Here is a 57,671-nt window from a genome sequence, read left to right on the forward strand (position 1 = left end):
CTGCCTGGGTGAATATCTTTCACTCATGGCGGGTGAACGGCCCCGTCAACAGGACCAGCCGCATCAGTACAGCATGGCGTGAAAATTCCAAAATTGGAACCGATGGTGGAACCAAAAAAAGTAATGAGAACAATTACTTGACATCGTTTTTGAGAAGTGAGAGGTTGCCCCCAAAGGTTGACGTTTGACAACTGTAAAGGAACGTAAACTCATAGCTGAAAGCTGAAAGGGGCACCATGGAACATTTCACACCAGGACAAATCAAGGCGGCAAGACTTCGAATGCGTGGGCTTCTATGCTTGAAGGGGCTTGACCTGGAGTCTGCAAAGGAATGGGCGGACTTGTGGGTTGACGCCAGGGTCAAGGGTGTCCCTGCGCGGGAGGTCATCCAGGGGGGTGAAGCGGTCCTTGATGGGGACGTGAAGGCGGCATAGGCGCCAAGCATATCAGATTCACAAAACCGGGATAGCGATGCCTGGGCCGGTTTATTTGGTTCGGTATTACAACCTACAAATGGGCAAACAATTTTCTCTAATCAGGCATTTTGTTTTCTATATTTTAATAAGACCTTTGCTATATAAATAATACCCATTACCAGTTGCCGAGTAGGTCAAAATAGCCATCTTTTTCAGTACAGAATCGAAGCTTTTATTGTCTGAAATCTTATCACGGAATTCTTTTGAAATTTGGATCAGGGTTTCAAACTGATGTTCATATAAGGGGATATTCTTTTCATTGCCTGACAATATAGATTTTAATCTTGCCGTAATAGTTTCATGGGTCGTTTTAAGTATAAGGTGTGCAAAAACTAAATCCGACTTATATTCAATATTAAAAGCTCGATGAACCGCTCCTGCAAAGGCACTAAAAAAGTATAACAATTCATCTTTATCTTTGGCTTCCTCCATTTTTTTCAATGCAAAGTCAAGATCATCTAAAATGTATTCTTTAATACTATCGCTGATTTTCATATGTTTCCTCGCAAATAATATTTCAATTGTTAAGTTGTTATTGTTATCTGACTTTGCTCTAACGAAAAAGAAGTAACTGCTGTGGATGAAAACCTTTTCCTTAAAGAAATAACGTTGTCCTTTTTAGGCCTTTCTTCATCCTTCGACATATCAATACAATTATTTGATGCAGCTATCGTATATGTGGGCTCATTTACTATGCCCATGCTGCAGACGATAGAATCATGAGGCATTGGCTGATAATAACTATCGTTGGAAGTCCACCAGTGAGCCGAAGAAAGGGGTTCTTTCTGTCTAAAACTTCGGTTCACTTCATTTTCTAAACTATGAATTCTTCTTTCTAATCGATTAATCAACCGGCTTTGAGTTTCCAAAATATTTACAAGCTTTTGGTCCCTTTCAGTTAAATATTCATAAAATATTTCTCTATTATCCTCTTCTTCTAAAACCGATTTTACGTACTGGTTAAGACTAATATTTTTAATCTTAGCTTTTCGGCTGAGATTCATGTGTAAGCGGGTAGGTATTCTTAATAAGAATTTGCCGCTAAAATCATCTTCATTGACTGGTTCGGAAATATATAGACCCCTCTTTATGCTCGCTTCGAGCCATAATTCCTTAGCTTCATCTAATCTTTCAATAGCCTCTTCTATAGTAGTCCCATACGATCCGCAACCTGGTAAGTCAGGAAGTTCAAGCGAAAAATAATTTTCTCCATCATCTGTTATTTTTTCCACAGTGAAGGGGTAGTTTAAACTCATGTAATATTGTAAGTCTTTTTCCATATCAAGGTCCCTTATTTTATTAGGCCTATGAATTTAATAGCTTTCTTTCTGTCAATTTTTGCAACAAAATTTTCACGGCCATGAGGTTCGTGCGCAGTAAATCGAATTTCTTTTTGGATGAAAAGCCTTGCAGACCCTCTCCTAGAGTTTTCCATTTCAAATCCATAATGTGCGGTCAGTACTTTTACGAAGTATTTCCAAGGAAGCCGCTCACTAAAATTGGAGAAATTTTTTACATAAAAATCAAGATTTTTTTTAGTCTTCGGCATTTAGAATGGTATATCGGCATTGTGCGCGAAAGCTTTAGCGATAAGATACTACATGTGATATCACTTTACAACCGCTACATATTGGAGTCAATTTTTACCTATCCACCTCATATTGATTTTTTGCATAAATCAAAATCAAGCAAAAAACAATAAATGAAATTAAATTGGTATCTTAAGTCACCAATCTTCCTAAAAATAGTCTTTTGATTGAAAATCAGATATGAGCATTTGATAAATAGCAAGATTAACCGGTATCGTCAAGTGCGGGAAGTGCGCTGACAAGGCCACTGATCGGGATGTCGGTCTGTCCCGACCGTTGTGAAACAAAGACCCGAATTTTGATCGACAAGCGGATTTGAAAGGAAATCGATAAAGACAAGCGACCCCTAATCAACCGGGGGCCTTTTTTATTAAGGGCCGAAAACCCGTCCCAAATCCGTCCCAAATAGAAATAAACGGAAAACGGGGAAATAGCAAAATTGCCAAGACCCCGTTTTATATGTAAATTTGGTCGGGGCGAGAGGATTTGAACCTCCGGCCCCCTGCTCCCAAAGCAGGTGCGCTACCAGACTGCGCCACGCCCCGACATTATTTTTTTGGCCCTCTTACCACTGATTATATAAGGGCGCAAGGGTTGACGGGTTCCTAAAAACGCCGATATCTGCGTTACGCTTCATCCTTCGTCACTGCGGCGTACCGTAAGTACGCCTCATTCCTAAGGATTCGCAAGCCTTGATCTCGGATTTTTTACGAACCCGTCGGGAATGGGATTTTTTACGAGGTCATCAACGGTTGAATACGCTATGGACCCTATCGCAACAGCTCCTTGACGGCGGTTTCGATGGCAGCTGCAATCGGTTCGGCAATGTCGTTCAGTTGCTGGTTGAATTGTTGTGATGTGAGAGCCACCGCCGGGTGGACGCATCCCACTTCCAGCAGCACCGCGGGCAGGTCCGCTCCCATCAGGGCCACCAGGGGGGCGCCGCTGACGGTCACCGTGTCAGCGGCGCCGGTATCGATCAGTGCCTGTTTGAGCGTGGCGGCAAGGTGCTGGCTCTGATGCCGGTGCCGGGTCTGGAGCGTGGCCCAGGCCGGGCGATCGGTGCCCGGGGCGTTCGTCGTGCCGGGGATCGTCAGTTCAGGAGGGATCGTCAGGCGTTCGTCGTTGTGGAAATAGACGGCGGCCGTCCGGTCGCCGCAATAGGGCGCCACCGCCAGGTGGAGGCTGATCATCAGGTCCGCCTTCAGGTGATTGGCCACGGCGGCCCGGTCTTCGGGCGCCGTCGTAACATCCGCGGTCCGGGTCAGCGCAACCCGGTGCCGTGCCGCCAGGCGGCCGGCGACTTGTTGTGCCAGCGTCAGGGTGAACCGTTTTTCGGTAAATTCGCCGTGATTGCCCGCGCCGCTGTCATTTCCGCCGTGGCCGGGGTCCAGGACGATGGTGGCCGCCGGGGCAGGGCGGGCCGGCAGAAAAAACGTCCCCGCAAGCGATACACAAATACCGGTCAGGAGGACGAACACGCGGGACCGGAAAAACGATGGCGGCTTGACCGTGGGCATGGGAAAGTGAAATCCTTGACAGAAAGGTCTATCAATATTATTTATTTCGATTGATTTTTTTGCGAAGTTTAGTTTATCTGCAGATAAAGTCAAGCTGCGGGATGCATTTGGGCGTCATGATGGCGGCTGAACTCAGGCGAGAGTGGCGGAATTGGTAGACGCACTGGATTTAGGATCCAGCTCTGGCGACAGAATGGGAGTTCAAGTCTCCCCTCTCGCACCACACTGATTCAGGCAGCGACTGTCGCTTGGCGGCGTGGACCGCTCGACCAGCCGATGAGCGATGGCGGGGCCGCATTGATGGTTGGAACATACGATTTCCAACGCGTGAAAACGCATACCATTGTCGGGAAGATGTTAAAAGGAGCCCTGATGCCTGTCGCGTCGGGGCGCTTAATTTTTTACCTGAACCGAGTTGCTTCCGGCGTCGGAAGGCAGCCCCTGCTGCTCCGGAAAGTACGGTGTACAGGGCTTAGAAAGGATGACTATGAAGGTTACCGTTGAAGATCGCAGCTCCATCAAAAAAGTGATGCATATCGAGATCCCCGAGGCGGATGTCACCCGCGCGCTGGATGATGCCTACAAAACGCTGAAAAAGACCGCCAAGGTCAAAGGCTTCCGGCCGGGGAAAACGCCGCGGGGGGTGCTCGAACGGCTATATAAAAAGGATGTCAACGCCGATGTGACCGGAAAGCTGATCCAGGACGCCTACGTGGACGCACTCAAAGAGACCGAACTGAAGGTTGTGGGATCGCCCACCGTGGATCCGCCCGAGCTGGCGGCCTCGGGAGACTACTGCTTCGATGCCGCGGTCGAAGTCCAGCCGGAGATTGCCGACATCGATTTCACGGGGCTGAAACTGACTCGGACCAACTATCAGGCCAGCGACGAAGAGGTGGACGTCCAGATTAAGATGATGCAGAAGAACCTGGCCAAACGGGAGCCCATCGATGAGGAACGGCCGGCCCAGACCGGTGATTTCGTTCAGGTGGACTACGAAGGCTTCAAGGATGGAAAGCCCTTTGAAGAGACCAAGAAAACCGAAAATTTTGTGATCAAGCTCGGTGACGGCCATATCTCCGAAGACTTCGACAACGGCGTCATCGGGATGAATCCCGGCGAGGAGAAAGAGATCACGGCCGCCTTTCCCGAAGACTATTTCAATAAAAAGCTGGCCGGGCATACGGTGGACTTCAAGGTTACGCTCAACGAAATCCGCAAAGAGGTCCTCCCGGAGATCGACGATGAAATGGCCAAGCAGCTGGGGCCGTTCACCACCCTCGACGAGGTCCGGGACAAGATCAAAGAGAACCTGACCCAGGGATACGACAAGCGCATCGAGCAGGAACTCAACGAGCAGATTTTCAGCCAGATCCTGGAAAAGGTCGATTTCGAGGTGCCCGATGTGATGGTCGACTATGAACTCAACGGCATCATCGCCGACGCGGAGCGTTCTTTTTCCTACCACAACAAAACCTTTGAGGAAGCCGGCATCTCGCGGGAAAGCCTTTCGGAAAAATACCGGGAGACCGCCGAAAAACAGGTGCGGCGCCAGCTGATCCTCGGCCGGATCATCCAGCAGGAAAAAATGGAGCTGGCCGATGAAGACCTGGAAAAAGGGTTCGAAGAGATGGCCGCCACCTACAACCAGCCGGTGGATGTGGTCAAGGGAATCTACGGAAACAGCGGCGACAAGCTGGAGCTTTTTAAGCACGCCTTACTTGAAAAACAAGCGATTAAGCTTATAATGGAAAAAAACGAGATCGAATCGGTCGAGCCGGATCAGCCGGCTGCCGAGGCTTGATAAAAGGCGATATGCCTTACCATTACAGCAGGCGCCTTGAATCCGCGCCTTGCGCTGAAACCTGTCGATCGGTCCGTCGGAGTCCGGGCATTCAACCTGCCGAGGTCGCCCTGCCCGACGGAAGCGATACAGATGTAAAGGAGACGATACTGTGGCGTTAATTCCGATGGTCATCGACCAAACCAGCAGGGGAGAACGGGCCTACGACATCTATTCGCGGCTCCTGAAAGACCGCATTATCTTTCTGGGCACCGCCATCAACGACGATGTGGCCAACCTGTTGATTGCCCAGATGCTGTTCCTTGAATCGGAAGACCCGGACAAGGACATCAACCTTTACATCAACTCGCCGGGAGGGGTCGTTACCTCCGGTCTGGCCGTATACGATACCATGCAGTACATCAAACCCGATGTGACCACCGTCTGCATCGGTCAGGCGGCCAGCATGGGCGCGCTCCTGCTGGCCGCGGGCGCCGACAAGAAACGTTATGCCCTGCCCCATGCGCGGATCATGATCCACCAGCCCATGGGCGGGTTCCAGGGCCAGGCATCGGATATTGCCATCCAGGCCAAAGAGATCCTGCGCATGAAAGACGCGTTGAACGACATTCTGGTGCGTCACTCCGGGAAGAGCGTGGACGAAGTGCAGAAGGACACGGACCGGGACAACTTCATGTCCGGCTCTGAGGCAAAAGAATACGGCATCGTGGACCATGTCATCACCAACCGGGATGACCTGGACCACCTAACCGACACGGAGGCATGATATGGCCAAAAAAGACGAGCCAAACGATAACCTCTTCTGCTCCTTTTGCGGGAAAAACCAGAAAGAGGTCAAAAAGCTGATCGCCGGACCGGCGGTCTATATCTGCGATGAGTGCATCCAGCTGTGCAGCGAGATCATCGAGGAAGAAAACGAAAAAGAGGCCGGCGAATTCGAGAACCTGATGATTCCCCAGGAGATCAAGACCCGGCTGGACGACTACGTCATCGAACAGGACGTGGCCAAGAAGCACCTGGCGGTGGCCGTTTACAACCACTACAAGCGGCTGGATACGACCGTCAGCGCCGGTGACGTGGAGATCCAGAAGAGCAACATCCTTCTGATCGGCCCCACCGGCTGCGGCAAGACGCTGCTGGCCCAGACGCTGGCGCGGTTCCTCAACGTGCCGTTTACCATTGCCGATGCCACCAGCCTGACCGAGGCCGGTTACGTGGGCGAGGATGTGGAAAACATCATCCTGGCGCTGCTGCAGAACGCCGACTACGACGTGGAAAAGGCCAAACGCGGGATTGTCTACATCGATGAAATCGACAAGATCGCCAGCAAATCGGACAATCCCTCCATCACCCGGGACGTGTCCGGTGAAGGCGTCCAGCAGGCCCTGCTCAAGATTATCGAAGGCACCACGGCCAGCGTTCCCCCCAAGGGCGGGCGCAAGCATCCCCAGCAGGATTTCGTGAAGGTGGACACCTCCAACATCCTTTTTATATGCGGCGGCACCTTCAACGGTCTGGAGCAGATCATCAACCGGCGTATGGGCAGCAAGCTCATGGGCTTCGGGGCCATGGTCAAAAAGGACACGGAGCGCAGCCTGGGCGAAACCCTGCGCGAGGTCCAGCCCGAAGACCTGATCAAATTCGGCCTGATTCCCGAGTTTCTCGGCCGGCTGCCGGTCATTACCACCCTGGACGAACTCAGCGCCGACAGCCTGGTGCGGATCCTGACCGAACCGAAGAATGCACTGCTCAAACAGTACAAAAAGCTGTTCGAGATCGAAGGGGTGAACCTGCGCCTGACGGACAGCGCCCTGTCCGCCATTGCCGACGAGGCCATCAAACGAAAGTCCGGGGCCCGCGGCCTGCGCGCCATTCTGGAATCCTGCATGCTGGATATCATGTATGACATCCCCTCCAAGGATGATGTCAAGGAGTGCGTGATCGGCGAAGAAGTGGTGCTGAAAAAAGAAGAGCCGATTCTGCTTTACGAGCCATCCAAGAAACAGGCCTGATCCATCGACGCAAGCGGTTTTGCGGATGAGCAAGGGTAACCGAGGGTCATAGCGAAAATATGGTCAATATACCAAAATTCTTTAAAAATCAGGAGGGGGAGGCCTCACCCGAGGTGCTTCCCCTGCTGCCGCTCAGGGACATCGTTGTCTTTCCCCACATGGTGGCGCCGCTTTTTGTCGGCCGCAACAAATCCGTCAGCGCGCTTTCCAGCGCCATGAACAAGGACAAGCGCATCTTTCTGGCCACCCAGAGAAATGCCGGCGTGGACAACCCCACTGAAAAAGATATCTGCGACGTGGGCGTCGTCGGCACGGTGCTTCAACTGCTGCGGCTGCCCGACGGCACCGTCAAGGCATTGATCGAAGGCAAGCAGCGCGCCCGCATCGTGCGGTACGTGCCCAATCCCGAGTTCTTCGAAGTCGAGCTGGCCCTGCTGCCGGATACCACCGGCGACACCATTGAGGTGGAAGCCCTCATGCGTGCGGTGATCGACGACTTCACCGAATACGCCGGCATCAACAAGAGCATTTCCAAGGAACTGCTGGCCAAGGTGTCCGCCATCGCCGATCCATCAAAGCTGGCGGACTCGGTGGCCTCCCATTTTTCTTTCAAGCTCGAGAACAAACAGCATCTGCTGGAAACCGTCGACCTGAGCAAGCGTCTCTCCCTGCTGGTCAAGCTGATCAAACTGGAAATCGAAGTCTACCAGATGGATCAGCGCATCAAGGGCCGGGTCAAGGAGCAGATGGAAAAGACCCAGAAGAACTACTACCTGAACGAGCAGATGCGGGCCATCAAAAAGGAGATGGGCGCCGAAGACGAAGCGAGCGACGAGCTCAAGGACCTGGAAAAAAAGATCAAGCGCAAGCGCATGTCCAAGGAGGCCGCGTCCAAGTCCCGCCAGGAATTCAAGAAGCTCAAGCTCATGACGCCCATGTCGGCCGAAGCCACGGTGGTGAGAAACTACATCGACTGGATGATCAGCCTGCCGTGGTTCAATAAAAGCCGCATCAGAAATGATCTGGTCGAGGCCGAAAAGATACTCAACGAAGACCATTACGGCCTGGAAAAGCCCAAGGAGCGCATCCTCGAGTACCTGGCGGTGCAGACGCTGGTGAAAAAACTGCGCGGCCCGATTCTCTGCCTGGTCGGCCCCCCCGGCGTGGGCAAGACCTCCCTGGCCAAATCCGTGGCCCGGGCCACGGGGCGGAAATATGTGCGCCTGTCCCTGGGTGGCGTGCGGGACGAAGCCGAAATCCGAGGCCATCGCCGCACCTACATCGGGGCCATGCCCGGAAAGGTCATCCAGTCTCTGAAAAAGGCGGGGGTCAACAATCCGGTTTTCTGCCTGGACGAAGTGGACAAGATGAGCATGGATTTCCGCGGCGACCCCTCGTCCGCCCTGCTGGAAGTGCTGGATCCGGAGCAGAACTACAGCTTCAACGACCATTACCTGGACCTGGATTACGATCTGTCCGATATCCTGTTCATCACCACCGCCAACACGCTGCCGGATATTCCGCTGCCCCTGCAGGACCGCATGGAAATCATCCGCCTGCCCGGCTACACGGAAATTGAAAAATACAACATCGCCAAAAAGTTCCTGATTCCCAAGCAGATTGCCGCCAACGGCCTCAAGGATGAGAACATCACTTTTTCCAAAGGGGCCATATACATGATCATCCAGCGCTATACCCGTGAGGCGGGGGTGCGCAACCTGGAGCGGGAGATCTCGTCCGTCTGCCGCAAGACCGCGCGCCAGGTGGTCAACCAGAAAGAAGAGAAGAATCATGTGATTTCGGCCAATACCATCACCAAGATGCTGGGGCCGCCTCCCTTCAAGATCAGCCAGATCGAGGAGAAAGACCAGATCGGCCTGGTGACCGGGCTCGCCTGGACCCAGGTGGGCGGGGAACTGCTGTGCGTGGAAACCCTGACCATGCCCGGCAAGGGCAAGCTCAATGTCACCGGCAAGCTGGGAGACGTGATGAAAGAGTCCGCCCAGGCGGCGGTCAGTTTCGTCCGTTCCCGTGCCGACAGGCTGGGGATCGACAAGGAGTTCCACAAGGAGCTGGATCTGCACATCCACATTCCCGAAGGCGCCATCCCCAAGGACGGCCCCTCGGCCGGTATCACCATGTGCACCTCGCTGGTTTCCGCACTGACACGGCGGCCGGTACGACGGGACGTGGCCATGACCGGAGAGATCACCCTGCGGGGGCGGGTGCTGCCCATCGGCGGTCTCAAGGAAAAGATGCTCGCGGCTCACCGGGGCGGAATCCGGAAAGTGATCATCCCCAAGGAAAACGAAAAGGACCTCAAGGACATTCCCAAGGTGGTCACCCGCCAGATGAAAGTGGTGCCGGTGGAACACATGGACGAGGTGCTGGGCCATGCACTGGTACTCGGCCAGGGGGAGCGGCTGTTTACCAACGATGACATGCCCATGCCGGTGGAAAACGGCGGGGCCGAACAGCCCCAGATTTCCATCAACTAAAAAGTGCCGCCGCCCTGATTTTGGGCTTGACTTTGCCAGGGTGAATTGGTAGCTATGCACTTCTTCTTTTGACGCATTTCAAAAGAAGGCTCTTTATAAATCCGGGCGGATAGCTCAGTTGGGAGAGCACCGGCCTTACAAGCCGGGGGTCACAGGTTCAAGCCCTGTTCCGCCTACCAATCCGCACAAAGACATCACTTTCGGGGGCGTAGTTCAGTTTGGTTAGAACGCCGGCCTGTCACGCCGGAGGTCGCGAGTTCGAGTCTCGTCGCTCCCGCCATTTATAAAGCCTGTTACTTAGCAGTAACGGGCTTTTTTTATTCAATGTAATTTCTTGATCAACAGACATCATCCATGTATGTGTGTATGAGCAGCGCAACCTCACGTGCACCTGCGCAATCCACGTTCCCATCCCGGCGATTTTTGCAGAACTAACCAGACGCGAAATCCGTCCTCATACCGATTACGGCTCAGCCAAGGTTTCGAGTTTAGAGATTCTGGGGGCCACACAGGATCAAAAAGGAGGGTGTATCATGGCGACGTACATTACCCTGGTCAATTTTACCAAGCAGGGCATCGCGAATATAAAGGAGAGCCCCGCACGGCTTGATGCCGGAAAGGAGGCCTTCAAGGCGTTCGGTGCCGAAATGAAACAGTTTTATCTGGCGATGGGACGCTATGACATCATTATTGTGTCACAAGCGCCTGACGATGAAGCGGTTGCAAAGGCAGCGCTTGCCATAGGCTCCCGGGGAGCCGTAAAAACAGAAACGTTCCGTGTTTTCAACGAAGATGAGTACCGGGATATCATCGGTGCTCTGCCATAACATTTTATTTTCTTGAGTAAACTGCGCTGTGGCCCCCAGTTGCGGTAACCCTTGCTGGTCGCCCGATCAGCCAGCAAGAAAAACATGCTGGCGATGCCGTTTGCCGCCGCCTGTCGTTGACCGGATGCCGGTTCGGGCACCGGCCCACCAGGGAATCGCTTTGCTTCGGATCGCCTTACCCTGGCGATGTCACCCGCCGACTGCCCTGTGCCTGTCGTAATTCCTTCCAGATCCGGCGCATGACATCCCTGCTGGTTTCATCATCCTCTTTGATCAGTTCACCGAAGGCTTTTTCGAAATCAGGGGCTGAAAGTTGATCGGACGGGGCGTCGGCATGGGTTTCCCGTTGGGACATGTCGGTCAGGATTTCGTTGACGATATGTTCAATGTATCGGGGTTGCATGGGATCTGCCTTTCTTTTATGGTCTGTACCTCCCGGGCACCGGGGGACCGGGCCACCCGAAGGTGACCCGGCGCAAGGAGGGTAAGGAGGAGATCGGGCCCCCGGTCCCTATGAAAGGTCATCAGGGTGCCCGAACTATGGTCGCACCTTACCAGCCAATCCTTACAAGAAGATGACGCCAGGATTACCAGATGGTAATCCGGCCTGCCCGTGGAACGTGAAGCCAAGGCGTTTTTCCCTGCAGGCCCCACACTGCCCCCACCGTGGGGCCACCGGCCATGCTCCGGGGGTATTGAGTTACACCCGCGCGCCATCCTGTGGGAAAATAATTGTGCATTTTATTGCGGCTTTGTTTTAAGGTTTTTGCAACCATTCGTAAAAACACGTGATCCTTCAAATACCGTAGGGTGGCATGGGACATGCTTTCCCAATTTCCAGCGAAGGCAACCTAACCCTCCTTAACCTGCGTTGTTTTCTATTCCCGGGTGGGGATGCGAAAACGACAACCAGTTCCAACTCTTTTTTTGCGGGCAGGACCGGCATCCCGGTTCTTGCCCGTTTTTTTTTGTTGATCGGGGACGATCCTGCCCCGCGGGTGACCCTTTTCCCGTGGAGAGGGCCGGTTGGTTGCCGTCGCCTGCTGCGGCCGGCAGGGGCGGGCGGATCAGGCGGGCGTGGTTCCCTGTCAGGTGGATTTCTGGATCAGGTAGAGGCTGATCACCAGCCCGGCACACCCCATCAGGCGGAATCCGTTCACCGGGTGCCGCACCAGGCCGAACGCACCGAAATGGTCCAGGATCACCGAGACGATGAGCTGGCCGATGATGGTGGCCACCAGGGTGTTGGCGATGCCGATGCGTGGCGCCAGCATCAGGATGGTGGTGACGAAAACCACCCCGTAGATGCCGCCGGTGTAGTAGAATGCCGGTGTGGATTTCAGCTGGGAAACTGACGGCAGGGAGGGGTTGAGGGCCAGCAGCAGGAGGAAAAGCACAACGATGGCACCGAAAAAAGAGACAAAGGTGGCTTGAAGCGGATGATTGAGGCTTTTTCCCAGGTGGGCGTTTATCGAGCCCTGGACGGGCAACAGGCCGCCCACGCACAGGGCCAGAAATAGAAATATACAATTTTTCATCAGAACTCTTATCCAATGGAAGTGGTGGCTGGTTTGCCTGATGGAGGCCAATGTCAACGGCCAAATGAAGGAATGCTTCCGAATTTTAATTACGATCGGAGTCTCATCTTTTCATTGGGTATACTTTTTCAATAGAACACGCCAGATACGGTTGAAGAATCGATTGGTGAACGGGGCGTCAGGCCGGTTCGTCATCCCGGTGGACGGTGTCCGGCGAAAAGGCGGGCAGGCACACGGCGATGTATTCGGCGCCGGCAGGATCCGGCGTGCTGTAGCGCACCCACTGACCGGCATGGGTGATGACCGCCTCACCGGCCCGGACGTCCAGCGTGCCGCTTTTCGATTCCACCCGCAGCAGTCCTTTGAGCACCACGGTGTACTCGTCAAACTCGGGCCGCTGCCCCGGCTCCTGCCATCCCCCCGGGGAGATCATGCGGGCGACGCTCACCGCTCCGGTGCCGGAATTGACGCGGCCCACATATTCTTCGATCCGCTTGGGCCGGGTGCCTGCCGCCTCGATGATACTGGGGGTGTTTATTTTAGTCGGCATGGTTATCCACCTATTCTTTCAACCCCACCAGATGGTCATGCTCGCCCCGTTCGATCTGGAAATGGCTGTCGTGTTTTTTCAGCAGGTCGGCGAAGCTGCGGCAGCCGTAGTTGGATTCGTCGAAGGTCGGGTCCAGCCGTTTGACCACCGGCCTGATGGCCGCCTTGAGTACCCATTTGTCGCCGTTTCTCAGGGCGATCTGCTTGATGGCCTTGGTGATCAGTTCGGCGGCGTCCTTGACGGTGGCGGTTTCCGGCTCCTCTTCTTCACCGGAGGGTTCCAGGGCGAAGGTCTCGTAATATTTGAATTCCGAGCAGCTGTTGGCCCAATGGCGGTTGGTGGCATTCCTGCACCCCACCCCGATGAGATCCTTGCCCGCGGCTTTGAGCTTTTGGGCCAGGGGAATGAAATCGCTGTCCCCCCCAACGACAATGATGGATGAAATGTGGGGAAAACGAAGAATGTCCTCGACCGCATCCAGTGAGAGCTTGATGTCCGCCCCGTTTTTGGCCTGGGCACCGGGGGGGAAAAGCTGGATCAGTTCCACGGCGCACTTGAGCAGGCTCTGGCGGTATTTGGTAAACCAGTGCCAGTTGCAGTAAGCCTTGTTGATGGCCACGTTGCCGTAGGTGGTCGCAAAATCGTAGACGCCCTGAACATCCACCAGCACCTGTTGCTGCCGATGCCGGTTGGCCGGTTTCGGATAGCTGCCGCTGCCGTTGACGGCATCGAAAATGCTGGCGTGCAGGTTCTCGAAATCCCAGTATATGGCAACCGCTTCTTTGGTCATATGTGCCTCATTCGGTAGTGGTGGGGGCTAAAAGATGACTGGCACCCGGGTTCTTCCGTGAGAAACATACCTGATGACCTTCGGGGTTGTCAATTTTGACGGTTGCGTAACCCGTTGGAGATCGGCGCCAGGCCTCATCAACCCATCACCGAAAAATTTCATAACCATCCAACATTCCATTAAATATTCGCAACGTGACCCCGAGCCGGTTGCGGGCCCGTCGAATGGGCGGCTTTTCCCGGGGCCGTCACAGGAAGCCGTGCGGCCGGATGATTAACCCTGAAACACCCACGGGCCGGCTCCGGGTGGCGGCGATGATGGACGTCCGGCGCTGCGCGTCCTGGGTTGGCATCTCAACCGCGGGCGACTGCAGGCCGAATGGCAATCGCTTCATTTTTGGCCTTTATCCTGAAAAATCACGTATTATATTACCCCCTGTGTGTCCAGGCCCGGCGTGCCGCCCCACGGCGGACGGGATCCGGAAAGATCTTGCGGGAACGCTATGGCTTCAACCTCCAATCGGGAGACAGACCACTGAAAACCGACATGTCAGACCCCGCTGCCCACTCACCCTTTTCGGTGAACAACGTCCGCATGTTCATCGCCTTCCGGGTCTTTTTCAATTGCCGGTTCTACTACCCGATTTTTACCGTCCTGTTTCTGGATTTCGGGCTTACCGTGGCCCAGTTTTCCATCCTCAATGCGGTCTGGGCGGCCACCATCGTGATGGCCGAGGTGCCTTCCGGCGCCCTGGCGGACATCATCGGCCGCCGCCGCCTGCTGGTGTTCGCCGCCGTTTCCATGCTCGTGGAAATGGCGATCTTCTGCATCGCTCCGATGGGTAACATCCCGCTGCTGTTCAGTTTTTTCCTGGTCAACCGTGTGCTCAGCGGTCTTGCCGAAGCGGCTGCCAGCGGTGCCGACGAGGCCATCGCCTATGACGCCCTTCAGGCCAGGGGCATGGCCGACCAGTGGGGGCGGGTGCTGGACGTGCAGATGCGCCTTCGGTCGGTCATGTTTATCCTCACCATGACCATCGGGGCCGCTGTGTACGACCCGGACCTGATGACACGCATGGCGTCCGCCGTTGGATCGGACCATGTGTTCATCCAGTCCCAGACCCTTCGGTTTCCCCTGTACCTGACCTTCCTCCTGGCCGTGCTGGCCCTGGCCGCCGTACTGCGCCTGGAAGAGATCTGCCCCGCCCCCGAGGCGGACGGCACCTGTGAAAAACCGTTTGGCGGGTCGGCCATGGATGCATTCAGACTCACTCTCTCCACCGGTGGATGGATTCTCAAGACCCCGTTTGTCCTGGCCGTGATCCTTTTCGGGATGCTGTTCGACGGCATTCTGCGCATGGTCATCACGCTGGCCAGCCAGTACTACCGGCTGGTGGACCTGCCCGAATCGGTATTCGGGATCCTGGGGTCGGTGATGGCGGTGGCGGGATTGTTCATCCCCCGCCTGGCGCTTCGCATCGCCGAAAACCGATCCCCGGCATTCTGCCTGTGGACCACTGCGGCCACGGCCCTTGCCGGGCTCTGCGGCATGGCCTTTTTCTGGCCGATTGCAGGCCTGTTCCCGGCCCTGGTGGCTTTTTCCGCCCTGTACATGGTGGGTTTTTACGTCAGCTATTTCGTCAATCAGCAGGCCTCCTCCTCACGCCGGGCCACGGTGCTCAGTTTCAAGGGGCTGGCCTATAACCTTTCCTACGGGTTTATCGGGCTGGTCTATGCGGGGCTTCTGGAGGCAAAGAAGGCGGGATTCGACGCCGTCGGGATGCCCCCCCAGGGTGTTGAGAACATGGTCTTCAGGGATACATTTTTCTGGTTCCCGCTGAGCCTGGCCGCCGGACTGGTCCTGATGTCAGCCGGGGCGCTGGTGCTGCGGAACAGGAAGCCATGAGCGGGCAGACCGTCGACCGGCCCGGCGCCGAGGGCGTTTACACGGGCGTGCTGCTGATTCTGCTGGCCACCTTGTGCATCGTGCTGATGAACACCTGCGCCAAGGCCAGCAGCGTGGCCCACAACCCGGTTGAGATGGTCTTTTACCGGGGCGTGGTGGCGTTGGGCCTGCTGGTCCCCTACATGCTGGCCACCCGTCCCCTGTCGGTTTTCAGGACCCGCCGGATCGGCGCCCACCTGTACCGGGCGGCGGTGGGCAACGTCGGCGTGGGCCTGGTCTTCTGGGCGTACTCCCTGCTGCCCATGGCCAACGCCACGGCCCTGCTTTTTTCCGCGCCGCTGTTTGTCACCGCCCTGTCTCCCCTTCTTTTAAAGGAACGGGTGGATGGGGGCCGGTGGATGGCGGTGGCGGTGGGATTCGGAGGGATCCTGCTGATCGCCCGGCCGTCGGTGAACCTGCTGGCCGATCCGGCGTCCATGGTGGGGGTGGGGGCGGCCCTGTGCATCGCCCTGGTGGACATGGCCCTTCGCAACCTGGGGCGGACTGAAAACCCGCTGACGACGGTTTTCTATTTCATCCTGGGCGGGGTGGTGCTGTCCGCTCCGTACACCCTGATCTACGGCACCTTGCCCGATGGCGGAATCCTGCCCTGGATTGCCGGCATCGGCATTTTTACCGCCATCCAGCAGCTGGCCAAGACGGCGGCGTTTCGCTTTGCCGAAGCCTCCTTCCTGGCGCCCTACACCTACACGGCCATTGTATGGGCCGCCCTGGCCGGCTGGCTGCTGTGGAGAGAAGTGCTGACCGTGCCGGTGCTGGCCGGGACCGGGGTGGTGGTCGCCAGCAACCTGTTCATCCTGCGGCGGACAGGGTTTCACCCGGGCAAGTCCGCCTGACCCCCGGAGTAAAACCGGGGTTGTATTGACAAGGGAAACGCATATACTTTATTCTGCTCTCGGTGACCGCTGCCGCATTCCATCAGAACCACATTGAGAGCCACCCTTTCCGTTCGTGTAGACCCTTGACCCCGCTGGCGGTTGACACCCCCGGCACCCTTGCCGGTGAAGGCGTGCCGGGAATCATGCGGCGACGAAGGCCGTCAGCCGGCAACCGAAAAAGACAGGCGACAACATCCGACCATGGTTCAATCCGATGCCATCGAACAGGTGCCCCTGCCCGGGGCCCGACAGCTTCATTTTACAGGAGATACGATCACCTTCCACCTGAAGGTGCCCGCTTCATGGGACGGGCAGGCCTGGCTGCGGACCAGCCTGGGGCACGCCCGCTCGGTTCGCCGGGAAATCATCCGGCAGGTGGACCACCTGGAAAACCCGCTGGGCCGCTGCTGGTACGATATTCCCATGACCGCCGTCGAAAAGGGCCATTTCACCCTTACCGTCGCCCTGACCGAAGTGGGCCACTTCGAAGCCAAGGGCTATTTCCTTAGCCCGGAGCGCAGCGACCCCTTGTGGCCCCCCGGGGCCAATACCGCCATCAACGTGGCGCCGGCGGATACCTGCTGCGCCAACATCATCTACAATGCCTTCGTTCGTCAGTTCGGCCCCGGCAAAGAAGGGAATGGGGGCGTTGCCGACGAGACGGTCAACCGCCTGGACCGGGCCGGCTACACGGTCATTCCCCCGTCGGGGACGTTCCGGGACCTGATCGGGGAGCTGGATTTCATCATCGGCCACCTGGGATGCCGGATCCTTCAGCTGTTGCCCATTCATCCCACCCCGACCACCTATGCCCGCATGGGCCGGTTCGGCAGCCCCTATGCAGCCCTGAGTTTTACCGCCGTTGACCCGGCCCTGGCCGAATTCGACGCCACGGCCACCCCCCTGGAGCAGTTCATCGAGCTGGTGGATGGCGTTCACGCCCGGGGGGCGCGCCTGTTTATCGATATCGCCATCAACCACACCGGCTGGGCGGCCAGCCTCCACGAAACGCACCCCGGCTGGCTCGCCCGGGAAGCGGACGGGCAGATCGAAAACCCGGGCGCCTGGGGGGTGGTCTGGGCGGATCTCACCCGGCTGGATTACCGGCACCAGGACCTGTGGCAGTACATGGCCGATGTGTTTCTCACCTGGTGCCGCCGCGGCGTGGACGGGTTTCGCTGCGATGCCGGCTACATGATCCCCACGAAGGCCTGGCGCTACATGATCGGCAAGGTCCGCGACCAGTTCCCCAACGTGATATTCCTGCTGGAGGGCCTGGGGGGCAAGATCTCCGTCACCCGGGAACTGCTGGACTGGGCCGATTTCAACTGGGCCTACAGCGAATTGTTCCAAAACTATGACCGCGGGCAGATCGAAGGCTACCTGCCCGGCGCCATAGAAATCTCAGAGGCCGACGGCACCGCCATCCATTTTGCCGAAACGCACGACAACCCGCGCCTGGCGGCCACGTCGCATGCCTGGGCCCGGATGCGGACCGCCCTGTGCGCGCTGCTCTCCAGCCAGGGGGGCTTCGGATTCGCCAACGGGGTGGAATGGCTGGCCACGGAGAAGATCGATGTCCATGGGTCGCCGTCCCTGAACTGGGGGGGGCCGGAAAACCAGGTGGATTATATTCGCCGGCTCAACGCCCTGCTTACGGTTCATCCGGCATTTTTTCATCCGGTTCGGGTGGAGATGATCCAGCAGGGCCCGGGCAATGCCCTCGCGGCCGCCCGCCGATACCGGACGGATGGCGGGGGGGTGCTGGTGCTGGTCAACCTGGATACGGCGTCGGCCACTGACATCGCCTGGACCCGAAGCCGGTCTCCCGTAAACGGGGATGCGCCCATGGACCTGCTCAGCGGCCAGCCGGTGCCCATCGGCGGCGACGACCGGACCGCACGGGTCCTGCTGGAACCGGGGCAGGTGTGCTGCCTGACCGACGAACCGGGTGCCCTGGATCGGGTCATCCGCACCGAGCGCCGATTCCCGCGCGGTCCGGACCACCTTCTGCGGCAACGGATGCGTGCAAAGGTGCTGGAGACCTGGCGGTTTTACCGGGGGGTCGGTGACCTGGGCGGCTGGGACCCGGACCGGGCCGCCGCACGGATGCAGGCCTCGCCCCTGGATTTCTGCCGATCCATGACTCCCGACGGGGCCGCCCCGCGGGTGGTGGTCTGGCAGTTTCCCGCCGATCTGCGGCGGGAGGTGATGCTGCCCCCGGGCCATTTCCTGCTGGTGCGCACCCCCCATCCGTTTCGGGCGTCGATTACCGACAACAAAACGACCATGGCGGTCGAGGACAGCCTGACCGATGACGCCGGCCGCTGTTTTATCCTGTTCCGGCCGCTGCCCGTCGGCGGCCGGCACAGGCCGCGAACCTTGAAGCTTTCCTGCTTTGCCCCTGACGGCTGCACCCACCACGAGGCCCCCCTGCTGTTCCTGGCCGCTGCCGGTCAGTTCCGGGTGAGGAAAATCTTTACCCGGCCGCGCAAACGGCTTTCCAGCATTCATATGCTGGGCACCAACGGTCGGGGCGCCATGACCCGGGCCCACGCCCACTGGGGGCTGCTGCCCAGCCGCTACGATGCACTCCTGGCCGCCAACCTCAACCCGGACGTTCCCGAAGACCGGCGGATCTTGCTGGCCCGGCTGCGGGGGTGGGTGGTGTTCCAGGGGTTTTCCCAGGAGATCGGCCCGGACTGCCTGGATGCCTTCGGTTTCGATTTCGATGGATGGGGGGCCTGGCAGTACCACATCCCTTCGGGTCAGGGGCAGCACGTGGTCCTGAGCGTCGGCATCCGGATGATTCCCGGCAGGAACGCCGTCGAGATGGTCTTTTACCGGCATCCGGCCGGCGGCCGCAAGGATCGCCTGGCCGACGACCGCCCGGTGACCCTCATCCTGCGTCCGGACATCGAGGACCGCAATTTTCACGAGGCCACCAAGGCCTATACCGGCGCGGAGCACCACTTTCCGGCTTCGGTCACCGGGCTGGAAAAGGGCTTTGTCTTCCATCCCGTCGATGGTCATTCGCTCGAGGTCCGGGCCGAGCGGGCCGATTTTTTCGTGGAACCCCAATGGCATTACATGGTGCACCGTTTCCAGGAAGCCCAGCGGGGCCAGGATCCGGACTCGGATCTGTTCAGCCCCGGCTATTTTTCCGGGCCGCTGGCCGGCGGCCGGAGCGAGATCCTTGGCGCCCGGGTGCCGTCGGACGATGGTGCACCGGCCGGCCGGCCGGCTGACCTGCGCCGACGGGTCCGCCGGTTTTTCGAGGCCTCGCCCCGCTGGGAGCCGCCGGTGGCCGCACTGAAAAAAGCGCTCGCCCAGTACATCGTCAAACGGGACCGGTACTCGACCGTGATCGCCGGTTATCCCTGGTTTCTGGACTGGGGGCGCGATACCCTCATCGTGGCCCGCGGCATCATCGCCGCCGGACGCCATGCCGAGGCCCGCGCCATCATCGTTCAATTTGCCGTGTTTGAGCGGGACGGTACCATCCCCAACATGATCCGCGGCGCCGATACGGGCAACCGGGACACTTCGGATGCGCCCCTGTGGCTCTTTCGGGTATGCGACGAACTGGGGGCGGCGGTCGGGCAGGAGGCCCTGCTGGAAACCGATTGCGGGGGGCGGACGCTGCTGCAGGTCCTCCTCTCCATCGCCCGTTCCATCATGGCCGGCACGCCCAACGGCATCGTCATGGATGCGGCCACGGGGCTGCTCTTCAGTCCGTCCCATTTCACCTGGATGGACACCAACTATCCGGCCGGTACCCCGCGCCAGGGGTACCCCATCGAGATCCAGGCCCTGTGGCAGGCCGCTTTAGACTACCTGGGCCGCGTGGATGCGCCGGAGGGCCGCCAGCGGTGGCGGCATCTGGCCGGCCAGGTGCGGCAATCCATACTGGACCTGTTTTTCCGTGACGACCTGGGCTACCTGTCCGACTGTCTGCACGCCGGTCCCGGCACGCCGGCCCGGGCGGCAGTGGCCGACAATGCCCTGCGGCCCAACCAGCTTTTTGCCCTGACCCTGGGGGCGGTGGCGGATAAGGCGGTGGCCGAACGCGTCCTGTTCGCCTGCCAGGAACTGATCGTTCCCGGCGCCATCCGCAGCCTGGCGGACCGGCCCGTGGACCCGGCGCTGCCGGTTTATCACGACGGCGTGCTGGTCAACGATCCGGTGTCCCCATACGTGGGCGTCTACGGGGGCGATGAGGACACCCGCCGCAAACCGGCCTACCATAACGGCACGGCCTGGACCTGGGTCTTTCCCAGTTTCTGCGAAGCCTGGGCCGATTGTTTCGGTCCCGCCGAATACCCGGCGGCCCTGGCCTGGCTGTCCAGCAGCAGCCGGCTGATCGATGACGGGTGCGCGGGCCATGTGCCGGAGATCGTGGACGGTGACGCCCCGCACCATCGACGCGGCTGTGACGCACAGGCGTGGGGGGTGAGCGAGTTGCTGCGGGTGTGGGTCAAGATCGGGGGATCGGGGGATTGAGGGATTGCACGAACCCGCAGAATAACCCTAAACATAATTAAAAATCATTCGGGAGGTAGATGGTGAGCTTGAAAAAACAATATCTTAAACGCAAAGACCGGTGTAAAGTGACCTTCCGGCTTCCCAAGGCAGCGGCCTCGGGGGCCAGAACCGTCCACATCGTGGGCGAATTCAACGGCTGGAGTACGGTAAAGACACCCATGACGCGGCTCAAAAGCGGAGAGTTCAAGGCCGTCGTGGACCTCGTCCCCGGCGAGGCCTACCAGTTCCGCTACCTCATCGACCAGACCACCTGGGAGAACGACTGGGAGGCGGACCGCTATGTGAAAAGCGATTTCGGCGACTGTGAAAATTCGGTGGTGGTCTTGTAATCCGCAAAGGACGCGTAATCTTAACCGTTGTGCCGATCCGGCACGCGCTGATTTGATTTTTGAATGCCATGCCCGCCGGACCGGGGGGCGCCTCGTCCGGCCCATGAACCAAGGAGCACCACTATGAAGTTCATCCAAACATTCCAGGTTTTTCCCGACATTCCCAAGCCGCTCGCTTTTCTGGAAACGCTGTCGCGAAATCTCTGGTGGAGCTGGAACCAGAATGCGATCGAATTGTTCCGGCGCATCAACCCGCGGCTGTGGGAGGCATCGGGAAGGAATCCGATCGTCTTTGCCACCCGCATCCCCCAGGACCGGTACGAAGAGCTGGCCCAGGACGACAGCTACCTGGCCCACCTGGAGCAGGTGCGCAAGCGCTACGAAAATCGGGTGCTGAACCAGACCAACGGCGAGAGCCCGTGGGACGAGGGCGAAACCGTGGCCTATTTCTCCATGGAGTTCGGCATTCATGAAACCCTGCCCCTGTTTGCCGGTGGGCTCGGCATCCTGGCCGGCGATCACCTCAAGGCGGCGTCGGGGCTGAAAATGCCCCTGGTGGGTGTGGGGCTGCTCTATCGGGAAGGATACTTCAGCCAGTACCTGGATAAAGACGGGTGGCAGCAGGAAGCCTATCCGGAAACCGACCAGTATCACCTGCCCCTGATCAAGCAAAAGGATAAAAACGGAAACTCCCTGGTGATCCGTCTGGCCGGAATCGGCGGGGATATTCACGCCCAGGTCTGGCAGATCGACATCGGTCGCATTCCACTGATCCTGCTGGACACCAACCTGCCGGAAAATTCCTCCGAGGTCCGCGACATTACCGCGCGGCTCTACTCCGGGGAGCAGTATACCCGCCTGGCCCAGGAGGTGCTTTTAGGGATCGGCGGCATGCGGGCGCTGGATGCTTTGGGCATCCATCCCACGGTCAGCCACATGAACGAGGGGCACTGCGCCTTCGTGGGGCTGGAACGCCTGCGACAGATCATGGACCGATACGATATCAGCCTGGAAACGGCACGGGAAATCGTGCCCCGCACCACGGTGTTTACCACCCATACCCCGGTGGCTGCCGGCCACGATGAATTCCCTCCTGCCATGGTCAAACCCTACCTCCAGCCGCTCGCATCCCGCTTCGGTCTCAGCACCGATAAGCTGGTGGCCCTGGGACAGCCGGACGGGGCCGCATCGGAATCCCCCTTTTCCATGTTTATCCTGGGGCTGCGCACCGCCCAGTACATCAACGGGGTGAGCCAGCTGCACGGCCGGGTGGCCCGGCACATGTGGTCCCACATCTGGCCGACCCGATCCGACGACGAGACGCCCATCACCCACGTCACCAACGGGGTCCACATCCCCACCGTGCTGGCACCGGAAATCAGGCCGCTGTTCGATCGGCACCTGGGGCCCCAGTGGAACATGGGGTCCACCATCCCGGAAAATGCCGACCGTATCGACGACATCTTCGACGAAGAGCTGTGGCAGGCCCATGAAATGTGCCGCTCCCGGCTGATCCGGACCGTACGGGAACTCATGTCCCGCCAGTACGGGCGCCGGAATGCCCCGTTGAACGTGATGAAAACCGTGGAGTCGGTGCTGGACCAGGACGTCCTCACCATTGCCTTCGCCCGGCGCTTTGCCACCTACAAGCGCGCCCACCTGCTTTTCCAGGATCCCGACCGGCTGGAAGCCATCATCAATTCCGCGGACCGGCCGGTCCAGTTCGTTTTTGCCGGCAAGGCCCATCCCAAGGACAACGAGGGAAAGGGGATAATCCGCAGCCTGGTGGATTTCGGCCGGCGGACCAACCTGCGCCACCGGTTCACCTTTATCGAAGACTACGACATGCATATTGCCCGCGTCCTGGTTCAGGGCGCGGACGTCTGGCTCAACACCCCCCGCCGCCCCATGGAGGCCTGCGGTACCTCCGGGATGAAGGCGGCCCTGAACGGGGTGCTCAACGTGAGCATCATGGATGGCTGGTGGTGTGAGGGGTACAGCCCGGAGCGGGGCTGGCGTATCGGAAACGGGGAGGAGTACCAGGACCACAACTACCAGGATGTGGTGGAAAGCCAGGCCCTGTACAACATCATCGAAAATGAGGTGGCGCCGCTCTACTACGACCGTACGGCCGGCGGAACGCCCAAGGCCTGGCTGAAGATGATGAAAGCCTCAATGAAGATGGCCATGGCCCGGTTCTGCAGCCTGCGGATGATTTCGGAATACGAAGAGCGGTTTTACCTGCCCGCCAGCCGCCGGTACGAGGAACTGGTGGCCGATGGTGGCGCGGAAGCCCGCCGGCTGGGTGATCAGCATCGTCGTTTCCTGGATAAATGGCCCCAGATCAAGGTGGCACCGCCTGTGCGCAGTGCGGAAGGGCCCTTCCGGGTGAACCAGTCCTTTGAGGTGACCACGGTGGTCCAGACCGGCGAGCTTCGCCCGGATGAAATCAAGGTGGAGCTGTACTACGGAAAAATGCGCCATCTGGACCGCATCGATGCCCCCCTGGTGAAGATGATGCGCGTCAAGGAAGAGCGGTCGCCGGGCACGTATCTCTATTGCTGCCAGCTGCCGTGCACGGATTCCGGCCGCTACGGCTTCACCGTCCGGGTGACCCCCGATGCCGATGCGTGGATCCGTTACCGGCCCGAGTTGCTGACCTGGGCGTAAGGGGGTGGCGGTTCTGGGTTCACGGTTCACCGTTTACGGATTCCCTTCTGGTTTCGTTAACTGCATGCCGTCCCTGTGAGCGGGGTCGAAAAAAATTGAACCAGGAACCCGGAACGCTGAACGCAAATTAAAAGGAGGCGCCGATGTCGTCGGCCAAACGGAATCCCCGGGTGCTGGTCGTTACCCCGGAAGTGACCTACCTTCCCGATCGAATGGGCAATTTTTCCCGATATCTCACGGCCAAGGCCGGCGGCCTGGCCGATGTATCGGCCGCCCTGGTCAGCGCCCTGTTCAACGAGGGCGCCGACGTACACGTGGCCCTGCCGGACTACCGGTCGATCTTCCGCGGCCGGCTGGCGCCGTTTCTCGAACGGGAGCAGTGGACCATCCGCAACGTCATGCCCGACGACCGGGTGCACCTGGCCGAGGACCGGGCCTTTTTCTACCTGAATCGCGTGTACTCGGCCTACGGCGGTGAAAACACCAAGCTTTCGCTGGCGTTCCAGCGCGAGGTGATCAACAACATCGTTCCCCGGGTGCGGCCCGACCTGATCCACTGCAATGACTGGATGACGGGCCTCATTCCGGCCATGGCCCGGCAGATGGGCATTCCCTGCCTGTTCACCATCCACAACATCCACACGGTCAAAGCCACCCTGGCCCACATCGAGGACCGCGGCATCGATGCGGCCTATTTCTGGCAGCATCTTTATTATGAGAACTTCTCGGCGAGTTATGAGGAGGCCTGGGACCGCAATCCGGTAGATTTTCTCGCCAGCGGTGTGTTCGGCGCCCACTTCGTCAATACCGTCAGCCCCCGGTTTCTCGAGGAGATCGTCGAGGGGCGCCACGATTTCGTGGCGTGGCCCCTGCGGCAGGAGTTGACCAACAAATTCAATGCCAGCTGCGGCGTGGGGATCCTCAACGCCCCCGACCCGGCCTTCAACCCGCAAACGGACAGGGAGATTCACCGCAACTACACGGCCGGCGACCACCCGGCCGGCAAGCGGGCGAACAAGCGCCACCTGCAGGATACCCTGGGGCTGATCCGGGACGACAACGCCCCGCTGTTTTTCTGGCCGTCGCGGCTGGATCCGGTACAGAAGGGCTGCCAGCTGCTGGCCGAGGCCTTTTACGGGATCATTTCCGATTACTGGGACATGAACCTTCAGGTGGTGTTCGTGGCCAACGGCGACTACCAGCAGACCTTTCGGGACATCGTCAGCCACCACGGGTTTCACAGCCGGGTGGCGGTGTGCGACTTCAATGAAAGCATGGAACATCTGGCATACGCGGCCGCCGACTTCATTCTCATGCCCTCCCTGTTCGAACCCTGCGGCCTGCCCCAGATGATTGCCCCCATCTATGGTGCGCTTCCGGTGGCTCATGACACCGGCGGCATTCATGACACCATCACCCATCTCGATGCGGACCGGGGTGTCGGCAACGGGTTTTTATTTGAAAATTACGATGCCGGCGGATTGTACTGGGCCGTGACCCAGGCCATGGATTTTTTCAGGAGGCCGGCGTCGCAGAAGCGCAGTCAGGTTGAGCGCATCATGAAAGAAAGCGCCGCATCCTTCAACCATGCCAATACGGCCCGGCGCTATATCGACCTGTACGAGAAGATGCTGGAAAGACCACTTATAAATTAATGCCGAAGGCCAGAGGCCTTGGGCAGGTGGATAGGTAGAAGGCTGTCGGCTGCAGACGTTCAGGAAAGCATGGTATGCTCATGCATCCTTGGGCCTACTGCCTAAACCCCTAAACGGCTAAAATCATGGTTGCCATCAATACCCTCGTCGATCGCCTGATCGATACCGACCCCTACCTCAAGGCCCACCGCCCGGCGCTGATGCGGCGCCTGGGGCATATCCAGGGGATGCGCGAGCGGGTCACCGGGGGGCGCGTCGATCTGCCGGACCTGGCATCGGGGCACGAGCACTTCGGCCTGCACCGGACGGCGGCCGGGTGGATTTTCAGGGAATGGGCGCCCAACGCCACGGCCGTTTATCTGATCGGCGATTTCTGCGGCTGGACCGACGACCCGGCCTTCGCCCTGTCACGGTCGGCCGACGACGGGCAGTGGGAAATCAACCTGCCGGCGGACGCATTGCATCACGGCGATCTGTTTCGTCTTCGTATCCACTGGAACGGCGGCCGGGGCGACCGCATTCCGGCCTATGCCCGCCGGGTGGTGCAGGATCCGGCCACCCTGATCTTCAACGCCCAGGTATGGGCACCGGATGAGCCCTACCGCTGGCGGCAACCCGATTTCCGGCGCCCGGATCACCCGCCGCTGATTTACGAGGTTCACGCCGGCATGGCCCAGGATGCCGAAAAAATCGGCTCATGGCGCGAATTCACCGCCCGCATCCTGCCGCGTATCGCCGGGTCGGGTTACAACACCATTCAACTCATGGCCGTTCAGGAGCATCCCTACTACGGCTCTTTCGGCTACCACGTGTCCAGTTTTTTCGCCCCGTCCTCCCGGTTCGGCCCCCCGGAAGACCTCATGGCGCTGATCGATGCGGCCCACGAGCAGGGGCTTGCCGTCATCATGGACCTGGTGCATTCCCACGCCGTGTCCAACACCGTCGAGGGCCTGGGTCTGTTCGACGGCACCGAATACCTCTACTTCCACCAGGGGCCCCGGGGATACCACCACGCCTGGGACAGCCGCTGTTTCGACTACGGCAAGCCCCAGGTCGTCCATTTTCTGCTGTCCAACTGCCGTTACTGGCTGGATGCCTTTCATGTGGACGGCTTCCGTTTCGACGGCATCACCAGCATGCTCTACCGCCACCATGGCCTGGAGAAAGCGTTCAGCGGGTACGACGACTACTTCAACGAGGCGGTGGACGAGGACGCCCTGGCCTACCTGACCCTGGCCAACCAGGTGATTCACCGTCTGCGTCCGGACGCCTTGACCGTGGCGGAAGACATCAGCGGCATGCCGGGGCTGGCGCTGCCCGTTGCCGACGGGGGGACGGGGTTCGACTGCCGCTTCGCCATGGGGGTCCCCGACTACTGGATCCGACTGGTCAAGGACACCCCCGACGAAAGCTGGCCCATGGGACAATTGTGGCACGAGTTGACCAATCGCCGGCGCTCGGAGCGGACCATCAGCTATGCCGAGTCCCACGACCAGGCGCTGGTGGGGGACAAGACCCTGATGTTCCGCATGGCCGATGCCGGGATCTACCACCACATGTCCGTCGACGATCCGGACCCCGTTGTGAACCGGGCCATGGGCCTGCACAAGATGATCCGGCTGGTCACGCTGGCCACGGCGGGCGGCGGCTACCTGAACTTCATGGGCAACGAGTTCGGCCACCCCGACTGGATCGACTTTCCCCGGGAGGGCAACGGCTGGAGCTTTTGCTACGCCCGGCGGCAGTGGCACCTGGCAGACGATCCCGGACTCAAGTACGGGCTGCTGGCACGGTTCGACCGGCGCATGATCGCCCTGGCCCGTGAGGCCGGGCTGCTGGCGGGGCAGGAGCCCGCATTGCTGTGGGATCATGATCCCGACAAGATCCTGGCCTTCGTCCGGGCCGGATGGATCTTTGTCTTCAATTTTCATCCGTCCCGATCCTTCGTGGACTATGGCATTCCCGCACCGGGCGGGTCTTATCGAATGGTTCTGGATTCGGATCATCGGGACTTCGGCGGTCACGGCCGCCTGGCACCGGACCAGATCCACCACGCCCTGAAGGAAAAAAACAGTCCATGGGGCCGCCGGTTATACCTCTACCTGCCCTCGCGCACGGCCATCGTATTGAAACCGTTGACGGATTCGAAAGGAGAACCATGAGACGGAAACCAGTTCCCGAAATGCTGATCACGACCTGCCTGTTCGTCCTGTGCATCGCCGGATGTGCGACCATGGAGGCAAAAGACGATGCACCGGTGGAATTGGCGATCGCGGACCGCTGGAGCGGAGATTTTCCCGTGGACCGGCTGGGCCTGCTGCCCGACGGCCAGCAACAGTCCCGCGTCGGCTACATTGATGACCTGCGGACCTTTGCGGCCGTATGGCAGGCGTTGATGCCGGACCAGACGATCCCTGCCGTGGATTTTGCCCGCCATCTCGTCATTTTCTCCCGCAACGTGGATTTTTACAACCGAACCACCATCATGAAAGTCCTTCTTGCCGGCGGGGGCCTGGAAATTCTCGCCATGGAGACCATGTCCGCCGTGCCCGTCGAAGACAGGGCGGCCATGGCCCTGGCCGTGGTGCCCCGGGCCGGTGTCAAATTCATTCGGGCTGGAGAACGGCAGATCCCGGTCGCCGCTGCCCGATAGCCACCCGTGATCAACCCGCCAGGCAGCCAGTTCCACCGGTAACCACCCGGCCGGCGGCAGGTTGTCTTTGACTTCGTCAACGATCGCATTTACTATCACACCCCGGACCAGCCGCACCGGCGGTCCGGGACATTTTTCAAACGGCATGCGCGCAAAAGAAAGGACGCCGCGGCGGAAGTGGATCGGATGTCACCCGATCCGGATTCATTTTAAAGCCCTTGATCCCTATGGAATGCAAAACCGATTTTTCACTCAAGGCCTTGAACACCTTCAATGTCCAGGCCAATGCCGCCCGCTATGTCCGTTTCGATGAGCCCCGTGAGATCGTCGACTTCATGGGACGAAACCCGCTTGGCGGGCGGCGCTGCCTGGTTCTGGGCGGGGGCAGCAACCTGCTGTTCGTGGATGATTATGACGGTACGGTGCTGCATCCGATGCTCAAGGGCGTCGAGGTGGTTGAAACGGGCCGGCGTCATATTCGGCTGCGGGCCATGGCCGGAGAGAACTGGGACGACCTGGTGGCCCTGACCGTGGCCAACGGCTGGGGCGGCATTGAAAACCTGTCGCTCATCCCGGGCAGTGTCGGCGCCAGCGCCGTTCAGAATATCGGCGCCTATGGGGTGGAGGTCAAGGATGTCATCGACCGCGTCGAGGCCATTTCCATGGATAGCCTGGAGAACGTCACCTTCGCGCCGGCGGATTGCGGTTTCGGCTACCGCACCAGCCACTTCAAGGACGCCTGGACCGGTCGGTTCATCATCACGGCGGTGACCTTTACACTGGGGCGGCAGCCCGAACTCGTTCTCGATTATCCCGGTCTTCGAACGGCTGTGGACGAACTGGGGTCGAGAGCGCTCGGCACTCTTCGCCAGGCCGTTATTGCCATCCGGCAGCGCAAACTGCCCGATCCCGCAGTGACCGGCAATGCGGGCAGCTTTTTCAAGAATCCCGTCGTCGACCGCAGGACCCTGGCCGGCCTGCAGCGCGTGTACCCCGACGTACCCCACTATCCCCAGGGCGGCGACCGGTTCAAACTGGCCGCCGGCTGGTTGATCGAGCGCTGCGGCTGGAAAGGCAAACAGGTGGGAAGGGCGGCCGTCCATGACCGGCAGGCACTGGTTCTGGTTAATCTGGGCGGCGCCACGGGGCGAGAGATTTTCGAACTGAGCGAACAGGTGAGAGGCTCGGTTCATGCCCGATGCGGCATCGAACTGGAGCGGGAAGTCCTGCTTGTCCCCTGACGGGGCCCCATTTTAGCCGGACGTTCGGTCCTCGGGGCGCAAGGGCTCCAGCCGAACCGCATGACCGCTTGCCGACGGGTTGGAGGGCGCGGACGATGCGCCGCCTTTCACCGCGCCTGACTTATTGTCGAAGGGGAAGGGGGAAACATGATTCCGATGGAAACACTGGTGGCTTTTTTCATGGCATCCATGCTGCTGGGACTCGCTCCCGGACCGGACAACATATTCGTTCTGACCCAGTCGGCCCTGAGGGGAAGGACGGCCGGCCTCCTGGTCACCCTGGGGCTGTGCACCGGCCTTGTCGTTCACACAACGGCCGTGGCCTTGGGTGTGGCGGTCATTTTTCAGGCATCCGCCCTGGCCTTCACGGCGCTCAAGCTGTTCGGCGCCGGGTACCTGCTTTACCTGGCCTGGCATGCCTTTCGTGCCTCCTCAGAGAAGATTTCCGCCGGAAAACGCAATGGGATGGGGTACGGCATGCTCTACCGGCGGGGGATCGTCATGAACGTCACCAATCCCAAGGTGTCCATCTTTTTTCTGGCCTTCCTGCCCCAGTTCGCCGACCCGGCCCGGGGGGCACTGACGCTGCAGATGCTCCTGCTGGGCGGGGTGTTCATTGTTTCCACCATCCTGGTATTCGGCAGTATCGCGCTGCTGGCCGGTTCCATCGGCCAGTGGCTCAATCGGTCACCGAAAACCCAGGTGGTCATGAACCGGGTGGCCGGCGTTGTTTTTTTGGGCCTGGCGCTGAAGCTGGCCACGGTCAAAAGATAGGGGAACGGCGCCTCCCCGCTTTGGGAAAAACCATGAAACCAAGCATTCGCCGCCTGAACACGGATGACGAATATTATTTTAAGGAAGGCTGTTTTATCCTTGAATTGTCGAACACCCCGGACGATCCGGCGGTTTCCGTAGCCCGGGCGCGGGTGAGACCCGGTGTGAGTACCCGGATGCATCGCCTGCACGGTATTGCAGAGCGCTACGTGATTCTCGAAGGGACGGGGCGGGTCGAGGTGGCCGGGCAGACCGCCCGGCCGGTCGGTCCCGGAGACACGGTGATCATTCCACCCCAATGCCCCCAGCGGATCACCAACACCGGAACCGGTGACCTCGTGTTCCTGGCCGTATGCACGCCCCGGTTTGTCCCCGACGCCTATGAAGACATCGGGGATTGAAACCATCGTCCACTCCGGGTGCCGGTCCAGACTGGGTTTCCCAATGGATGGGCTTATGCGGCTTCAGTCCGGTTTGCCAACATTCTCCATTGCCAAAGGCCCATGACTTTGACATGATTTAAGGACCCGGAAAACGCCATCGCTTACCGTCTCCTGCTCTTCTGGCGGTCATGATCGGCCGTCGGCCATGTTCCTCCCTGAGCCTCACGTGGGTTTCCGGTCCAGACGTTGCGGTGTGGCTGCCTGTTGGGGCGGTGGCTGCCCGGAATCACCCCCTTGGGGGTTCGGACTCCCATGAAGCCGCCGCCGGACGATTTCAGTCCGACCCTTGAAAAATACCGATGATACAGCGTGCTCGAGGTGCAGGAGGACATATCCGTGCCGGGCAAGGAGAACGTTGATTTCAGAACAGTGATGCCGCCGGGTTTCCCCGAACGACTCCCTGCCGGCGACCGTCCGGTTGTCGACCGCCCCCTGATGCCGCCATCACCGCATCCACCCGGTATTCTGTCCAGGGCAGGCCGGCAAGGGGGCCTCCATGGGCGGCCGTGGGCGGCCCCCTTTCCCCGCATCATTGGAAACGATCCCCGAATGAAGGCCATTTTCCAGCAGATACTGGATGTCGCCCCTTATGACTACCCGGTTCACCTGTCAGGCGATACCGGTACGGGGAAGGAACTGGCTGCCCGGGCCATCCATGATCACAGCGGCCGAAAGAAGGGACCTTTTATTCCGGTCAATTGCGGTGCCATTCCCGAACATCTGGTGGAAAGTGAATTGTTCGGCCATGTAAAAGGGGCGTTTTCAGGAGCGGGCAAGGCCCGGAAAGGCCGATTTGAACTGGCCCACGGGGGAACCCTGTTCCTGGATGAGGTCACCGATCTTTCTCCCTTTATCCAGGTCCGGCTGCTGCGGGTGCTTGAAAACGGATCGTTCGAGAAAGTGGGGGGCGAACAAACCGTCTGTGCCCGTGTGCGGCTGATCAGCGCGGCCAACCGTCCCTTGAAAACGGAAATGAAGGCGGGGCGCTTTCGCCAGGATCTCTATTACCGGATCAATGTGGTGCCCATTCACATGCCGCCGTTAAAGTCCAGAAACGGGGACATCGGGCTATTGGCCCGGCATTTTCTGAATCTGGCGGCCTCGCGCTATCACCGTCATCCCGTGATGTTTTCGGATGCGGCCATGGCAGTGATGCGCCGCTACGACTGGCCGGGAAATGTGCGGGAGTTGCAAAATGCCGTTCATTTTTCTTTCGTGCGCTCAGGCGGCAGTCGCATCGACGCCTGTCACCTTCCGCCGGAAATTCAGCGGGCCGCCGCGGTGGCCGTGGGGTCCGGCAAGCTGAATCCGGCATCCGTCGCCGAGGCGATCCGGCGCTGCGGCGGAAACAAATCCAAGGCCGCCCGGCACCTGGGCGTGGGTCGGGCCACGCTGTATCGATTTCTCTCCTCCTGTGCGGAGATCCGGCCGACCCCGTAAATCCCGAGGTGCATCACCGGCGTGGCGGCAGATCGCGAATGACCGGTGATCATGAACGATACAACCGGCCATGCACCCTTTCGGCAAGACCACCTGCGCAGGAAAAGAGGTGTTTTCGGAAAACAGGAGGTTCCGTTGTCCATGAAAAATACAGGCACCAGAAATGCGATCGGCGGTTGGTCAGAGAACGCCGCGTCGCGTTATCATGCCTGTGTGTGTTTTCCTCCTCCTGCAACGCGTGTGGGTCGAGGCGGGCGCCCCGTCACAGGAAGGAAACGATGAACGGCAAACGGACCCTCGGCTTTCTGGTGATCGTATGGGGCATCCTGATGTCTATCCCCATGTCGTCCGGTTCCCGGGCGAAGGACTTCCGGGTGGGCTACTTCCAGGTCAGCCCCCATGTCATGCGGGACCGCAACGGAGAGGCGAAAGGGCTTGCCGTCGATTATTTTCTGCGCATCGCCGAGAAAATGGGGCTTTCCGATACCCGTTTCAAGTGGCTCCCCCTGCAGCGGCTAGTGGGGGCACTGCAACACAACCAGGTGGACATGGCCCTGCTTTTGGCCAGAAACCCCGAACGGGAAGCCGTTTTCGTCTACCCGAGACAGCCGTTTTGCCGTGCCCGGCCGGGCATTGCCGTCCCCGCCGCCCATGGGATAGAGACCATCGAATCCATAGACCCGCTGTTGACCCTGTCCATCCAGGTGTCCGCCGGTGCATATCGATCCGCCTTCATTCAGGACCCGCGCATCCATCTGGAACCGATGCATGGGGACGACTATACGCCACGATGCTTCCTGAAACTGCGGCGCAACCGAATCGACGGCTGCTATCAGCCGGACCACTACGCACTCCTGTTTGAAGCAAACAAAAGCACCTACCGTTCCCGCATCCGCATTCTCACCCTCCCCGAACCGCCCATCGGGCTCTACTCTGTCTTTTCCAGAAAGAGTGCCGCCAGCTATCTGCAGTCCTATGAAGCCGCGCTGGCTGAAGTGGTCCGGGAAATTTCCTATGAAGACCTGTTCAGGGAACTTATCCAAAGAAACGCACCCGAATAAGGCCGGTCCGCAATGGTCGGAACCAGGCGGCGGATCGCCGCATCATGACCCGTTTCCGGGGAACGAATCGGAATACGGCCGACGCACCCGTCGATGCTTTTGAAAGGGCCGCTCCCCGATCCAGCTAGCTGTTCGACCGCAGCCCCTATACCGTGAGTTTATCCGACCGCAGCAGGCAGGCCATGACGATGCCGGCCAGGAAGCCGGCCGCCAGGTTGGACGCCAGGGTAATCCCCAGGATCATTACCACCACGAAGAGTTCTTTTCGTTCCCGTACGTCCAGGATGGTCAAGGCCAGCTGGCTGCCGGCGAAGAGCAGCAGCACGCCCAGGATGGCCATGGGGATCAGGTTGAACAGGGCCAGGATACGGTTGCCCAGAACAAGGGTGAAGAGGATGAAAACCGCGCCGATCATCAGGTTCGAACCGGCTGAACGGGCACCGAAGCGGTAGTGGGCGGCCAGTCCGCCGGCGCCGTGGCAGACGGGCATGCCGCCGAGCAGGGCACTGAGGAAATTGCCCAGGGCCATGCTGATGCACAGGGCCCGGCCGGTCACGCGGCGGGCAGCCTTGCCGAAATAGGTGATCGACAGGTCCATGTCGGCAATCACTGCGTTGCCCAGGGTCATGGGCATCTGCGGAACCACCAGGGCCAGCAGGGCGAAGGTGAAGTCCGCGCCTTGCGGGAAGCCCAGGGGCAGGATGGGGGGCAGATATAGGCCCGGCCGGATGTCCCCGAGCCCTTCACGGGTTCCCGTGACCAGGCCGATGAGGACGCCCACACCCACGATCATGAGGCCTGCCGGCGTTTTTTTATTTTCCAGCAGGAGCAGGGTGAGCAGCGCACCCCCGACGCCGATGGCCAGGCCCACCGGAACCGGGCCGATCTGCTGAACGCTCAGGTATGGCTCGGCCATCTGGTGCAGCACCTGGAGCCTGGCGTTGCCGATCATGAATTTGACGCCCTCGGCCATGAGCAGCGTACCGGTGGACAGCTGCACCCCGCGGACGGCGGCTTTGGGGATGTATCTGCCGATCAGGGTAATGGCGCCGGTGGCGCCGATGAACAGCAGGCAGGTGCCCATGAGAATCCCCGAGGCCATGATCTGGTGCGGACTCATGGCGGTGGCGATGGCGTAGGCGCCGATCACCTTCATGGGTTGAACCGGTGTCGTAATGCCGAAATAAAGGCCGGTAAGAATGTAGAACAGGCCCACGGAGAAAAAGAGACCCGACGGATCCAGGCCGTTGACCATGATCATGCCGATGGCCAGGGGCAACAGGGTGCCCAGGTCCCCCAGGGATCCGGCAAATTCCATTCGATTGAAGGCATAGGGCAGCGGCATGGATTACCCCCTATCAACGCATAAAAGCATGGCCAAGGGATTTAGCAACCTGAAATTAATATGTAAACCTGTTTGTGAGTGCCTTGGTCAGACGTTTGCCAAACGGTGAAGCAGATGTCGCTGCACCGGCCGTCACACAGGGGTTACTCCTCGGGCCGGCTTTCGACGAACCGGTGGTCCGATTTGATGGACCGTGAGTTTTTCTGGTTTTTGTCCAGCCATCCGGCACGCACATTTTCGCGCACATCGAAGGTGGGCACCCACGGCTTGATATCCAGCAGGGGGGTGCCGTCCAGTACATCGATGCCCCGGACATGGACGTTCGGGCCCTCGATACGCACCAGTTCCACAATGGACAGCCCGATGGGGTTGGGCCGTCGCGGGGCGCGCGTGGCGAACAGGCCCCGCGCCACATTATCCAGAAAGGGCTTTACCGTCAATCGGTACCCCTTGGACCGGTGGAAGTGGTAGATCAGGATGATGTGGGAGAAACCGTCCAGATCCCGAAGTCCCTCCTCATATTGCGGCTCCAGGATGATCGTCCCCTTTACCTCCCGGGCGCCCGAGGGCTGGATGGGCATGCCTTCAAGGCGGGTAAAGGGGGTATGAATGGTGCCGATGGCAGAAAACGTGGTTTGCATGTCACCCCTCCGATATTTGTGGTGACGCGGGGGAGCCCGCGCCTTGACTCAGATCCGTGCGCCAGGTGTAAACCACGAACAAAAGCGTTCCGGCGGCCATGACCAGCGCACCGAAGGTAAAGGCCTGCCGCAGCTGGAACCATTCCATCATGATTCCGGCCAGGACCGAACCGATCAGCATGCCCAGGCTGTGGCCCACGGTGAGCAGCGCCATGATCGACCCCATGGCATCGATGCGGCTGCCGCGAAGCACGGCGGCCGCCATGAGTGCCGGCATGGCGATCCCGCCGCCCAGGCCAAAGACAACGCTGGCCAAGAACATGTCCCTGAACCCGCTGGCATGGGTAAAGGCATAGACCGCACCGGTGACCACCAGGCCGCCCAGGATCACCATGGCTTTCCGGTTGACTCTGTCCGCCAGCCATCCCATGGGAACCTGAACCAGGCCGCTGACGAAGACCCCCAGCATCACCAGGATGCCGATGGCCGATGCCGAAATGGAAAATTCCACATCGGCAAATACCGGCACAAATCCCCAGATGATGCCGATGCAGGCCGTGTAGGCCAGGCGGAAAAAAAAAAGACCGGCAATGGTTCGGTCCCTGAGAATGGTCGACCATCCCACCGGCGGCCTGCCTTTTCGGACCACCCGCTCTTCGGTCACGGGGGGCAGGAAGACCAGGCTGAGCACGAACCCGATGATGGACAGGGCGCCCATGCAGATGAAGGCGCCATCGAGACTCAGGCGGTCCTTGATCACACCGCCGATCAGGGGGCCTGCACTCAGGCCGATGAACAGGGACATGTTGAACAGCCCCATGACCCAGCCCTCTTTTCCCAGGGGGGTGATGTCTCCCACATAGGCCTGCACCACCGGCATGATCATGGCCGACGTGATTCCCTGGACGAAACGGATGACAATCAGGGACTCCACACCGGTGGACAGGATGAAGGCCGCCGAAATCACGGCATAGGAGAAAAGTCCCGTGACAATATACCATTTTCGCCCTTTCTGGTCCGACCGGCGGCCGAAATAGGGCAGAAAAAAAGTCCGGGACAGGGAGAAGGCGCCGAAGATCAGGCCGATGTATATGCCGCTGGCGCCCAGGTTGTGGGCATAGACCGGCAGCAGCGGCACCACGATGCCCACGCCGGTGACGGCCGCAAAAATAGAGAAGAAGAGGGTGCCGAAAATTTTTCGGTCGCTGGCGTTCACAAGCGGGTCGCGGGTCCTTTTAAAAACGTTGTCAATATCGGAAAAAAATGAAATAATTACCTTTGCCTGTTTCGGCCATCATTCCTGCAGTACCCTGAAATTCCAGGTTCGAGTCACCCTTTCGCATAAAAGAGGATAGCGGCATGGACAAATACCAGACCCTGATCGAAAAAGCAAAAAAAGGATTCGGGACCCTCGACCTTCCCGACAGCTTTAAAACCGATGCCCTGGAACGGCTGGGCGTCTGGCTGACGGACGACATGTTTGCCGACTACGTGCCCCAGATCGACCATCTCATCGCGTCCGGCCAGTGGGATTTCCTGCTGGACTCCTTCTACCAGGTGATCCCCTTCGGCACCGGCGGCCGGCGGGGGCTGGTGGGCGTGGGGCCCAACCGCATCAACCCGTGGACCATCCAGGCCTCGGCACAGGGGCACAGCCAGTACCTGATCAAGGCCCACGGCGCGTCGGCCAGATCGCGGGGGCTGGTGCTGGCCTATGACGTGCGCCGATTCACCGATACCGGGCGCTACGCCCCTGACCGGCCCAACCCGGTCGAAGACCTGGACTGCCGGCAACTGGCCGAAGCGGCGGCCCGGGTATACGCGGCCAACGGCATCAAGGTGTTCCTGTTCGAGGGCACGCGCAGCACGCCGGAACTCTCCTTTGCCATTCGCCACCTGAATGCCGTTTCCGGGTGCATGTTCTCCGCCAGCCACAACCTGCCCACGGACAATGGCAAAAAGGTTTACGACCAGTACGGCGGCCAGCTCGTTCCACCCCACGACCAGGACCTGGTGGACGAGGTGACCGGCAATGTCTCCGCCATCCGGACCATGAACCTGGATGCGGCGAGAGAAAAAGGGCTGCTGGAGTCCATCGGCAGCCGGGTGGACGCAGCCTACCACGCGGCGGTGGCCGGCCTTCAGCTCAGCGATGCAAGGGGGGTGAAACTTCTCTACAGCCCCCTGCACGGCACCGGCCTGACTTCCGTCTATCCGGTACTCAAGGCCATGGGGTTCGACATCCACCTGGACCCGGCCACTGCCAACCCCAGCGGTGCATTTGAACATGTCACCTTCAATATTCCCAACCCCGAGGTGATCCAGTCCTTTGACACGGCCCTTCCCAATGCCGATGCCATCGGTGCCGACGTGATCATGAGCACCGACCCGGATGCCGACCGCATCGGCATCATGGTGCGGCATGACGGGGCCTGGAAATTTCTCAACGGCAACGAAATCGGCATCGTGCTGACCGAATACGCCATCGACCAATACCGCAAAAAGGGGCGCCTGACCCCGAATAATGTGATCATCAAAACCGAGGTGACCGCTTCTCTGATCGACACCATTGCCGCGGAAAACGGCATCGACTGCATCGGCGACCTGCTGGTGGGATTCAAATACATCGGCGAACGCATGAACCGGCTGGAGGCGGAGGGGCGGCAGGATGATTTTATCCTGGGCACCGAGGAGAGCCACGGTTTTCTCATGGGCAACTACGCCCGCGACAAGGACGCCGCCGGTGCCGCCGTGTGGCTGGCGGAACTGGCCTCCCTGCTCAAGGCCGACGGTCGCACCCTGGTGGACTACCTGGACCGTATCTACGCCAAGTACGGCTACTGTCACAATTTTCTCACCGAAATCCGTCTGCTCGGCGCCAGGGGCATCGGCCGGATCCGCAAGATCATGGACCATTTAAGGGAGAATGAAATCCGGGCGGTGGGGGATTTCGCGGTATCGGAGAAGATCGACCGCTGGCAGGGCGAGCCCCAGCCGCACCTGTCCCGAACCGACACCTCTTCACGCAACGTGCTGATCCTGAAACTGGCAGACCTGCCCGGCACCCGCAGCATCCGCATCACCGTAAGGCCGTCGGGCACCGAACCCAAATTCAAGATTTACATCGAAGTGCTCGGTCGGCCGTTCGACCTGTCCGCCATCGAAGGGGCCAAGGCCAGCCTTGTCGATGTTCAAAAGCGTATAGAACGGGCCTTTATGGCCGATTGCTATGCCATCCTGAACGTGGATTTCCCCGAGCGGGGTTTTCTGCTCTTCTGGCAGCTGCCGCTGGACGACAAACTCAAATATTTCGAGATCGAGGAGCAGATTGCCGGGCTGAAGCACGTTGCCGATGCCGGCGAGCGAAAACAGCAGCTGGACGGTTTGCTGGCTTTTCTGGGCGCCAACCCCGTGCAGAAGGTGGATCGGGCCTTCGACGCCCGGTACGGAACCGGAATGCTGGCTTACCTGGGGTTGGAATAGCCCGGCGGCAGAGACGTCCGGCAGCCTTGCCGGAACGGCGTTCCGGGGGCGTCATTTCGTGCCGGCCGCTGGATGGAGCCATTCATTGACCTGATATCCAGGACAGCGGGCAGCACCACCCCATGAGGAGGCGTATTGAAATATCGAAAATTTGTAACGAGGCTGTTCATCGTCGCTTTTTTCTTTGCGATCGCCGCCTGTTCCGGTTCAAGCGCCCAAATCATCCAGACCCATCTGGAAGCGCCGCGGGCCGGCCAACCGATCAAGAATGCACTGATTATCGCCATTATCGACGATCAGGAGATCAGGGCAATCCTGGAGAAACATTTCGTTGACTGGCTCCATGTGAAGGGGGTTGAAGCCAATGCCAGTGTCGGGCGGCTTCCCGTCGTTTCAGGCACCAAACTGGAAAAAGAGGAAATCATCGATGTCGTTAACCGGAATGAAAACGACACCATCCTGATTACCCGCCTGGTCGGATATGGGGAGACGGAGGTGTTCAGCCGCGGCCGGGCGCAGTTTTTTTACAACTACTACGGCTTTTACAATTATGGCCTGGTATATGTCAGCTGGCCCAGCATCTACGGTGAAAAGGTGCAGTTCAGCCTTGAAACCGGGCTGTACGACGTGAAAACGGAATCGCTGATCTGGGCGGGTGAAACGAGGCTGAAAAATCCAGAGAACACCGGGAAGGCCATCGGCCAGGTGGTCGAGATGGTGATGACGGAACTCGAGAAAAATGGGTTGCTGCCCCAAACCCCATAGGGCAGAAAGCGAATTGAACTGCCTGGTGATTCACTTGACTTTCGCAGGCGCCGAGCCCGTTCATCATGCCGTCAGCATGTGCGCTCTTTTGGGTCGGTTCCGTTTGATCCGCAGGGGCGTCCTAAACTTCTCGCTTCCATTTCCCATTGGTCATTGCCGCGATTTTTTTTCGGTGTGATCGGTCTTCAGGTCGATGATACGCGTAACGAAAAGGGAGCGGATCCCCTGACCCATCGGCGGGGTGTCCGGCGCGTGAGGCAGGTCCGACACCTGCGCGAAGATGTTGGGGATCAGCCGGTCGTCGCGATAGATGCCGAAGGTGATGTGGCGGACCTGCTGCGCGGCGAGATGACCGAATGCGGATTTGGTTATCCAGATGGCGCCCCCATGGGCGATGGCGGAAAGGTGGAAGGCCTGGTCCGCGGCCCCGCCGGGGAGCATGAAGGCCATGCTGGCGGTGGGATCCGCCTCCTCGAGGTGATCCCTTCCGCTGCTTATGCCGATGTTCAGGCGGATGTCGGCAAACCAGCCGCCGTCGGCTTTCAGCGATGCTTCGATCTCGCCCATCTTCTCCCTGAGTTCAACGGCGCAGCATATGGCATCATAGGCGGGATCCGTGTCTGCGTGCCGGGGGATGATATATTGTACCTCGGTGCCGCTGCGCTTGGCACGCTGGCCGCCGTAGGATGCCAGTATGCGGTCGCTTTCATCCCAGATGCGTGTCATGAGCTGGAAATAGGTTTCCGGCAGCAGCGTGTCGACGATGCCCCGGGAATCGTCCAGACGGGCCGATATGACACTGAAGGGGGTCTTCCCCGAGGCGGCGTCGGCATCCGTCTGGGGGGCGGGACGAGGTGCGCCGGCCATCTCCGCGGGGTGCGTCTCCTGCCAGCGGTCCTGATCCAGGACAAAAAGCGTCCCCTCCGACAGGGCCATTCCGTAAACCCGCATGTTCCGTGTCCGGCCGCGGTCGTCCTCAAGGCGGATCGGGCAGCTGTCGACGGGGCCTGTCCTTTTTTCATCGGGCCCGGGTTCCTCCGGGCGCTTCTTTTCTTCGAGGTTCAGGGATACGGTCGGGGCCAGCCGGCTGAATGTGTCCGGGGATGTGGTTGCCTGCAGGAACCGATAGGTGAAGGAAAACAGCGGCTGCCAGTTGAAAACCAGTTCTTTCAGGGATGCCCGCAGCATGATGTCAAAAACGGTTCCGGAGGGATCATCGGCCAATTCGTTTTCGATGGCCCTGGACAGGGGGTTGGCCTGATCCACGCTGATCCACCCGATTCGAAGGTCATGACCCACCAGGAATGCGGGGGCCGCAATAGCATCGGCGGCCAGGTGAAGCGGCGGTGGGGTGGACTTCCTTTTTTCCACGGGCCGCACGACAGGTCGCGGCGACTGCCGGGGGGATGGGAGGCCTTCTGCTGCGTCCCCCAATTCCGTTGCGATGGTCTCCACGGAATGCCCCTCGTCCCGGAGTACTTTCAGCATGGCCACGTGGCCCAGGATGGACCGTGAAAAGTAGCTTTTTTTGCGGGCACCGTCGCGGCCGAGGGGCGAGACCCGCATCATTGATTTGGGCAGCACCCGCAGTTGAATGAATCGGATCAGATCTCTCTTGGAGATGCCGGTCTGTTCGATCACCTCTTCTCCGGACAACCATGCTCTGTCGTCGGGATCCATCGCCAATTTATCGGAAACCAATGGTTTAACGTTCGGGGCCATGTTCATGTCTGTCCGGGCCGATGCCTTGTTCTCACGGTTAATCTGATTCCAATATCAACGGGCAGAATCCGCTACTGAATCATACAATATCCATGCCGATTATATCTTTTTGACGATTTTCCGCAGTCCGGTGATTTTTAGTTCCCGTGAAAACCAGGCGACGGTGCCTGCCGATCCTTGATCGAGGCGGTTCGATGACCCCTGAATGGGGTGTCCGGGCTTGGTTTTACAGGATTAAAGACCCGATGAAACCGAACTTCAGGGAAAAGAAAAACTGTTTCATTTTTTTCATACCCGATTCCCGTGATTGTGAAATAGATTGCATATTTCATGGCCCGTCCCCGTGCTGGTCGGGTTCAAGGGCGGATGACCGGCTTTTGCGATACAGGGGGAGCAACGGAATTTTGACTTTTCCGATGGTCTGCCGTTTTTCGAAATCGATCAGATAATCCCGGCTGACGGCATCGGCTATGGGAACCAGCAGCAGGGGAAACAGAAATCGTCTGCGTCGAGTGAAGAATCGTCTGCGTTCAATTTCATCGCGTTGAACGATACCCATGATGCTGAATTCGCCGGCGGCCGTTGCCATGATTCGCAAGAGCCGCCGGTCAAGACGAACGGCTCTGATGTACCGGTCCATGGCATTGGATGAGACTCTATAAACCAGGCGGCTGAGCCGCTCCCGAAACCCGCCCAGAAAGAACCGTTCCATGCGCAGGTTGTTGAACAGGACCACCAGGGACAAGGTGGTGGTCACGTCTCCGTGGGCATGGACCTGCCGGTTGAAGGGCAGGTAGCGCAGGGACTGGGTGGCTTCAGGGGCCCCGGCGATGGTCACCGCCTCGTGGAAAAGGTCCGCATCGGGCGGCAGGATCCGCTCAATATCCCGAATCAGCCGCCCGGCCAGGTTGGATACCTTGAGCCGGTCAAGGGTTTTGATGTAGGACTGTCGTTTTTTCAAGGGCATTGGGTGATCCATTTATCAGTGGGCGTCAGGATCACCGTTTCGGCGTCCTCTTTTGCATCAGGCAGCGGGACGGTCCACCCGCCGTGTGTCCCCGCTGCGAACCGGGCCGAAGCAAGCGGCGAGCCCTTCGTGGGCGATGCCCGGCCACGGCGGTTCACCGTTGCGGATTCAGCGGGTCGTATTGCGCTTCAAACCGGCTGATATCGGCCTCGTACCCGATGGTCAGGTCAATGTCGTCCAGCCCGCCCAACAGCTGCTGTTTGGCCCCGGCGTCAATTTCAAAAACAAACCGCCGGGGTGACGGTGTGTGCAAAACCACGTGCTGGTCGGGCAGGTCGACTGTCGCCGTCAAGCCGCTGTGTTCGGCCACCATGTCGAAAATCGCATCGACTTCCGCTTCCGAGAGTTCGATGGCGAGCATGCCGTTTTTGGTGGTGTTGTTCCTGAAGATGTCGGCAAAGCCGGGCAGCCGCTTGCCGTCCACCGTCCTGGCCGGTGCGATGACCACCCGGTAGCCGTCCTGCTCCAGGGCCCAGACAGCGTGCTCCCGGCTGGATCCGCAGCCGAAGTTGTTTCTCGTGACCAGAATGGAACGGCCTTTAAAGCGGGGCTGATTCAGATCAAAGGTCATGTCGAGCCCGCCGTCGGGCAGGTAGCGCCAGTCAAAGAAGGCATTGGGGCCGTAGCCGGTGCGCTTGATCGATTTGAGGAACTGCTTGGGGATAATGGCGTCGGTGTCCACATTGGCCCGGTCCAGGGTAGCGACAATGCCGGTGTGTGTGGTGAAGGGTTCCATAGATATTTTCCTTGATATGACGGGTTTTGCGGTAATCGTTTACAAAAAGGGTTCAAGGGGGCGAGGGTCTGTTTTCTGAATATCACATCTTTGATTCGGATATCCGAACCGGGAACACGGCAATTTCACCGGGCATCTGGCTCTTGGCCATCCACACCCTTGCCCTCGAACCTTCAGGTCCCAGCCCTGCCCCGGGCGGCGATCACCGGGAGAACGATCATTCGGGGCTTTCCTCACAGCCATTGACGGATGTCGACAAATTTGCCGGCCACCGCCGCGGCCGCCGCCATTTCGGGACTGACCAGGTGGGTGCGGCCCCCTTTTCCCTGGCGTCCTTCGAAATTACGGTTGGACGTGGAGGCACAACGCTGCCGGGGCCTCAGCTGGTCCGGGTTCATCCCCAGGCACATGCTGCACCCGGCATAGCGCCATTGTCCGCCGGCCGCCTTGAAGATGCGGTCCAGCCCTTCGGCTTCGGCCTGAAGCCGAACCTGGTGGGACCCGGGAACCACCAGCAGTTCCACGCGGTCGGCCTTTCTTCGTCCGTCCAGGACGGCGGCGGCCTGACGCAGGTCTTCGATCCGGGAATTGGTGCAGCTGCCGATGAAAACCACGTCCAGGGGGACATCGGTGAGCCGGGTCCCGGGCGTGAGGCCCATGTAATCCAGGGCTTTTTCCACATCCTGTGGGCTGTATCCCCCGGCATTCTGCGGAAAGGGCACCGGCTGGTCCACATCCACCACCATGCCGGGGTTGGTTCCCCAGGTGACCTGTGGCTTGATGCGGGTCGCGTCGATGGTCAGGGTCTGGTCGAAATGGGCATCCGCATCGCTGGGCAGGCTGCGCCAGTAGGCCAGTGCAGCGTCCAGGGCATCGCCGGTGGGGGCATAGGCCCGCTCCCGGCCGGTGATGTAGTTGAAGGTGGTGTCATCGGGGGCGATCAGGCCGGCACGCGCACCGGCTTCGATGCTCATGTTGCAGATCGTCATGCGGCCCTCCATGGACAGGCCGCTTACGGCTTCACCGCAGTACTCCAAAACATGCCCGGAACCGCCGGCGGTGCCCATGGTGCCGATCATCTTCAAGACCATATCCTTGGACGAAATATGCGCACCGGGCCGACCGGTGAATTCCACCCGATAAGACCGGGGCTTTTTCTGAACCAGGGTCTGGGTCACCAGCACGTGCTCCACCTCGGACGTGCCGATGCCGAAGGCCAGCGCTCCGAAAGCGCCGTGGGTGGACGTGTGGGAGTCGCCGCATACGATGGTCAGTCCCGGCAGGGTAATGCCCAGTTCCGGGCCGATCACATGCACGATGCCCTGGCGATCGTCTCCCAGCCCGAACAGCCGGACACCGTAGGCATCGCAATTGTGCTGCAGGGCCTCCACCTGGGCCCTGGAGGTGTCATCCGCGATGTCCATGCGGTCTTCGGTGGTGGGCACATTGTGATCCATGGTGGAAAAGGTCAGGTCCGGCCGGCGGATCTTTCGTCCCGACAGCCGCAGCCCGTCAAAGGCCTGCGGGCTGGTCACCTCGTGCACCAGGTGACGGTCGATGTACAGGAGGCTGGATCCGTCCGGCAGTTCGCGTACCACGTGGGTTGCCCAGATTTTCTCGAACAAGGTCTTTCCCATGGGCTCATCTTTCTTCTTGGGTTGGGATTTTCGGGCCTGATTTGCACCGTTTAAAAAGGGTATCGGTATAACTAAAATGACTGCATGGCCCTTGAAAGTCAAGGCAATGAACCAACCCACGGCTTGCCTTTTTTCAATAACGGGTTACATTGGCTAGACAAGCCGGGTGGTCCAGCCCCGCCAGCATGGCCGGCGGGTTTGGTTGCAGGCGCATTGGCCGGACCCAATCCCATCATTGAATCCTCCTGTCACGACGAAGCCCGGCATCCACCGAACCGCTGCACAGTAATCAATGCCCACAGAAGGGAAGATCAGATATGAAAGGCACGGAACTGGTCCTCAAGGCGCTGGTCGACAACGGCGTAAAATTCATTTTCGGCTATACCGGCGGTGCCATCATGCCCATTTTTGACGCAATGGAGAAGCAGACGGCCCTGTCGTTCATCATGTCGCGGCACGAACAGGGGGCGGTTTTCATGGCCCAGGGCATATCCCGCGCCTCCCTGTCCACATCCCACCCCCGCACCGGTGTGTGCATGGCCACATCGGGCCCCGGCGCCATGAACCTGGTCACCGGTATTGCCGATGCCAACATGGATTCGGTGCCGGTGCTGGCCGTCACCGGTCAGGTCGCCACCGGTGTGATCGCAACGGATGCGTTTCAGGAAAGCGATGTGGTGGGCGTGATGATGCCGCTGACCAAACAGACCTATATGCCCCTTTCCGTGGAGGAAATTGAAACCACGATTCACGAGGCCATGTATGTGGCCTCGAGCGGGCGCGGCGGCCCGGTGGTCGTCGACATTCCCAAGGATGTCCAGCTTCAGGAAACGGACAGCGTGTGTACCTTCGATCCCCGATCCTGTGAGCCGCAGCTGCCGGGTTTTTTCTACTCGCCTTCGGTGGACAGGGACGCCTTGGAGCGGGCCGTCGATATGATCAACCGCAGCGAGCGGCCCATCATTCTTTGCGGCCACGGCGTCATTTCCAGCAATGCCGGGCAGAAACTGCAGGCCTTTGCCGAAAAGGCCCACATCCCGGTGGCCTTTACGCTGCACGGACTGTCGGCGCTGCCGGTGGATCACCCGGTGAGCCTGGGCATGGTGGGGATGCACGGAACCGTGGAAGCCAATCGCGCCCTGATGAACGCCGATCTGATCGTTTCCCTGGGCATGCGCTTCGATGACCGGGTCACCGGCAACCTGAACGATTTCGCCCGCGGGGCCAGGGTGATCCATGTTGAAATCGATCCGTCCGAGATCGATAAGAACGTCAAAACATCCGTGTTCCTCAATGCAGACGTGGCCCAAGTCCTCAATCTTCTTGACCGGAACCCGACCCTGGTTTCCAGGCCGCGCAGCCGGTGGTTCGCCCAGATCGAGGCCTTTCGCCTGGAGATTGCCGACCGGATCCGAAAGGAGATCGATGCGGGCGTCGGCCGGGAGGGACAATTGCTGGTCAAGACCATCGTCAGCCGGCTGTCCGGGCTGACCGGGGGAAAAGATCTCATTGTCGGCGACGTGGGGCAGCATCAGATGATTCTGGCCCGGTTTTACAATTTCCAGACCGTCAACAGCTGGTTTACATCGGGCGGCGCCGGAACCATGGGCTGCAGCCTGCCCATGGCCATCGGCGTCAAGCTGGCCCGGCCTGACGAACGCGTGTGGTCGGTGAGCGGCGACGGCGGCTTCCAGATGAACATCCAGGAACTGGGAACCATCATGGAACATGATATCGATGTAAAAATCATCCTCATGAACAACGGATACCTGGGCATGGTGCGCCAATGGCAGACCCTGTTTTACGACGGCCGCTATGCCGGGACGCCCATGAAAAACCCCGATTACGGGGCCATTGCCGGTGCCTACGGCATCCCCTACCTGAAGGTTTCCAGCCTGGAACAGGTGGACAGTGCCATCCGGGCGGCGATCGACCGCGATGGGGCGTTCATGCTCGAGTTCCTGTGCGATCCCAGCGAAATTATTCTGCCCATGGTGCCGGCCGGCGGCGGTTATAAGGACATGATCATCTCCAGCCCCTTATGAATCGGAACGACAAACTGCATGCACCAGCGGCTAAACACCAATTTCCAGATCAATTCCAAATCGCAATGTCCAGATCTCAAATAAGACACTAACCTACTGTACCGGGAGAATTCGATGACAACCACTGCCCCCATGAAGCGACGGGCCATCCTGGCGTTCATGCTCGACCGGCCGGGCGTGCTCAACAAAATCGCCATGCTGATCCGGCGCAAGATGTACAATGTCGAAACCCTGACCGTGTGCAAGACCACCCAGCCCGGCACCAGCCGAATGACCATCACCCTGCGCGAGGACAGCGACGACAAAATGCGCCAGGTGATCAAGCAGATCGAAAAAAGTACCGAGGTGATTTCCGCCAGGGAACTGGACATGAATGAAAGCTTCTGGCGGGAAGTGGCCATCGTCAAATTGGAAGCGGATGAGGGACGCCTGGAGACGCTCAAAAGGACATACCCGTTTGAAACCCTGGACAGCCAGGGCAATGGGTGTTTCATCGTTCAGGTCACCGGCACCTCTCAGTTGATCGATGATTTTTTGAAGGATGCGGGAAGCGACAGCATCATCGACGTGGCGAGATCGGGGTTCACGGCGATGGAGAAGTAAAAAAGGATTCAAGGGGTCGGGGGTTCAGGGGGGTCACGTGTGATGCGTAAATTGGAAGCCTTGATTATGAACCACGCCGCACTTTGAGCTTAACTTTGCCTCAAAAGGAATAGCCATGACTGAGAAGTTGAACCAATATAGTTCGCAGATTACCGGGCCCAAGTCCCAGGGGGCCTCCCAGGCCATGCTATACGGCATCGGGATGAGCGATGCCGACATGCAAAAAGCCCAGGTGGGGATCAGCAGCGTCTGGTACGAGGGCAACACCTGCAACATGCACCTGAACGACCTGGCGGCCCGGGTCAAGGCAGGCGTGGAGGCGGCCGGCCTCGTCGGCCTGCGCTTCAACACCATCGGGGTGAGCGACGGGATTTCCATGGGTACCGAGGGGATGAGCTATTCCCTGCCGTCCCGGGATCTGATCGCCGACTCCATCGAAACGGTGATGCGCGCCCAGTGGTATGACGCCAATATTTCCCTGCCGGGGTGTGACAAGAACATGCCCGGCTGCCTGATCGCCATGGCCCGGCTGAACCGCCCCGCCATGATGGTCTACGGGGGCACCATCCGGGCCGGTCGGCTGGACGGCGTCAAACTGGACATCGTCTCCGCCTTCCAGAGTTACGGGGAATACATGGCCGGCACCATCGACGAGCAGCAGCGTCTGGCCATCGTCAAAAACAGCTGCCCGGGCGCGGGCGCCTGCGGGGGCATGTACACCGCCAACACCATGGCGTCGGCCATCGAGGCCATGGGCATGTCGCTGCCGTTCAGCGCCAGCCGGCCGGCCGAGTCGGACGATAAAAAGGACGAGTGCCGCCGGGCGGGTGAGGCGATCCTGGGCCTTCTGCAGGCGGATATCCGGCCGCGGGACATCATGACCCGGGAGGCCTTTGAAAACGCACTGGTCGTCCTTACGGTCCTGGGCGGGTCGACCAATGCCGTGCTGCACCTGATTGCCATGGCCCGGGCCGTGGACGTGCCCCTGTCCATCGACGATTTCCAGCGGGTCAGCGACCGCGTGCCCCTGCTGGCGGACATGAAGCCCAGCGGCACCTATGTCCAGGAGGACCTGGACCGCATCGGCGGGATCCCGGCCCTGATGAAATATCTTTTGGGCGAAGGGCTGCTGGACGGCAGCTGCCTGACCGTTACCGGGCGGACCGTCGCAGAGAACCTGTCGACGGTGGATGGATTAGAACCGGGCCAGCGAATCGTGCGGCCCCTGGAAGCCCCTATTCACCCCACCGGCCACATCCAGATCCTGCGGGGCAACCTGGCGCCGGACGGTGCGGTGGCCAAGATCACCGGCAAGGAGGGGGTCGCCTTCAGCGGCCGGGCCAATGTATTCGATGCCGAAGAGGATATGCTGTCGGCCCTGGAGGAGGGTCGGATCCTTAAAGGCGATGTGGTGGTGATTCGCTATGAAGGGCCCAAGGGCGGCCCCGGCATGCCGGAAATGCTGACCCCCACCTCGGCGATCATGGGGGCCGGTCTGGGAAAGGATGTCGCCCTGATCACCGACGGCCGGTTTTCGGGCGGCTCCCACGGGTTCATCGTGGGCCATGTCACCCCCGAAGCCCAGGACGGCGGGCCCCTGGCATTGATCCGAACGGGGGATACCATCACCATCGACGCGACGGCTCACAGCGTTGACGTCAACGTCGATCCGGCCGAGATGGCGCGCCGGCGGAAGGCCTGGACAGCGCCGCCCTATAAAGTCTCCCGCGGGATCCTCTACAAGTACATTAAAACCGTTCGGTCGGCGTCGGAAGGGTGTGTCACCGACGCATAGAACAGGAGGGGTTGTCGTTCGTTCGATGTCTGCGAACCCTTTTATCCAGGTCAATGCGAAGTACTTTCATGGTTGAGCCGTCTTCAGCGATGGCTTCTTGTGCTCGACTCGTCGAAATAGCGCGAGGGTTCCATTACGCATTTTGATTCTGGCGGGGGGGCAACACCTGTGTAAAAGCCCATCTTTTCGAAACCTTTGACAAGGAGGTCCGGAGGGCACTACTCATAATTGTTCACGATTTGCCTGAACTTCGGGACATCCTATATCTCGGAATGTAATCCCAACCTGTTTGGCTTTTTTACCGACCCCAACATCTTGATTTCTTCCAAAACCAAGTCCGTCGCCAAGTCATGGCAAGAAAGCACACGAAACGGTGAGGGTCGTTTTTGTGAGATAGACACAGCGTAATTGAATGGCCATGAAAATTTCTGCTGATCGTCTGAAAAGCATCTATCCCAGCGTTTGACAAGATTACGGATCGAAAGGTACTCTCAATGCATCTGAGTTAGGCTGATTTGTTTTTTGGAACATTCTTTTGAAGAAAATGACATGCTGCAACAAAAATTCAAGCTCAAATTCACTCTGAGTGCACTTTTTTAGTGGCCTTTTTATAGTTTCTGCTTATCCACCTGGCTATGAGTCTTAAGCAGCTCCGAATCCTTTCACATTTATCGTTTATTCCATCTACTCAACTGATTTGTAGGGATATTTGAATGAAATGCCAAGAGTGCCGGATTGAAAACCCCTCGGAAGCCCTGTTCTGCATGAAATGCGGGGAAAAACTGAAACGAAAATGTTCTCACTGTGGCACCGTATGTCCGGAAGATGCTCTCTTCTGCATGAAATGCGGAAAAAGGCTGGATTCCCAGGCTCCCACTGACGAAGGACCACAGGAGGATATTGCAATCGAGGCCGAGCGCAGGCAGTTGACGGTGATGTTCTGTGATTTGGTGGATTCCAGCTCTTTATCGGAACAACTGGATCCCGAGGATCTGCGCCATGTGATTCAGGCATATCAGGAAACCTGCGGCAAGGTCATCCGCCGTTTCGAGGGAAACATCACCCAGTACCTGGGGGATGGTCTGCTGGTTTACTTTGGTTATCCACAGGCACACGAGGACGATCCCCAGCGGGCCGCCCGTGCAGGCCTGGGTATTGTCGAAGCCATTACCCGCCAAAACCCTCAACACTATGAGAAATGGGGTGTGGAACTGGCGGTCCGAATCGGGATCCATACCGGACTGGTGGTCGCCGGAGAGATGGGATATGGCGACACGCGCGAGCGACTGGCCATGGGTGAGACGCCCAACATTGCCGCACGTCTGCAGAACGAGGCCGATCCCAACACTGTTGTGATCAGTGCGGCGACGCATCGATTGATTGAGGACTTTTTTGCTTGCCAACAACTGGACACCCTTGTCCTGAAAGGATTTTCCAAACCGGTTGGTGTTTGTCAGCTGCACCAGGAGAGCTCGGCCCGAAGTCGCCTTGATACCGAGGTTTCAACCGGGTCAACGCCCCTGGTTGGCCGGGATCAGGAGCTTGGCCTTCTCTTCGAACGCTGGGAACAGATCGAAGAAGGCATGGGACAAGTCGTGTTGCTCAGCGGTGAGGCCGGCGTCGGCAAATCACGCCTTGTACAGGCGATGAAAGAGCATGTTGCGCAGGACCCGAAGGCGTGGCTGACACCATGCCAGTGTTCACCCTACCACCAGAACAGCGCGTTTTATCCGGTGCTCGACCTGCTCGAGCGGATCGTCCTGCAATTCGAGCGGGGTGATGACCCAGCGAAGAAACTGAGCCGTTTGGAAGGCTTCCTGGTACAGTACGGAATTCCCCACGCAGAAATGGTACCGTTGTTCGCCGATCTATTGTCGATACCGCTGAACGATAAATATACACCATCCAAACTGTCGCCCGAACGGCAAAAACAGCTCGTCCTTCAATCCATTCTGGGTGTTATGTTGGAAATCGCCAACAGGCAGCCCCTGCTGCTGGTTATGGAAGATTTACATTGGGCTGATCCCACCACACTGGAATTTTTGAATCTTCTCGTAGACCAGATTCCCACGACCCGGATTTTCGCCCTCTTTACTTTTCGTCCGGACTTCAGCCCTCCATGGAGCGGCCGCGCCCACTTGTCCCATCCGACGTTGCGTCGTCTGACCCGGAAACAAGCTGCCATTATGATTCAAAACGTCGCCGGGGGAAAGCTGCTTCCGGCCGTGGTGCTCGAGCAGATCGTGGAAAAGACCGATGGGGTGCCGCTGTTCGTGGAGGAGTTGACCAAGATGGTACTGGAATCGGGGCTGTTAGTAGAGAGAGGCGAGAGCTACGAACTGGCCGGACCGCTTCCCCCCCTGGCGATTCCCACTACGCTGCAGGATTCCCTGACGGCGCGGCTGGACCGCCTGGCCTCGGCCAAGGAGATTGCGCAGCTAAGCGCTATTCTGGGCAGGGAGTTTTCTTATGAAATGCTGCAGGCGGTATCGTTTTTGAACGAACAATCATTGCAGCAAGGGCTGAACCAGCTAGTGGAAGCCGAACTGCTGTACCAGCGCGGCATACCACCGAAGGCTACATATGTTTTCAAGCATGCGTTAATCCAGGAGACTGCCTACCAGTCGTTGCTAAAAGGCACTCGTCAACAATACCACCAACGGATTGCCGGCATTCTGGTCGGGGAATTTGCCGAGACGGTCGCCACCAAGCCGGAACTGGTCGCGCATCATTACACAGAGGCAGGACTGGGAGAACAGGCCATACCTTTCTGGCTGCAAGCTGGCCAGCGCGCCATGCAGCGCTCTGCCAATGAAGAAGCCATCGCCCACCTGACGCGTGGACTGAATGTGCTCAAGGAACTGCCGAAGTCTCCCCAACGTGACCAACAGGAACTACCGCTGCAAATGGCCCTGGGATCGGCGCTGATAGTCTCCAGAGGATATGCTGTTGCGGAGGTGGAGGCGACTTACAACAAGGCGCTGGAGCTTTGCGGGAGGATTGGCGATACACCTGAGGTCGTGCCGGTGTTGTTCGCACTGGGAAGATATTACTATGTATTCCGGGCAGAGTATCAGATAGCGCACGATTTAGGAAAGCGGCTGTTGAAGCTGGCCCAGGAGCACGACGATGCGGCAGCCTTGATGATGGCCCACACGGTGTTAGGGATCACATCGTTTTGGGCAGCACAATATACAGCCTCCCGAGAGCATGTCGAGAAGGCCCTGGTCCTCTTTGACATGGGGAGCCACCAAGATCGAGACTTCCGCTATGCGCAGGACATCAGGATTGTATGTTTCTGTTACCGGGTTTGGACGCTGTTGAATCTCGGCTATCCGAAACAGGCTGTTGAAGCACTTAAGGAAATGGAAGCACTGAGCAACGAGCTTTTACATCCTCCTAGCACGGCACTTTTTCTCGTCACCGCCTGTATTCTCCACTATTGGTGCCATGATACTGAAAAAATTGAGGAAAATGCACGTACGTTGTTAGCATCTGCAAATCAGCATGGATTTGTTCAATGGATGTATTTTGGAACATTTTTTCTGGGATGGTCTCAGATCGAAAAAGAATCGGGGGAAGAACAAATAGCGCAACTGAGCCAGGCTGCGGCCGACTGGCAGGCGAATGGAAATGAAGTCCTCTTCCCGTTTTTGCGTGGTGTTCTGGCCGATGCATACAGAACAGCAGGGATAGCTGAGAAAGGCCTAAAAGCAGTGAACGAGGCACTGGTGAAAATCGAACAGACCGGAGAGCGCCAGGAAGAAGCCAGATTGCATTGGTTGAAAGGAGAACTGCTGCTGATTCAAAATGACCGGCAAGGGCGCCAGGCCGAAGCGTGCTTTCAACAGGCGGTAGACATTGCTCACCGATATGGAGCCAAATATCAGGAATTGCAGGCGGCGGTGAGCTTGAGTCGTTTATGGCGGGCTCGTGGCAGGAAAAAAGAAGCCCAGAGCCTGCTTTCAGAGATCTATGGCTGGTTCACAGAAGGGTTTGATACGCAAAACCTGAGAGAAGCCAAGGCGCTTCTTGATGAACTGCACGAGGTAGAAGATTTGAGTTAGTTGGCCAGAATTAACCTGAGTTGGGGGCAGACCACGCGCAACGTTTAAAGATTAGGGAACTTAGTAAAAAATAGCCCCTTTCTTGCCTTTACACGCTCACACTTCACAGCACCAGTCGGAATAATTTCAGACTACTCATCTAACCGATCCCGGCGAATACCAGCGTAATGATGCCCACCAGCCAGCAGTAGGGGGCAAAGCGGTGCAGCTGGCCCCGGTCCACCACCCGCAGCAGGACGACGAGGGCCACCCAGCCCACCAGGGCCGAGACAATCGATCCGGCGATGATGGTGCCCATGGGGATCGTGGTATGGAGTTCGGGCGTATCCAGCCCCAGGACCAGCGCGCCGACAATGGCCGGAATGGAGAGCAGGAACGAATAGCGGCCGGCCAGTTTTCGGTCCACACCCAGAAACAGGGCCGTGGCAATGGTGGACCCGGAACGCGAAATGCCGGGCAGAATGGCCAGGCCCTGTACGGTCCCGATGATCAGGGCCTCCTTTACGGTGGCCTGACCGATGGGCCGCCCCTCGCCCCTGATCCGGCGGGTCAGCCACAGCAGTGTGCCGGTAATCAGCAGCATGCAGCCGACCACCGTGATGGAGCCGAAAAGCTGGTCGGTGATTTCTTTGAACAGCAGGCCGATGCCTGCGGTGGGAATGCTGCCCACCACGATCAGCAGGGCCATGCGGATGGACGGGTCCGCCCGGCACAACTGCATGAACCCGCCGGCCGTTTTCATTCTTCCCGGAATCTGGAACAGGGCCTTGAGAATCTCCAGGATTTCACGGTAAAAAACGATGATCACCGCCGACAGGGTCCCCACGTGCAGGCAGATGTCAAACAGCAGCTCCGGTTCCTGCAGCCCGAAGAGGTTTTGAAAAAGGACCAGGTGGCCCGAACTGCTCACCGGCAGAAATTCGGTCAGGCCCTGGATGGCGCCGAGAACGATCGCTTCGATAGAATTCAACAGTCAGCTCCGGATGTCTTGAGAAAAAAGGTTAAGATTGACGGATTTTTAGTTCGCCTGATATCTGCTCCGTCCTTTTTTGAACGGCTACCCCTTGATAACACAAACCGGCCTCAGCCGGGCCACCTTTTTGGACAGCCCGGCCCCGTGAACCGCATCCACCACCTGGTCGATGTCCTTGTAGGCCTCGGGCATCTCTTCGGCCAGGGTGCTGCGGCCGGTCCATTTGACCAGGATGCCTTTGTCGGCCAGTTCCCGATGGATGGCCCGTCCCCGGCTCCGTTTTTTGGCGGCCTTGCGGCTGAGCACCCGGCCGGCGCCATGGCAGGTGGACCCGAAGCTTTGTGCCATGGCGGTTCGGGTGCCGGCCATGACGTAAGACGCCGTACCCATGTCCCCGGGGATTAAAATGGGCTGCCCGGTCTGCCGGTAGGCCTCGCAGACGGCCGGGTGGCCCGGTGGAAAGGCGCGGGTGGCGCCTTTGCGGTGCACACAGACGATCCGTTTTTTCCCATCCACCGTGTGCTCCTCGCGCTTGGCGATGTTGTGGCAGATGTCATACACCTGGTGCATGGCCAGATCCCGGGGGCCGATGCCCAGCACCTGCTGAAAGGTTTCCCGGGCCCGGTGCAAAAGAATCTGGCGGTTGGCCCAGGCGTAGTTGGCCGCACAGGCCATGGCGGCAAAATAGCGCCGGCCGGCCTCGGAGCGGATCATGGCGCAGGCCAGCTGGCGATCCGGCAGCTGGATGTCCAGGGTCCTGACGTGTCTGGCCATGAAGGCCAGAGAATCGTCGCACACCTGGTACCCCAGACCACGGGAACCCGAGTGCAGGAGCACGGTGACCTGGTCTGGGAAGAGGCCGAAGGCCCGGGCCGCCCGCTCATCGAAAATTTCATCGACCACCCCCACTTCGAGGAAATGGTTCCCGCTTCCCAATGTGCCCAACTGTCTGGTACCGCGCATCAGGGCCCGTTCGCTGATCACGGACGGATCGGCTTCGGCCATGCAGCCGCCGTCTTCGGTGCGCTCCACGTCTGAAGGTTCCCCCAGGCCCTGGCGCACGGCCCAGCGTCCGCCTTCCCGCAGCACCCTCATCTCTTCTTTAACTGATAATTTAACCGAACCGGTGGATCCCACCCCGGACGGGATGTTCTGGAACAGGGCCGTGACCAGCCGCTCCACCGCCGGCAGGATCTCTTTTTTTTCAAGGCCCGTGCCGGCCAGGCGGACGCCGCAGTTGATGTCGTAGCCCACCCCGCCCGGTGAAATGACCCCGGTGTCCCAGTCGAAGGCGGCCACGCCGCCGATGGGGAAGCCGTAGCCCCAGTGCATGTCGGGCATGGCCATGGCGGCCGTGAGGATGCCGGGCAGCGTGGCCACGTTGGCCACCTGTTTGAGGGCCTCCTCCTCAGACAGCGCGCTGGCCATCCGCTCGCTCATGAACACCCGGCCCGGCACGTTCATGGATCCGGATTGGGGAATTTCATAACAATAGGGGCTGATCTGTTTCAGTTGCATCTCAACCTCCCGCCAGCGACCCTCCAGAAACGGCATCTTGCAGCCCGGGCCGGCGTTCTCGCGTTTTCGCCATCCTCGACGCAGCGCTGCTGCGCCTGCGGTTTCGAAAACACTGCGGCCTTGGCCTGAACCGCAAGCCACCATTTCTGGAGGGCCGCTCAAATGTCAAATACCACCATCGCCCGCCACCCGCTTTCCGTCCGGCTCACTTCGATCTGGTGGTAGGTCACCGCTTTTATTTCGTTGCGGATTTCATGGCGTCCCGGCTGATAGCGGTCGGCAGATACCCGGGCGGAGACGGCCGTATCCGTAAGGTGAACGATATCGATTCGCTCAACCAGTTTTTCCTCGCCGGTCCACAGGTAGAGCAGCTCCCGCAGGTAGTTGACCATAAGATCGGCCGGATCGTCGCCGGTGACCGCCACCTCGATGATTTCTCGCGGTTTCAGCCGGACCGGGTCGGCGATCAGGTCAAAGAGGGCCAGACCGGCGTTTTGGAACAGATCGGCCGGATCGGTTCCACTGACACGGATTCTCAGGTCCGCGGTGTGGTCCAGGAGGGTGTAGGTTTCGGTCATAACTCTAAAAGCGATCCGGATCGGGCATTCGCGTTACCCTTACCAGCAGTCTCCCGTGTCAGCCGACAACCGTTCCGGTTTTGGACGTGCTGTAGCCGCCCAGGGCTTCCACCCGCCGTTTGAACCCGTCGGTGGCGATGGTTTCCAGCAGGACCTGGATGTTTGGCGATTCGAAGTGGGCCTCCGGGATGATCAGGTCGTATTGTTCGGTGACCACGGGAATGAAATCCAGGTCGAGGGCCTTTGCCGCGGCAAAGATGCCCAGCCCCGCATCCGCCGTGCCGCTGAGCACCGCCACGGCCACGTTCATGTGGGTGAATTCTTCGCTGGTGTAACCGTTGATCTGTTCCGGGGAAAGGCCGATCTGACCCAGACGATAATCCAGGAGGATCCGGGTTCCCGAACCGCCCTGGCGGTTCATGAAAACGATGTCGTCGCGGCCCAGGTCCTCGATGCCTTTGATTCCTTTAGGGTTGCCACGGGGGATGATGAGCCCCTGGGCCCGCATCACCAGATTCACGATCCGTACCGGTGTATCGGGCAGGTATCGCTTGACATAAGAAAGATTGTATTCGCCCGTTTCCGTATCCAGCAGGTGGGCGCCGGCCAGGTGGCACACGCCGCGCTTGACGGCCATGAGTCCGCCCATGCTCCCTACATGACTGGAAGAGAGGGTCAGTGCCCCGTCGCCGGCGCGCAGATGGTCGGCCAGTACGTCCAGGGTGTTGTCGTGGCTGCCCACGATGACGATGGTGTGCTCGATGGCGGAAAGGGGCCTGAGCAGTTCGGCATGGACCGGATCGCTGTCCTTGATGCCCTCCGCCTGGCGGGGGATGCGGATGATGCCGTCGGCCTCGGTGATGCTGGTGATCATGCCGGCGCCGCGAGGCAGCGGCGTGGCCACGATGCGATCGCCCACCTGGCCCAGCTTGACCCGCAGGAACTCTTCGACGCCCAGCCGGGAGGCGATCTTGCGGGTGGGCACCACGGGAACGGTCCGGCGGGGGGCGTCGGCGACACCCAGCATGCGTTTGATCAACGGCTGAACGAACTGCTCCAGGGCGATGATGGCCGACACCGGGTAGCCCGGGATGCCGAAAAAGGGTTTGCCGTCGATGTCGCCCAGGATCACCGGCTTGCCCGGCATGATGGTCACCCCGTGAACCAGCATCTGTCCCAGGGATTGAAGAACCGGCAGGGAATAGTCCTCGGAGCCGGCGGAGGATCCGCCGATGGTCATGACCATGTCCACATCGCCGGCTACGGCTTCGGCCACCGTCTGCCGGATCAGATCCAGGTCGTCCATGACCCGGTCGTGCCGCACCGCCTCACCGCCGCAGGCCTCGATCATTTTTGCCAGCACGGTGGCGTTGGTTTCCAGCACCTGCCCCGGCTTCAGGTCTTCGGGGGCGGTGGCGCGCCAGTCCACCAGTTCCGAGCCGGTGGGAATAATCAGAATCCGCGGTTTTCGTCTCACC

The 57,671-nt window shown here is 59.2% G+C and carries 43 protein-coding genes and 4 tRNA genes (2 of these 47 only partly in view); 28 read left to right on the top strand and 19 right to left on the bottom strand.

Annotated elements, in window-relative coordinates:
• Nucleotides 1-82, top strand: the 3' portion of a protein-coding gene (locus tag DSCA_RS24120) for a hypothetical protein (RefSeq protein WP_155318880.1). Its footprint begins 119 nt before the window's first position; 82 of the gene's 201 nt are visible here — the last part of the coding sequence; the start codon falls outside the window, past its left edge; the stop codon is at nucleotides 80-82.
• A 469-nt stretch (nucleotides 83-551) separates the two neighbouring features.
• On the opposite strand, the gene DSCA_RS24125 is transcribed toward DSCA_RS24120, so the two are convergent.
• From DSCA_RS24125 to DSCA_RS24140, 4 genes are all read right to left on the bottom strand, one after another.
• Nucleotides 552-971 (bottom strand): hypothetical protein, encoded by a 420-nt coding sequence (locus tag DSCA_RS24125; RefSeq protein WP_155318881.1) that lies wholly within the window; start codon nucleotides 969-971, stop codon nucleotides 552-554.
• 29 nt (nucleotides 972-1,000) lie between these two features.
• Nucleotides 1,001-1,756: a type II toxin-antitoxin system HicB family antitoxin gene (locus DSCA_RS24130; protein ID WP_155318882.1), complete on the bottom strand. Its 756-nt coding sequence runs from the start codon at nucleotides 1,754-1,756 to the stop codon at nucleotides 1,001-1,003.
• 777 nt (nucleotides 1,757-2,533) lie between these two features.
• Nucleotides 2,534-2,610: transfer RNA gene (locus DSCA_RS24135), tRNA-Pro, on the bottom strand.
• A 225-nt stretch (nucleotides 2,611-2,835) separates the two neighbouring features.
• Nucleotides 2,836-3,585: an N-acetylmuramoyl-L-alanine amidase family protein gene (locus tag DSCA_RS24140; RefSeq protein ID WP_155318883.1), complete on the bottom strand. Its 750-nt coding sequence runs from the start codon at nucleotides 3,583-3,585 to the stop codon at nucleotides 2,836-2,838.
• A 136-nt stretch (nucleotides 3,586-3,721) separates the two neighbouring features.
• Between DSCA_RS24140 and DSCA_RS24145 the strand changes: the two genes are divergently transcribed.
• The 8 genes from DSCA_RS24145 (at nucleotide 3,722) to DSCA_RS24180 (ending at nucleotide 10,726) form a co-directional block, all read left to right on the top strand.
• Nucleotides 3,722-3,808: transfer RNA gene (locus DSCA_RS24145), tRNA-Leu, on the top strand.
• 264 nt (nucleotides 3,809-4,072) lie between these two features.
• Nucleotides 4,073-5,389, top strand: coding sequence for a trigger factor (gene tig / locus DSCA_RS24150; RefSeq protein WP_155318884.1), 1,317 nt, complete (start codon nucleotides 4,073-4,075; stop codon nucleotides 5,387-5,389).
• Nucleotides 5,390-5,540: 151 nt separating this feature from the next.
• Nucleotides 5,541-6,155 carry an ATP-dependent Clp endopeptidase proteolytic subunit ClpP gene (gene clpP / locus DSCA_RS24155; RefSeq protein ID WP_155318885.1) on the top strand — a complete coding sequence of 205 codons (615 nt, stop codon included), beginning with the start codon at nucleotides 5,541-5,543 and terminating at the stop codon, nucleotides 6,153-6,155.
• A gap of 1 nt (nucleotide 6,156) precedes the next feature.
• Nucleotides 6,157-7,401, top strand: coding sequence for an ATP-dependent Clp protease ATP-binding subunit ClpX (clpX, locus tag DSCA_RS24160; RefSeq protein WP_155318886.1), 1,245 nt, complete (start codon nucleotides 6,157-6,159; stop codon nucleotides 7,399-7,401).
• Between the two features lie 59 nt (nucleotides 7,402-7,460).
• A complete protein-coding gene (lon, locus tag DSCA_RS24165; RefSeq protein WP_155318887.1) occupies nucleotides 7,461-9,899 on the top strand; it encodes an endopeptidase La in 2,439 nt (812 codons plus the stop codon).
• A 103-nt stretch (nucleotides 9,900-10,002) separates the two neighbouring features.
• Nucleotides 10,003-10,078, top strand: a tRNA-Val gene (locus DSCA_RS24170).
• Nucleotides 10,079-10,101: 23 nt separating this feature from the next.
• Nucleotides 10,102-10,179: transfer RNA gene (locus tag DSCA_RS24175), tRNA-Asp, on the top strand.
• 253 nt (nucleotides 10,180-10,432) lie between these two features.
• The gene (locus DSCA_RS24180; protein WP_155318888.1) at nucleotides 10,433-10,726 is read left to right on the top strand and encodes a GYD domain-containing protein; all 294 of its coding nucleotides are present in this window, start codon (nucleotides 10,433-10,435) and stop codon (nucleotides 10,724-10,726) included.
• A 175-nt stretch (nucleotides 10,727-10,901) separates the two neighbouring features.
• Here the strand turns inward: DSCA_RS24180 and DSCA_RS24185 are convergent, their stop codons facing one another.
• From DSCA_RS24185 to DSCA_RS24200, 4 genes are all read right to left on the bottom strand, one after another.
• Nucleotides 10,902-11,129 carry a hypothetical protein gene (locus DSCA_RS24185; RefSeq protein ID WP_155318889.1) on the bottom strand — a complete coding sequence of 76 codons (228 nt, stop codon included), beginning with the start codon at nucleotides 11,127-11,129 and terminating at the stop codon, nucleotides 10,902-10,904.
• Between the two features lie 685 nt (nucleotides 11,130-11,814).
• Complete coding sequence (locus DSCA_RS24190; RefSeq protein WP_155318890.1) at nucleotides 11,815-12,264, bottom strand: DMT family transporter; 450 nt, start codon at nucleotides 12,262-12,264, stop codon at nucleotides 11,815-11,817.
• Between the two features lie 178 nt (nucleotides 12,265-12,442).
• Nucleotides 12,443-12,814, bottom strand: a complete 372-nt coding sequence (locus DSCA_RS24195) for a cupin domain-containing protein (protein ID WP_155318891.1) — start codon at nucleotides 12,812-12,814, stop codon at nucleotides 12,443-12,445.
• A gap of 10 nt (nucleotides 12,815-12,824) precedes the next feature.
• Nucleotides 12,825-13,604 (bottom strand): NYN domain-containing protein, encoded by a 780-nt coding sequence (locus DSCA_RS24200; RefSeq protein WP_155318892.1) that lies wholly within the window; start codon nucleotides 13,602-13,604, stop codon nucleotides 12,825-12,827.
• Between the two features lie 546 nt (nucleotides 13,605-14,150).
• Between DSCA_RS24200 and DSCA_RS24205 the strand changes: the two genes are divergently transcribed.
• The 13 genes from DSCA_RS24205 to DSCA_RS24265 all read left to right on the top strand — a co-directional run bounded on the left by DSCA_RS24205 (nucleotide 14,151) and on the right by DSCA_RS24265 (nucleotide 33,258).
• Entirely contained in the window at nucleotides 14,151-15,509 is a 1,359-nt protein-coding gene (locus DSCA_RS24205) for an MFS transporter (RefSeq protein WP_155318893.1), read from the top strand.
• On the top strand, nucleotides 15,506-16,405 hold the full coding sequence (locus tag DSCA_RS24210) for a DMT family transporter (RefSeq protein ID WP_155318894.1): 900 nt from the start codon (nucleotides 15,506-15,508) through the stop codon (nucleotides 16,403-16,405). The genes DSCA_RS24205 and DSCA_RS24210 overlap by 4 nt, the downstream gene beginning before the upstream one ends.
• A 243-nt stretch (nucleotides 16,406-16,648) precedes the next feature.
• The gene (locus DSCA_RS24215; RefSeq protein ID WP_155318895.1) at nucleotides 16,649-20,950 is read left to right on the top strand and encodes an amylo-alpha-1,6-glucosidase; all 4,302 of its coding nucleotides are present in this window, start codon (nucleotides 16,649-16,651) and stop codon (nucleotides 20,948-20,950) included.
• A 59-nt stretch (nucleotides 20,951-21,009) separates the two neighbouring features.
• Nucleotides 21,010-21,321, top strand: a complete 312-nt coding sequence (locus DSCA_RS24220) for an isoamylase early set domain-containing protein (protein ID WP_231716267.1) — start codon at nucleotides 21,010-21,012, stop codon at nucleotides 21,319-21,321.
• A gap of 123 nt (nucleotides 21,322-21,444) precedes the next feature.
• Entirely contained in the window at nucleotides 21,445-23,991 is a 2,547-nt protein-coding gene (glgP, locus tag DSCA_RS24225; protein WP_155318896.1) for an alpha-glucan family phosphorylase, read from the top strand.
• Nucleotides 23,992-24,134: 143 nt separating this feature from the next.
• Complete coding sequence (locus tag DSCA_RS24230) at nucleotides 24,135-25,646, top strand: glycogen synthase (RefSeq protein WP_155318897.1); 1,512 nt, start codon at nucleotides 24,135-24,137, stop codon at nucleotides 25,644-25,646.
• Between the two features lie 125 nt (nucleotides 25,647-25,771).
• Entirely contained in the window at nucleotides 25,772-27,808 is a 2,037-nt protein-coding gene (locus DSCA_RS24235; RefSeq protein ID WP_155318898.1) for an alpha amylase C-terminal domain-containing protein, read from the top strand.
• Nucleotides 27,805-28,299: a hypothetical protein gene (locus DSCA_RS24240; RefSeq protein ID WP_155318899.1), complete on the top strand. Its 495-nt coding sequence runs from the start codon at nucleotides 27,805-27,807 to the stop codon at nucleotides 28,297-28,299. The genes DSCA_RS24235 and DSCA_RS24240 overlap by 4 nt, the downstream gene beginning before the upstream one ends.
• Before the next feature lie 227 nt (nucleotides 28,300-28,526).
• Nucleotides 28,527-29,540, top strand: a complete 1,014-nt coding sequence (gene murB, locus DSCA_RS24245) for a UDP-N-acetylmuramate dehydrogenase (RefSeq protein WP_155318900.1) — start codon at nucleotides 28,527-28,529, stop codon at nucleotides 29,538-29,540.
• Between the two features lie 147 nt (nucleotides 29,541-29,687).
• Nucleotides 29,688-30,314: a LysE family translocator gene (locus tag DSCA_RS24250; RefSeq protein WP_155318901.1), complete on the top strand. Its 627-nt coding sequence runs from the start codon at nucleotides 29,688-29,690 to the stop codon at nucleotides 30,312-30,314.
• Nucleotides 30,315-30,346: 32 nt separating this feature from the next.
• Nucleotides 30,347-30,715 (top strand): cupin domain-containing protein, encoded by a 369-nt coding sequence (locus DSCA_RS24255; protein WP_155318902.1) that lies wholly within the window; start codon nucleotides 30,347-30,349, stop codon nucleotides 30,713-30,715.
• 351 nt (nucleotides 30,716-31,066) lie between these two features.
• Nucleotides 31,067-32,197, top strand: a complete 1,131-nt coding sequence (locus DSCA_RS24260) for a sigma-54 interaction domain-containing protein (RefSeq protein ID WP_231716268.1) — start codon at nucleotides 31,067-31,069, stop codon at nucleotides 32,195-32,197.
• A 278-nt stretch (nucleotides 32,198-32,475) separates the two neighbouring features.
• A complete protein-coding gene (locus DSCA_RS24265; RefSeq protein ID WP_167527937.1) occupies nucleotides 32,476-33,258 on the top strand; it encodes a substrate-binding periplasmic protein in 783 nt (260 codons plus the stop codon).
• A 145-nt stretch (nucleotides 33,259-33,403) separates the two neighbouring features.
• Here DSCA_RS24265 and DSCA_RS24270 read toward each other — a convergent pair whose 3' ends face one another.
• The 3 genes from DSCA_RS24270 to DSCA_RS24280 form a co-directional block, all read right to left on the bottom strand.
• Entirely contained in the window at nucleotides 33,404-34,603 is a 1,200-nt protein-coding gene (locus DSCA_RS24270) for a putative sulfate/molybdate transporter (RefSeq protein WP_155318904.1), read from the bottom strand.
• 143 nt (nucleotides 34,604-34,746) lie between these two features.
• Entirely contained in the window at nucleotides 34,747-35,244 is a 498-nt protein-coding gene (gene tsaA, locus DSCA_RS24275) for a tRNA (N6-threonylcarbamoyladenosine(37)-N6)-methyltransferase TrmO (protein ID WP_155318905.1), read from the bottom strand.
• Nucleotide 35,245: 1 nt separating this feature from the next.
• Complete coding sequence (locus tag DSCA_RS24280) at nucleotides 35,246-36,460, bottom strand: MFS transporter (RefSeq protein ID WP_155318906.1); 1,215 nt, start codon at nucleotides 36,458-36,460, stop codon at nucleotides 35,246-35,248.
• 143 nt (nucleotides 36,461-36,603) lie between these two features.
• Here DSCA_RS24280 and DSCA_RS24285 point away from each other — a divergent pair, with 143 nt between their 5' ends.
• Together DSCA_RS24285 and DSCA_RS24290 are read left to right on the top strand one after the other, a co-directional pair.
• Nucleotides 36,604-38,727, top strand: coding sequence for a phospho-sugar mutase (locus DSCA_RS24285; protein ID WP_155318907.1), 2,124 nt, complete (start codon nucleotides 36,604-36,606; stop codon nucleotides 38,725-38,727).
• A 135-nt stretch (nucleotides 38,728-38,862) separates the two neighbouring features.
• Complete coding sequence (locus tag DSCA_RS24290; protein ID WP_155318908.1) at nucleotides 38,863-39,492, top strand: hypothetical protein; 630 nt, start codon at nucleotides 38,863-38,865, stop codon at nucleotides 39,490-39,492.
• A gap of 150 nt (nucleotides 39,493-39,642) precedes the next feature.
• Here DSCA_RS24290 and DSCA_RS24295 read toward each other — a convergent pair whose 3' ends face one another.
• From DSCA_RS24295 to leuC, 4 genes are all read right to left on the bottom strand, one after another.
• Nucleotides 39,643-41,214 carry an adenylate/guanylate cyclase domain-containing protein gene (locus tag DSCA_RS24295; protein ID WP_155318909.1) on the bottom strand — a complete coding sequence of 524 codons (1,572 nt, stop codon included), beginning with the start codon at nucleotides 41,212-41,214 and terminating at the stop codon, nucleotides 39,643-39,645.
• 328 nt (nucleotides 41,215-41,542) lie between these two features.
• Entirely contained in the window at nucleotides 41,543-42,181 is a 639-nt protein-coding gene (locus tag DSCA_RS24300; protein WP_155318910.1) for a hypothetical protein, read from the bottom strand.
• Between the two features lie 154 nt (nucleotides 42,182-42,335).
• Nucleotides 42,336-42,977 carry a 3-isopropylmalate dehydratase small subunit gene (gene leuD, locus DSCA_RS24305; RefSeq protein ID WP_155318911.1) on the bottom strand — a complete coding sequence of 214 codons (642 nt, stop codon included), beginning with the start codon at nucleotides 42,975-42,977 and terminating at the stop codon, nucleotides 42,336-42,338.
• A gap of 233 nt (nucleotides 42,978-43,210) precedes the next feature.
• Nucleotides 43,211-44,614: a 3-isopropylmalate dehydratase large subunit gene (gene leuC / locus DSCA_RS24310; protein WP_155318912.1), complete on the bottom strand. Its 1,404-nt coding sequence runs from the start codon at nucleotides 44,612-44,614 to the stop codon at nucleotides 43,211-43,213.
• A 317-nt stretch (nucleotides 44,615-44,931) separates the two neighbouring features.
• Here leuC and ilvB point away from each other — a divergent pair, with 317 nt between their 5' ends.
• The 4 genes from ilvB (at nucleotide 44,932) to DSCA_RS24330 (ending at nucleotide 53,124) form a co-directional block, all read left to right on the top strand.
• Nucleotides 44,932-46,659, top strand: coding sequence for a biosynthetic-type acetolactate synthase large subunit (gene ilvB / locus DSCA_RS24315; protein WP_155318913.1), 1,728 nt, complete (start codon nucleotides 44,932-44,934; stop codon nucleotides 46,657-46,659).
• Between the two features lie 114 nt (nucleotides 46,660-46,773).
• Nucleotides 46,774-47,262: an acetolactate synthase small subunit gene (gene ilvN, locus DSCA_RS24320; protein WP_155318914.1), complete on the top strand. Its 489-nt coding sequence runs from the start codon at nucleotides 46,774-46,776 to the stop codon at nucleotides 47,260-47,262.
• 115 nt (nucleotides 47,263-47,377) lie between these two features.
• Entirely contained in the window at nucleotides 47,378-49,057 is a 1,680-nt protein-coding gene (gene ilvD, locus DSCA_RS24325; protein ID WP_155318915.1) for a dihydroxy-acid dehydratase, read from the top strand.
• A gap of 713 nt (nucleotides 49,058-49,770) precedes the next feature.
• On the top strand, nucleotides 49,771-53,124 hold the full coding sequence (locus DSCA_RS24330; RefSeq protein WP_155318916.1) for an adenylate/guanylate cyclase domain-containing protein: 3,354 nt from the start codon (nucleotides 49,771-49,773) through the stop codon (nucleotides 53,122-53,124).
• 139 nt (nucleotides 53,125-53,263) lie between these two features.
• On the opposite strand, the gene DSCA_RS24335 is transcribed toward DSCA_RS24330, so the two are convergent.
• From DSCA_RS24335 to DSCA_RS24350, 4 genes are all read right to left on the bottom strand, one after another.
• Nucleotides 53,264-54,094 carry an undecaprenyl-diphosphate phosphatase gene (locus DSCA_RS24335; RefSeq protein ID WP_155318917.1) on the bottom strand — a complete coding sequence of 277 codons (831 nt, stop codon included), beginning with the start codon at nucleotides 54,092-54,094 and terminating at the stop codon, nucleotides 53,264-53,266.
• Nucleotides 54,095-54,181: 87 nt separating this feature from the next.
• Complete coding sequence (locus tag DSCA_RS24340) at nucleotides 54,182-55,615, bottom strand: RtcB family protein (RefSeq protein WP_155318918.1); 1,434 nt, start codon at nucleotides 55,613-55,615, stop codon at nucleotides 54,182-54,184.
• A 158-nt stretch (nucleotides 55,616-55,773) separates the two neighbouring features.
• Nucleotides 55,774-56,193, bottom strand: a complete 420-nt coding sequence (locus tag DSCA_RS24345; protein ID WP_155318919.1) for an archease — start codon at nucleotides 56,191-56,193, stop codon at nucleotides 55,774-55,776.
• Nucleotides 56,194-56,251: 58 nt separating this feature from the next.
• Nucleotides 56,252-57,671, bottom strand: the 3' portion of a protein-coding gene (locus tag DSCA_RS24350) for a molybdopterin biosynthesis protein (RefSeq protein WP_155318920.1). The gene runs 509 nt beyond the window's last position; 1,420 of the gene's 1,929 nt are visible here — the last part of the coding sequence; its start codon lies off the right edge, out of view; it ends in the stop codon at nucleotides 56,252-56,254.

The organism is Desulfosarcina alkanivorans, assembly GCF_009688945.1.
Taxonomy (GTDB): Bacteria; Desulfobacterota; Desulfobacteria; order Desulfobacterales; family Desulfosarcinaceae; genus Desulfosarcina; species Desulfosarcina alkanivorans.

Bases quoted from the DNA above. Each gene is read 5' to 3' on its own strand.
- DSCA_RS24125 (WP_155318881.1), bottom strand. From the start codon at position 971: ATGAAAATCAGCGATAGTATTAAAGAATACATTTTAGATGATCTTGAC.
- DSCA_RS24130 (WP_155318882.1), bottom strand. From the start codon at position 1,756: ATGGAAAAAGACTTACAATATTACATGAGTTTAAACTACCCCTTCACT.
- DSCA_RS24140 (WP_155318883.1), bottom strand. From the start codon at position 3,585: ATGCCCACGGTCAAGCCGCCATCGTTTTTCCGGTCCCGCGTGTTCGTC.
- tig (WP_155318884.1), top strand. From the start codon at position 4,073: ATGAAGGTTACCGTTGAAGATCGCAGCTCCATCAAAAAAGTGATGCAT.
- clpX (WP_155318886.1), top strand. From the start codon at position 6,157: ATGGCCAAAAAAGACGAGCCAAACGATAACCTCTTCTGCTCCTTTTGC.
- lon (WP_155318887.1), top strand. From the start codon at position 7,461: ATGGTCAATATACCAAAATTCTTTAAAAATCAGGAGGGGGAGGCCTCA.
- DSCA_RS24180 (WP_155318888.1), top strand. From the start codon at position 10,433: ATGGCGACGTACATTACCCTGGTCAATTTTACCAAGCAGGGCATCGCG.
- DSCA_RS24185 (WP_155318889.1), bottom strand. From the start codon at position 11,129: ATGCAACCCCGATACATTGAACATATCGTCAACGAAATCCTGACCGAC.
- DSCA_RS24190 (WP_155318890.1), bottom strand. From the start codon at position 12,264: ATGAAAAATTGTATATTTCTATTTCTGGCCCTGTGCGTGGGCGGCCTG.
- DSCA_RS24195 (WP_155318891.1), bottom strand. From the start codon at position 12,814: ATGCCGACTAAAATAAACACCCCCAGTATCATCGAGGCGGCAGGCACC.
- DSCA_RS24200 (WP_155318892.1), bottom strand. From the start codon at position 13,604: ATGACCAAAGAAGCGGTTGCCATATACTGGGATTTCGAGAACCTGCAC.
- DSCA_RS24205 (WP_155318893.1), top strand. From the start codon at position 14,151: ATGTCAGACCCCGCTGCCCACTCACCCTTTTCGGTGAACAACGTCCGC.
- DSCA_RS24210 (WP_155318894.1), top strand. From the start codon at position 15,506: ATGAGCGGGCAGACCGTCGACCGGCCCGGCGCCGAGGGCGTTTACACG.
- DSCA_RS24215 (WP_155318895.1), top strand. From the start codon at position 16,649: ATGGTTCAATCCGATGCCATCGAACAGGTGCCCCTGCCCGGGGCCCGA.
- DSCA_RS24220 (WP_231716267.1), top strand. From the start codon at position 21,010: ATGGTGAGCTTGAAAAAACAATATCTTAAACGCAAAGACCGGTGTAAA.
- glgP (WP_155318896.1), top strand. From the start codon at position 21,445: ATGAAGTTCATCCAAACATTCCAGGTTTTTCCCGACATTCCCAAGCCG.
- DSCA_RS24230 (WP_155318897.1), top strand. From the start codon at position 24,135: ATGTCGTCGGCCAAACGGAATCCCCGGGTGCTGGTCGTTACCCCGGAA.
- DSCA_RS24235 (WP_155318898.1), top strand. From the start codon at position 25,772: ATGGTTGCCATCAATACCCTCGTCGATCGCCTGATCGATACCGACCCC.
- DSCA_RS24240 (WP_155318899.1), top strand. From the start codon at position 27,805: ATGAGACGGAAACCAGTTCCCGAAATGCTGATCACGACCTGCCTGTTC.
- murB (WP_155318900.1), top strand. From the start codon at position 28,527: ATGGAATGCAAAACCGATTTTTCACTCAAGGCCTTGAACACCTTCAAT.
- DSCA_RS24250 (WP_155318901.1), top strand. From the start codon at position 29,688: ATGATTCCGATGGAAACACTGGTGGCTTTTTTCATGGCATCCATGCTG.
- DSCA_RS24255 (WP_155318902.1), top strand. From the start codon at position 30,347: ATGAAACCAAGCATTCGCCGCCTGAACACGGATGACGAATATTATTTT.
- DSCA_RS24265 (WP_167527937.1), top strand. From the start codon at position 32,476: ATGAACGGCAAACGGACCCTCGGCTTTCTGGTGATCGTATGGGGCATC.
- DSCA_RS24270 (WP_155318904.1), bottom strand. From the start codon at position 34,603: ATGCCGCTGCCCTATGCCTTCAATCGAATGGAATTTGCCGGATCCCTG.
- tsaA (WP_155318905.1), bottom strand. From the start codon at position 35,244: ATGCAAACCACGTTTTCTGCCATCGGCACCATTCATACCCCCTTTACC.
- DSCA_RS24285 (WP_155318907.1), top strand. From the start codon at position 36,604: ATGGACAAATACCAGACCCTGATCGAAAAAGCAAAAAAAGGATTCGGG.
- DSCA_RS24295 (WP_155318909.1), bottom strand. From the start codon at position 41,214: ATGGCCCCGAACGTTAAACCATTGGTTTCCGATAAATTGGCGATGGAT.
- DSCA_RS24300 (WP_155318910.1), bottom strand. From the start codon at position 42,181: ATGCCCTTGAAAAAACGACAGTCCTACATCAAAACCCTTGACCGGCTC.
- leuD (WP_155318911.1), bottom strand. From the start codon at position 42,977: ATGGAACCCTTCACCACACACACCGGCATTGTCGCTACCCTGGACCGG.
- leuC (WP_155318912.1), bottom strand. From the start codon at position 44,614: ATGGGAAAGACCTTGTTCGAGAAAATCTGGGCAACCCACGTGGTACGC.
- ilvB (WP_155318913.1), top strand. From the start codon at position 44,932: ATGAAAGGCACGGAACTGGTCCTCAAGGCGCTGGTCGACAACGGCGTA.
- ilvN (WP_155318914.1), top strand. From the start codon at position 46,774: ATGACAACCACTGCCCCCATGAAGCGACGGGCCATCCTGGCGTTCATG.
- ilvD (WP_155318915.1), top strand. From the start codon at position 47,378: ATGACTGAGAAGTTGAACCAATATAGTTCGCAGATTACCGGGCCCAAG.
- DSCA_RS24330 (WP_155318916.1), top strand. From the start codon at position 49,771: ATGAAATGCCAAGAGTGCCGGATTGAAAACCCCTCGGAAGCCCTGTTC.
- DSCA_RS24340 (WP_155318918.1), bottom strand. From the start codon at position 55,615: ATGCAACTGAAACAGATCAGCCCCTATTGTTATGAAATTCCCCAATCC.
- DSCA_RS24345 (WP_155318919.1), bottom strand. From the start codon at position 56,193: ATGACCGAAACCTACACCCTCCTGGACCACACCGCGGACCTGAGAATC.